Raw genomic sequence first — 55,887 nt, 5'->3', positions numbered from 1 at the left:
CCGCCACAGGGTATTGCCGACGTCGTCGGCCACGAGCAGGCCGCCCCGCGCATCGAGCGCCACGCCCACGGGCCGGCCCCAGGCGTCGCCATCGCCGCTCACGAATCCGGTCAGCACGTCCAGGGGCATGCCGTCGGGCTTGCCGTTCCTGAATGGCACGAACACCACCTTGTAGCCGCTGCGCGGCTTGCGGTTCCACGAGCCGTGCAGGCCAATGAAAGCGCCTTGCGCGAGCTGCGGCGCCACGGGTTGCGCGGCCGGGCCGCCGGTGCCGGCGAAGGCCATGCCCAGCGGCGCCACGTGGTTGCCCAGGGCGTAATCCGGCACGATGGCCTTCTCGACCAGGTCCGGCCGGGGAGGCTTGACGCGCGTATCCACGTTTCCGCCCCAGTAGCTGTAGGGCCAGCCGTAGAAGCCGCCGTCCTTCACCGAGGTGAGGTAATCGGGCACCAGGTCGCTGCCGATTTCGTCACGTTCATTCACCACGGTCCACAGCGTGCCGGAGACCGGCTCCCAGCCCATGCCATTGGGATTGCGCAGGCCGCTGGCGAAGATGCGGTGCGCGCCCGTGGCTCGGTCCACCTCCCAGATGGCTGCGCGGCCGGCTTCAGCCTCCATGCCGTTTTCGCCCACGTTGCTGTTGGAGCCGACGGTGACATACAGCTTCGCGCCGTCGGGGCTGGCAATGAGGTTCTTGGTCCAGTGGTGGTTGAGCGGCCGCGCGGGCAGGTCCACCACTTTGGCCGGCGCGGCCGTGATGGCGGTCTGGCCCTCGGCATAGGGGAACCGGACGACGGCATCGGTATTGGCGACATAGAGGTCGCCGCCGACCAGCGCCATGCCGAACGGAGAATTCAGCCCCTGCAGGAACGCGCTGCGCGTTTCCGCCACGCCATCCCCGTCGGCATCGCGCAGGAGCGTGATGCGGTTGGCCGATGGGTTGCCGGAACCAGCCCGGGCCATGACCTTGCCCATGACCCAGTTGCGCACCTTCCTGACCCATCCGTCGTCCGGTGGCGGACCTTCGGGCGCAGGCTTGTCGCTCTCGGCCACGAGCACATCGCCATTGGGCAGCACCATCACCCATCTGGGATGTTCGAGCCCGCGGGCAAACGGTGTCACGGACAGGCCGGCCATCGGCTGCGGCGCGCCCCCGTCCGACCATCCCTTGGCGGGCGCGATGTGCACGGTGGGAATCAGAGATGGGTTCGGTTCCGGCAGCGTGGGCCGCGGTCCGATGCCCGCCTCCGCAGGCAGGCGGGCAGTATCGCCGCAGCCGGCCAGCGCGGCCACGGCGACCAGGGGCGCGGCCACCCGGACGAGGCTGGCGGTTCGGAGCGCAAAGGGATGCAGGAAAGAGCGCATGGCACGAGGCCGGCAGGCCGGCAGCTGGTAGGCGATGCCGGCCAGTCTCGCCACCGCCGGGCGGAAACCGTGTCAGCCATCTTCGCCGAACGGTGGCCTGCCGGGTTCGGGGCACCGCGGATCTCTGGGAAAATGCCGCCATGACCCCTCCCGAATCGATGCGCCTGGACAAATGGCTGTGGTGTGCGCGCTTCTACAAGACGCGGGCCCTGGCGGCGGAAGAAATCGGCAAGGGTCGCGTGACGGTGAACGGGCAGGCCGCCAAGGCGTCGCGGGAACTGCGCAGCGGCGATACCGTAGCGCTGCGCCAGGGCCAGGTTCCCCGCACGGTCGTCGTGCGCGGGCTCAGCGCCATGCGCGGCCCGGCGCCGGTCGCGCAACAGCTGTATGAAGAAACGGCCGAGAGCATCGACGCTCGTGCGCAGGCCGCCGAGATGCGCAGGCTGGCCCCCGAGCCGGCGGCGACGCTGCAGGAAGGCCGCCCCACCAAGCGCGACCGGCGCGAGATCGACCAGGCCCGCGACTGGGGCAGCCGCTGGAGCGCGGCGATCGACGAGTGAGCGACGGCAAAAGGCGGCTGGCGGCTCAGGACGTTCCGCTGCCCGCCTGTGGCCTCAGCATGCGCAGAACGACGTTGAGATAGTCATCCATCCGCTGGCGCGCGCTTTCGGCTTCCCGCTCGAGATCGCGCAGGCTCTTGGCGTTTTCCGGATGCTCTGCGGAACCCTCGCCCAGGCAGATGGCCGACTGGCGCCGGGCCAGATGCATCTCGGCCGTCTGCCAGTCGCGGCGCAACTCGTTCCATTGCTCGGACGCGGCGCGCAACGCAGGCGCCTGGCCGCCCTCGCCGGTCTCCCCGCCCTCCCCCCCGCACAGCGTGGGCGGGCGATGCGCCGGTGGTGCGGACGGCCGGCGGCGGCGCAGGCCATCCTGCCCCAGGGAGGAACGGGCTGCGAGGAAAGTCTTCTCGGCGGCGAGATCCTCGCTGCCCCAACGCCCGCGCACCGCATACCAGGCACCGCTGCCCATCGACCATGCACCGCGCCAGCCATCGCCGCTGGGCCACACCAGGATGCCCACCCTCCGCCCCGCATGCTCGCGGTAACGCAGGGGTTCGCGGGCCACGGGAACGGTGGAAGCGGGCGCGTGGGAGTACGCGTCCAGGGAACGGGGCGTCGTTTGGGTCTCCATGCCTACGACGGGGGCAAACGGCATGCCTGCGACTGAGACCGTTTTTGACAATTTTGCAGATACGGCGAGACCCGGTGCCTGTAAAAATTTCCCGTGGGCGCATACGGATGAGCAGGCTGTATCGCCATCCCGTTTTTTGGCCTGCCGACATCGCGGATTGCGCTAGCATCGTCGCCCCAGCCGCATACCACGCACCGAGGTGCGCCCTCACGAGGACAAGAGATGGACGAGATCACCCCGGGCCCTGCCGAGGAGGCCGAGGCCGGTGCGGCAAACGGCTGCGCCGCATCCGGCGACACCGAACTGCCGGTGGTCGGATTGGGTGGATCGGCGGGCGCCATCCAGGCACTGCGTGATTTCTTCGCCGCGATGCCGGCTTCCCCCGGCATGGCGTTCGTGGTCGTGCTCCACCTGTCTCCGGACCATGAAAGCATGCTGGCCGAGCTGCTCCAGCGTGCCACGAAGCTGCGCGTGCAGCAGGTGACCGGTGCAGTGACCATGGAGGCGGACACCGTCTATGTGGTGCCGCCACGCAAGGTGCTGGAGGTCCACGACGGCGAGATCGCACTCGCGCCCCTGCCGCCGGACCGGCAGCAGCATGTGGCGGTGGACCTGCTGTTCCGGACCCTGGCCGACTCGCACGGCACGCGTGCCACGGCCATCGTGCTGTCCGGGGCGGACGGGGACGGGGCCATCGGCATCAAGCGGATCAAGGAGCGCGGCGGCCTCACCATCGCCCAGGACCCGGGAGAGGCCTACGCCAGCGGCATGCCCGGATCGGCGATCGCCACCGGCATGATCGATTGGGTGCTGCCTGCGGCCCAGATGGCCGCGCGGGTGATGGAATACCACCGCATGGCCCCCCGGCTGCACCTGGCGCCGCCGCACGGCACCGAACCGCCGGCCTCGGGTGGCGATGCGGCCGATGACGAGGCCGCGCTGCGCGAAGTCCTGGCGCTGCTGCGCCACCGCACCGGTCGCGATTTCGGCGACTACAAGCGCGCCACGGTCGTGCGGCGGGTGGGGCGCCGCATGCAGGTGAACGGAATTGGCACGATGTCCGGCTACCTCGACTGCCTGCGCACCCGGCCGGGCGAATCGGGGGCGCTGCTGCAGGACCTGCTCATCAGCGTGACCAATTTCTTCCGCGATCCCGTCGCGTTCGCGGCGCTGGAAAGCCACCTGCCGCAGCTCTTCCAGGGCAAGACCGGCGCGGACACGCTGCGCGTGTGGGTGGCGGGCTGCGCGACGGGTGAGGAAGCCTATTCCATCGCCATGCTGCTGGCGGAATACGCCCGGACGCTCGACACGGCACCCGTGCTGCAGATCTTCGCCACCGACCTGGACGACGCCGCCATCCGCGCGGCGCGGGATGGCTTCTATCCCGCGGCGATCGAGAGCGACGTGTCTGCCGAACGGCTGCGGCGCTTCTTCGTGCGCGAACGCGGCGGCTACAGGGTGCGACGCGAGTTGCGCGAAAGCGTGCTGTTCGCGGTGCACGACCTGCTCAGGGATTCACCTTTTTCGCGGCTCGATCTCATTTCCTGCCGGAATCTGCTCATCTACCTGAACCGGGAGGCCCAGCACCGGGTGCTGGACACTTTCCACTTCGCCCTGCTGCCGGGCAAGCTGCTGTTCCTCGGGTCCGCCGAATCCGTGGACGACGGTGACACACGGTTTTCCGTGATCGACAAGCTGCACCGCCTGTACGGCCACCAGACCTCGGCGCACCCGGACCTGCTGCTGCCCGGGGGCCTGGCGCCGGCCGCCGTGGCGCTGCATGCGCAGCACGCGGCCCACCAGGGGCCCGTCGTTCATGCCGGCGCGATGGTCCCCTACTTCGCGGACACCGAGCGCCCGCCCGCGCGGGCTGCCGGAGAGAAGGCGCTGCCCTGGGGCGAAGTCCACCTGCGGTTGCTGGAGCAACTCGCGCCGCCCTCCATCCTCGTGGACGGCGAGCAGAACATCCTGCACATGTCGCCTTCGGCGGGCCGCTTCCTGGTCTTCCACGGCGGCGAGCCTTCGCGCAACCTCATGCGGCTCATCCACCCCACGCTGCGCATCGAGCTGCGGGCGGCGCTCTACCGCACGGGCCGCACCGGCCAGCCCATGCGGCTGGCGGCGACACCGGTGGACGCGGCGGGAGGCAGCGTGCGCGTGGCGCCCGAGGTGCGGCCCGTGCCGGAACTCGGGCCGGGGCTTTCGCTTGTCCTGCTGCAGACGCTGCCCGAACTGCCCGCGGCTCCTCATTTGGCCGCCGAGGTGCCCCAGGACACGGCTGCGGAACAGCTGGACCGCGAACTGGAACTGCTGAACCCCCAACTGCGCAGCACCATCGAGCAATACGAAGCCTCGACGGAAGAGCTGCGGGCCAGCAACGAAGAGCTGCAGGCGATGAACGAGGAGCTGCGCTCCGCGACGGAGGAACTCGAGACCAACCGGGAAGAACTGCAGTCCATCAACGAAGAACTCACGACGGTCAACCACGAGCTCAAGAGCAAGGTGGACGAGCTGGGGCATGCGAACAGCGACATGCAGAACCTGATGGACGCCACGGCCATTGCCACGGTGTTCCTCGACCGCGACCTGCGCATCACCCGCTTCACGCCGTCGGCCGTCACCCTCTTCAACCTCATCGCCACCGACGTGGGACGGCCGCTGTCCCACCTGCGCACGCAGCTGCAGTACCCCGAACTTTCCGAAGACGCCCGGAGAGTGCTCGAACGCCTCGCACTGGTGGAGCGCGAGGTGGGCGCCAGCGACGGCAACTGGTACCTCGTGCGCATGCTGCCCTACCGGACGCTGGACGACCGCATCGCGGGCGTGGTGCTGACCTTCGTGGACATTTCCGAGCGCAAGCAGGGCCAGGAGGCGCTGCGCCGCTCCGAGGACCGCTTCAGCGCCATCGTGAACCAGGCAGTGGTCGGCGTGGTGCAGACCGATCTCGAAGGCCACATCACCTTCGTCAACCGCCACTACAGCCACATGCTGGGCTACGGGCACGACGAACTGATCGGCACGCAGCTGCTCGACCTGATCCATCCGGCGGACCGCCAGCTGAGCGCCCACCTCATGCGGCGCCTCGCCGAACATGGAGAGCCCTTCCACATCGAGAAGCGGTGCCTGCGCAAGGACGGCAGCACGCTCTGGCTGCACAACAGCGTGAGTTACCTGGCCGATGCGCACGGCGGCCCCACGGCCTCGATCGTGGTGTGCAACGACATCAGCGAACGCAAGCGTGCCGAGAATGCGCTGCGCGAGAGCACCGAACGCCTGCGGCTGGTCATCGAGAACGCGGTGGAATACGCCATCTTCTCCACCGACCTGGACCGCCGCATCACGACCTGGAACAGCGGGGCGGAGCGCATCCTCGGCTACAGCGAGAACGAGGCCGTGGGCCAGCTCGCGGACATGATCTTCACGCCGGAAGACCGGGCCGCAGGGGCGCCGCTTTCCGAAACGGGCACGGCACTGGCCACGGGCGGCGCGCTCGACGACCGCCTTCACCAGCGCAAGGACGGCAGCCGCTTCTGGGCCAGCGGCGCGCTCATGCCCATGCACGACGACGCGGACACGGTCATCGGTTTCGTCAAGATCCTGCGGGACCAGAGCGACCAGCGCGCGAGCCAGCAGGCACTCGAGCAAAGCCGGGCCGACCTGCTCAAGGCGCTGCGCGAGAACGAGGAGGCCCGCGCAGCCCTGCAGGCGGCCGACGCGACGAAGGACCGTTTCCTGGCGGTGCTGTCGCACGAGCTGCGCAACCCGCTGGCGTCGATTGCCGGCGCATCCGCGGTGCTGGCCACCGAAGGCGCCCCCCCGGGCGACCGCGACCAGGCAGCGCGCATCGTGCAGCGGCAGGCGCGCGCCATGGCCGTGCTGCTGGACGATCTCATGGACCTGTCCCGGCTGCGGCTGGGCCGCATGGTGCTGCAGCAGCGCGAAGTCCCCCTGGACGAGATCGTCGAAGCGGCCCTGGAAGCCACGCTCGGTGCCATCCGCGCCGCGGGCCACGAATTCGTTCAGGAACTTCCTGCAGATACCGTCATGCTCCTCGCGGACCCGGTGCGCATCGCCCAGGTGCTCGCGAACCTGTTGAGCAACGCGGCGAAGTACACCCCCGACCACGGCCGCATCCGGCTGTCGGCCTGGACCGAAGGCGGCTCCATCTACCTGCGCGTGGAGGACAACGGCATCGGCATGGATCCGGAGACCGTGGACGACATGTTCACGATGTTCTCGCAAAGCCCCGATGCCGGCATGCGGCACACCCAGGGCCTGGGCATCGGTCTCGCCCTGGTGCGCAACATCGTGGAAATGCACCAGGGCACGGTGCGCGGGGAAAGCGCAGGGCCCGGCCAGGGCAGCCGTTTCACCGTGCAGCTGCCCCTGCCTGCCCAGCGCTCCTCCGATGGCGCAGCCCGCGCACATGCGCCGGACGACGGCGTGAGCACCAGCGATCCCGTGCCCAGCGTCCTGCTGGCGGATGACAACGTCGATGTCACCTGGTCCATCTCGCACCTGCTGGAGGGCTGCACCGTGGCCACCGCCGCCGACGGGCACGAGGCGCTGCGCAAGGCGCGGGAACTGGCCCCGGATGTGGCGGTGCTGGATCTCGGCATGCCGGGGCTCGACGGTATTTCGGTGGCGCGGGCGCTGCGCGCCGGTCCGGCCGGCGCGCGCATGCTGCTGGTGGCGGCGACGGGTTGGGGCCAGGACCACAACCGCGAGCAGGCACGCGAGGCCGGTTTCGACGCCTACATGGTCAAGCCGCTGGACGTGCGCGAACTGCAGCGCCTCATCCAGGCGCACATGCGGTCCCGCGCGTAGCACCTGCGCGGTCCGCACCACTGCGCGGCATCTACGCGGCAGCCACCACCTCCACCGCCTCGGCCTCACGCACGAGTTCGGTCCCTGCCGTCCAGGCATACGAGGCGGACGCGGCCCGCGACGGCGAACCGTCCTGGTTCACCGCTTCGCGGTAAGCCAGCGAGGATTCGCCCTCTTCCTGCGGCGTCTGCACGAACTGCGTGCCGTTTTTGCGATAGTCGGTTTCAGCGTCCACCACCTGGCGCAGGTAGTCGCGGTGGCTCTCGAACTTGATAAAGGCCGGCAGTGCGCCGTCGCCGAGCACTTCGGCGGGGTCGCGCCGCTCCAGCCGCTTGAAGAGTTCCTGCACCACCTGGAAGTGTCCCAGCTCATAGTCCAGGAACATCTCCCAGATCGCCCGTACGCGGGGATTGCTCTCCTGCTGCGCGCAGCCTGCGTAGTTCCAGACCTCGCAGGCCTCGGCGATCAGCAGCTTCTCCAGAGGCGTCTCGTGCGGGTTGAGCATCGAGCCGTAGTGCGTGATGTGCTGCGACTCCACGGACGCGATCTCCGCGTAGAGCTGCCGCGCCACGGGGTCGGAGAAGAGCGGGCCGATATTCATGTAGTAGTCGTGCGTCTGGTACTCGCCGCCCGTCAGCGTGAGGGCGTGCAGCTTGGTGGCCAGCGCGGCCCCGGGCCCGTAGGGCTCCAGCAGGTCGTGCTCCGGCGCGCGGTGGTGCACCCACGTAGGGCGCGACGGCACGATGTCCGTGTAGCCCTGGGTGATGTTGTTGGCGTCCTTGCCCTCCAGCCGGTCCAGCAGGGCGCTGTAGCGGTAGAGATGGTCGAAATCCTCGAGCAGGGCGTAGCGGTAGCCCTGCGCGAGATAGCCGTCGGGCTCCAGCTGGGCGACCGATGCCGTGACCTCGATGGCAGTCTGCTCGTAGCCGATCGTGGTCTCCAGCGGCGAATGGTCGGCGCCGATCAGCCAGTTGATCGTCGTGGCCTGGTGCTGCTCCACGCGCATGAGCTGCGCGATCTGCACGCGCGCGTCGGCGTTCATGCGCAGCAGGACCTGCTTGGTGCGCAGCGCATCGAGCTCGACGCCGTTCATGAGGATGGCGCGCACGCGCGTGAAGGCATCGTCGTCGAGCTTGCTGATGGGCTTGCCCACCATGTCCTTCCAGCTCAGGCGCTGGCGCTCCAGGGCGGTGCCCTTGTCCTGGAAAAGATGGATCGTCATGGGTTGTCCTTTGGGAAATAAAGCCGGGGAAGAAAGCGCGGGGAAAAATCGGGAGTGGCGCGCTCACACCGCATCGCTGGGCAGCGGACCTGAGACCACGAGGGCCTGCAGCCAGGCCTGCACGGTGACCAGGTGACGCTGCTCCTCGGTGAGTGCCTGGGCGAATTCGCTGATCAGGTCCGTTTCGCCGGCCTGCTCCGCCAGCTGTATGAGCAGTTCCCAACCCGCGTTGTCGGTGAGCTCCGCGGTCAGCATGGCCGACAGCGCCTGCGCCAGCGTCGTGCGCGGATCCGACACCACCTGGATCAATCCCATCGACGCGGTGGCGATCACGTCCGCGCACGGCGTCTGCGCCGTGGGGTCGCCGCCGAGCTGCCGCATGGCATCGCACAGCATCTGGAAGTGCTGCAGTTCTTCCGCGCGTATGCGCTGCAGGGTCGCCAGTGCCGAGGCGTCCGCCTGCAGCGCGACATCGTCCGTGCCGCCTGCCGCCTTCACCGCGTCCGCCGGTGTGGGAATCTTCGCGCCGGCATTCACTGCGGACTGGTACTTCACCATCAGCGCGTCGTAGAGCCGCGTGCCGCCGCGCTCGAAGGCGATGCGTTCGCCGATCTTGTCCATGAGGATCTCGGGGTGCTCGCCCATGAGCTTGCTCACCCCCGTGCGCACCATGCTTCCCAGCGACGTGGGTGGCGGCACGGTGCCGAGCGGCCCGGCTTCCTGTGCATACAGCAGGCGCACTTCCCTGCTCTGCGACAGATCGATGGGGCCGGGCGGCGAGTAGCGCTCGACGGCTTCCTCCATCGCCTGCGCACCGGCCGGCGACGCCGAAGCGCCCGTGCGATTCATACCCGTGGTGGTGGCTTCCATGAAAACTCCTTGCGTTGCGTGCTGTTCATCGTGGGAAAGGGAGCGATCCATGATTCGCGCCCACCACGGCACGCCGCGTAGGAAGCAGCGCAGGATACGGCCCGCGTTACACCAGGGCCGCGTTGCGGCCGCCGGCCCCCGCGGATGGGGTTTTGCAAGCATTGCCGCAAATCCGGCACGGCGTGAAGAAATGACCAGCCACAACCCGCCGCACGCAACGGCACCGCACCGCTGGCGTGCAGCCGGAGCCGACACCTGCAGCCCGGCAAAACCCTTTGTTTCGTTTCCATGCAACCGGGGGCACTTCCCTCGGCGCATCCGTAACAGGCCATGGCCACGCAGCCCCGCAGGCCGCTTAATGCCGTGCTGCCGGTGCAGCGAATGGCATGTCCGTTGCCCCCTGCCTCATCGACAGCGCTGCACTGCGCGGTCACATCCGACTCACCATTCGTTATGTTCCAAAGGAGAAATCACATGGCATCGAATCAAGGCAACCAAGGCAACAACCAAGGCAACCAGGGTGGCGGTTCCGGCCGCGGATTCGCCGGCATGGACCCCGAGCGCCAACGCGAAATCGCCGCCGAAGGCGGACGCGCAGCGCACGCGAGCGGCAATGCCCACGAGTTCAACTCCGAGGAAGCACGCCGCGCCGGCAGCATGAGCCACGGCGGGGGCGGCAACAACAACCAGCAGAACAGCAGCGGCGGCAGCCAGAACAGTGGCGGCACGCGCGGCGGCAGCAGCGAGCAGCACGCCCAGGCGGGTCGCCAAAGCCACAAGAACGACCGCTGAGCGGTAGCGGCACGCCAAGCCGGCCCTGCAGGCCGGGCACCGCATCCAAGGCCAACCGGGGACGCCCGGCTGGCCTTTTTTCGTGGGACGCAGCCGCGCTCCGCATGCACGCTCGCCGCCGCCTACGGTGCCACGGCATTCAGGCCGACGCCGCCGGCACCGCGCGTCACCTAAGGTGGCTTTTTCGCTTGTCCAGCCAAGGAACACCACGCCATGCAGAACGAACACCTCCGCCAGTCCGTGCGCCACCTGCTCGACTACGACGACAGCCGCGCCAGCGCGCCGAACGAACACGCCGCCGCGGCCATCGCCGGCGCGGGCCTGCTGTTCTGGGCCCTGGTATCCCGCAGCCGTACGCGCGCCGTGCTGCATGCGGCCATCGGCGGCGCCTTGCTGCTGCGCTCCGCCGGGGGCCGCGATGGCCTGCGGCGCTGGAGCCGCCAGCCTGCAAAGCAGCCGGCGAAGGCGGAAGCGTCCGCCGCCCCCTCTTTCGCCGACCTGCCGATGTGACCTTGCGCCCGGGTCAATCCTGCGGCGTCGATACGTGGATGCCCAGGCCGGACGCTCCAGGCAGGATGTCATCGCGCAACGTCAGCGCCGGAATGCGGTAGTCCCCGGCGTTCTGCCGCCGGAAGGCGATCGGCTCTTCGGTGAAGAGCCGGTCTAGCCGGTGTCCCAGCGCGTCGCAGGTGCGTGCAAAGCCCGCCTCGTCGATCCTGCCCGTGCGGTAGATCACATGCGGCGGCAGCACCTGGAACCCTGGATAGAACAGTATGCCGTGCTGGATCGGGAACAGCAGGTCATCGATCGGCCCGTTGATGCCGCGCGGGCCGTAGTGGGACTCCCACCCCCCAGCCGTCACCACCAGCATCGCGCGCTTGCCGGCCAGGGTCCCCTCTCCATATCGGTCGCCCCAATGGGTGTCCGAGTGCTCTCCGACACCATAAGCGAAACCGCAGGCGTACACACGGTCCACCCAGCCCTTGAGCAATGCCGGCATGCCGAACCACCAGAGCGGGAACTGCAGGATCAAGGCATCGGCCCAGAGGAGCTTGTCCTGTTCACGCGCGATGTCGCTGCCCTGCGTGCCGCGCTCGAAAGCGCGCAGGGAATGCTCCGTTGCAAGGAAACGCTCGCCGGCCGGCGCGGCGGAATCGTCTTCAGCATCGAGGCCGGCCTTCCAGCGCATGGCGTACAGATCGGATACCCGGACTTCATGGCCTCCGTGCTGCAGGCGCTCGAGCGAGAAATCCTTGAGTGCGCCGTTCAGCGAGCGCGGTTCGGGGTGGGCATGGACGAGGAGAATGTTCATGGCGCAACGATAGGTTCACCCAAGGTATATTGGAAATGAATTCCAAGGATTCCTGGTATTTGCATGACCAATTCCCTGCGACAGCTGGACCTCAATCTGCTGGTCACCCTCGATGCCTTGCTGGTCGAGCACAACGTCACCCGGGCCGCCGAACGGCTGCACCTATCACAGCCTGCCGTGAGCCTGCAACTGGCCCGCCTGCGCGAATTCTTCGCGGACCCCTTGATGCTTCCGGGCTCGCGCGGCATGCGACCCACCGCCCGCGCGGAAGAACTGCGCGAGCCCCTGCGGCATGCCCTGTCCGCCCTGGCCCAGGCGGTGGCGCCTTCGGGGCCCTTCGATCCCGCGCACTCCCGCCAGACCTGGCGCGTGGCCGCATTCGACTATGGTGAACACGCCGTGCTGCTGCCTGCATTGGCCGGCCTGCGCGCGTCGGCACCCCATAGCCGCCTGGCCGTCGTGCAGGTTCCGCCCTCCCAACTGGCGGCCAAGGCGGAACAGGGGGATATCGACCTCGCCTTACACACGGGGGAGCAGGCGCCCCCTGACCTGCGGCGCAGGCGGCTCTTCACGGAGCGCTACGTCCTGGCGGGGCGCGCAGGCCATCCCGGGCTCAGGCGCCGCCCTACCCTGGCGCAGTTCTGCCGGTTGGACCATGCGATCGTCTCCCCCGACGGCGGCGGCTTCCACGGAGCGACCGACGCGGCCCTGGCGAAACTCGGGCTCGAACGGCGGGTAGCGCTGTCGGTCCCCCATTTCCTGTTCCTCGCGGCAGTGCTTGCCAGCACCGACTGCGTGGCCATGGTGCCCTCGCGGCTGGTCCGCGGCAACACGGGGCTGAAGATCGTCGAACCACCCCTGGAGGTCGCCGGCTTCGACATGCTCATGCTGTGGCCGGAACGGGTCCACCGGGATCCCGCCCACCAGTGGCTGCGCGACCGGATAGCGGGTTCGTAGCGGGCTCGGCATGCCCCGCGCTGCATGACTGAGGCCCGGGCGCGAAAAGGCCCCGGGACGCCATACGGCGCGCCGGGGCCTGAGGGTCACGAGGTATTACTTCGTGGCGTCCTTGATGTTTTCCTTGGCATCGCCGTAGTTCTTCTGGACGTTGCCTTCCACCTGCTTGGCCATGCCCTTTGCCTGCTGCTCCGGGCTATTGAACACTTCGCCGGTCTTTTGCTGCACTTTGCCAGCGGCTTCCTTCAGGGCACCCTTGATTTGATCGCCGTTCATGATGAAGTCCTTTCGGTGATGGGTTGCGGGCAGGGATGAAAAGCTCCATGCCTCGGTGCAAATCGTAGGTCCCGCGCCTGGCGGTGGTCGCGGGGCAATGCCGGCTGTGCCCGTAAGGTCGAGCCTACAAGGCAGAATCCCCATCCGTGCTCTATTACAGCCTGCCGGCAGCAGGCGCTACGATCTGCCTGATGACCACCTGTTCAGCCCGCCCTGTTCACAAACACTTTGCCCATTGCCTGCTGATGGCATTTGCGATGCAGATAGGTTCAGTACACGCGTCTCCACCATCGCAACCTGCCCTTCGCACATCAGCCTCGGGTCCCGGCCACGTCCAGGCCCCGGTGAAAACTCAGCCCCAGTTTAAGCCGACGTTCTACGACCCTGACCTCCCTCTCTCCGCCTACCAGGCCAATGAGCCCACGAAAATCCACGACTGGCTCACCAGAATGCTGTCGGAGGTGCCGGGCAAGCCTGACCAGTTCTCCACCGCGGAGGAACGAAGCCAATACGAGAGTTCCGTAGCCAGACGGGTGAAAGAGGTTGGCCAGATCGCCGTGAATGGAAATTGCAAGAAAACCTATAACGCGGATAAGCAGGCGTATGAGGTCAGCGTTCTTGCACGTTCCATCAAGAACTACCAGAACATCAAGGATCTCGATGCCGAGTCGAGAAACCTGAAATCCCTGAGACTCGCCACAGAAAACATTCGCAGGGAAAGCTACACGGCCCAGAACGCCTATGGAGCGGAGACGCAGGTCTCCAAGACATCTGCAGACATCTATGCCATGGTCTTTCCACTCAAGGACTCTCCGACCGGCATCGCCAAGGAAAATCCAGATAAGCCGCAAAACATCCGGCTACCCTATGAATACAATTTCAACCTTTTCATTTTCAACGTCGCCATGAGCTCTGCTGAAGCGCGAGCCAATGACAAGGACATCGGCTGCATGTATGTTTTCTCCATCGCTCCGCCCTATCTGCTCAGTTTTACTGAAAAAGAGCGACCCACCAGAGAACTACCCTTCGAGATCATTCATACGCACTACGCTTTCTATGGCGCCCTGGAGAAGGTCGCGGTGATCAATCGGGCGACCGGGAGAATCTACGAACAGGCCGATCGATAACAAGAAGCTGGATTCGATTTCAAAGCCTGGCAGCGCAAATCAGCGCAGCGTGCTGTAAGTGCGGCCATCCAGTTCGACCGAGACAATCCTGTCGTTGCAAGTCTGCGCAGAAATGGTGTGCCCTACCCTGTTTGCCAGCAGCCCGCGGTGCGGATAAGTTTTCATGCAGAGGTCACGATTCCTGGCCACGCAGGCGAAATCGATCGATCTCCACTTTTCGCTGACGAGCATGAAGGTGCCTCCTGCCATACGCACCGTACCGGTCACTGTTTGAAGCGGAGGACCGTTGGTAACGCATTTCCAGCGAGGATCCTCCCTCCTACCCAGGGTATGGATCATTGCTGCGAGGCCGAGCGCGCACGCGAAGAGCAAGCCTCCCAGGACTTTCAGTTCCATCGGTGTCTTGGCCTGAGGGGACTTTGCAGTGGCGCGGCTCATTGAGGTTCCGAACGATTGCTACCCGCGTGTCGGATTTCTCTACATTGCGTCGGGGCGATGCCGTCGCATAAGAACGTGCAGGACATGGCTTCCCGAAGTTCGCAGCCCGTGTTTCTGGACGTGGAAAGGAAAAAGCCCCAAGCAAAGAGGCTGCTTGGGGCTTTTGTACCTGGCGGAAACGGAGGGATTCGAACCCTCGATGAGGCTCTACACCCCATACTCCCTTAGCAGGGGAGCACCTTCGGCCACTCGGTCACGTTTCCAATCCCACTATTCTAACCCAAAATTTGGGCGCTTTCGGGCAATCAGGCCGCCGCCGCTGCGGGCTGGTCGAGCTCGAAGGCCTTGTGCAGGGTGCGCACGGCCAGCTCGACGTACTTCTCGTCGATGACGACGGAGGTCTTGATCTCGGAGGTGGAGATCATCTGGATGTTGATGCCCTCTTCGCTCAGCACGCGGAACATGCGGGCGGCCACGCCCACGTGGCTGCGCATGCCGATGCCGACGATGCTCACCTTGCAGATCTTGGCGTCGCCCACGACTTCCTGCGCGCCCAGGGCGGGCACGACCTTTTCCTTGAGCAGATCGACGGTGCGCGCGAAGTCGTTGCGGTTCACCGTGAAGCTGAAGTCGGTCTTGCCGTCCTTGCTGAGGTTCTGGATGATGACGTCCACCTCGATGTTCGCGTCGGCCACGGCGCCCAGGATCTGGTAGGCGATGCCGGGCTTGTCGGGCACGCCCAGCACGGAGATCTTGGCTTCGTCGCGGTTGAAAGCGATGCCGGATACGACGGCTTGTTCCATTTTTTCGTCTTCCTCAAAAGTGATGAGCGTGCCGGAGCGGGCCTCTTCCTCGATGTCGATGTCCCAGGGCGTGAAGCTGGAGAGCACGCGCAGCGGCACCTTGTACTTGCCGGCGAACTCCACGGAGCGGATCTGCAGCACCTTGCTGCCGAGGCTGGCCATCTCCAGCATTTCCTCGAAGCTCACGGTGTGCAGGCGGCGCGCCTCGGGCACGACGCGCGGGTCGGTGGTGTACACGCCGTCCACGTCGGTATAGATCAGGCACTCGGAGGCCTTCATCGCCGCCGCCACGGCCACGGCCGAGGTGTCGGAGCCGCCGCGGCCCAGCGTGGTGATGTGGCCGTGCTCGTCGATGCCCTGGAAGCCGGTGACGATCACGACCTTGCCGGCGGCGAGGTCGGCGCGCACGCGCTGGTCGTCGATGGATTCGATGCGGGCCTTGGTGTAGGCGCTGTCGGTGCGGATGGGCACCTGCCAGCCGGCGTAGCTCACCGACTCCATGCCTTCGGCCTGCAGCGCGATGGCCAGCAGGGCGGAGGACGCCTGTTCGCCGGTGGCGGCGAGCATGTCGAGTTCGCGGTGGTAGGCGGAAGAGGCGCGCGAGGGGGCGAGGTCCTTGGCCAGGCCGAGCAGGCGGTTGGTCTCGCCGCTCATGGCGCTGGGCACCACCACCATCTGGTGGCCCGCCCGTGCCCACTTGGCGACGCGCTTGGCGACATTGCGGATGCGCTCCGTGGAGCCCATCGATGTGCCGCCGTATTTGTGAACGATCAATGCCATTGGATATCCGGGGTGACGGTACGAAGGCCGCGGCGCGAAAGGAGGGAAAGGCACAGGAGCGGACCTGCGGGATGGGAGGCCCCCTGCGCCTCACAGGCTCCGGGACCTCGTAGGCACCCTATGCTCTGTGGCTGAGGTGTTTTGGCGCGCCGCCGTGTTTCGTGCGAATGAGAGAGAAGACCAAAACCCGTCAATTGTACCAACCGAGTTCGTCGCCCTGGCGCACCACGAAGCCCCGTCCCACTTTGATGCGGATACGGTGCCCGCGCGTGGCGCAGGCGGCGATCTGGTCGAGCAGTTCGCCGAGCTGAGCGGCCGTGGGCGTGGTGGCGTGCGCCGTGCGCAGCCAGTGGCGCAGCGCATTGGCCTGGCGTTCGCGGCCGAGGGCGCGCAGCGCGGCGATGCGCGGCGGCTGCCCGATGGCCTGCAGATCGGCCTCGGCCAGTTCGCGCAGCAGCACGGCGGCCTCCGCCGCATGCGAGGCACTGCGCGCGAAGGTGTCGCGGAACTGGGGAAAAGCGGCCTGCAGCGCCGGCAACAGCCGCGCGCGGATGCGGTTGCGGGTGTAGCGCTCGTCCGCATTCGTCGGGTCCTCGACCCAGCCCTCGCCGCGCGCGGTCAGCCAGGCGCGTACGTCAGCGCCTGTGACCTCCAGCAGCGGCCGGTGCCAGTCGATACCGCCGCGCCGCCAGAAGGCCGGCATGGCGGCCAGCCCCGCCACCCCGGCACCGCGCGAGAGCGCGAGCAGCACGGTTTCCACCTGGTCGTCGGCATGCTGGGCCAGCGCAATGGAAGCCACCGCGGGCCTATCCCGATCCCCTTCGCATCTTGGACCGCCCTGTCCCGCTTCCCTCTCCGGCAGGGCTCCGTCCGTACGTGCCTGATGGGTTGGAGGGCTTCCCTGCTGGCCGCCGGCCAGGTCCTGCAGGGATTCATAGCGCCGCTGGCGGGCCGCATCCTCGGGGCTCTCACCCCCAGCATGGCGCGCATCCACCCGCGCGATGCGCAGCGGCACGCCCAGCCGCCCACACAGCGCGCGGCAATGGTCCTCGAAACCATCCGCCGCGGCCTGCAATCCATGGTGCACATGCAGCCCATGCACCTGCCCCGGCCAGCGCTGCGCGCAGGCATGCAGCAGCGCCGTCGAATCCGCCCCGCCGCTCAGCGCCACCCCCAGGGGCAGCGCCGGCCGGAAACGGTCCATGGCCGCATCGAAAGCCAGCGTCATCGCGCCGCCTCTCGCCCAGGGAAAACGAAAACGGCCCCAAAGGGCCGTGCAGCAGGCATGGATACGAATCCCCCGAACATCTCAACCCATCTCGTCTGCGGAACGGTTAGAGCCCACCCGCTCGGCAGTGCTGAAATGAACCGGCCGCGCAGGCAAGCACATCTCCACCACCCATGCGACAGCGGAGGCCCACGCCGCCCGAACCCAAAGCGCCCTTACCCGTCCGAAGGCCGCGGAGCAGGCCAAGCCAGCAGACGCCGTGGAACTGGCTTTGCCAGGCCACCAGCGTCCAGCCCCTCGCCAGAGGCAAGGGGCGTTCGGCCCGTCCACGCCCGCGCAGGCGGGCGTGGAGCCGCGGCCCTCACTCCGCCCTGCCCGCCGTGCGCAGCACGGCGAGAGCGGGGGGAAGGCCCGCAGGGCCTCAGGGGGGTGTTTCACCGCTCTGCGCGGGTATCGTTGAACCGGCCGTAGCTCTGCAGGCGCTCATAGCGGCGGTCCAGCAGTTCGCGCGGCTTGAGGTCGGCCAGCTGGCGGTAGGCATCACCCAACGCGCGCTTCAGGAAGGCGGCCATCTGCTTGTGGTCGCGGTGCGCGCCGCCCACGGGCTCGCTCACGATCTTGTCCACCAGTCCCAGGGCCTTGAGGCGGTGGGCGGTGATGCCCATGGCGTCGGCCGCGTCCTGGGCCTTGTCGCCGGTCTTCCAGAGGATGGAGGCACAGCCCTCGGGGCTGATGACCGAATAGATCGAATACTGCAGCATCACGACCTGGTCGGCGACGCTGATGGCCAGCGCGCCGCCGGAGCCGCCTTCGCCGATCACCGTGGTGATGATGGGCACTTCCAGCTGCGCCATCTCGAAGATGTTGCGGCCGATGGCCTCGGACTGTCCGCGCTCTTCGGCGTCGATGCCGGGGTAGGCGCCCGGCGTGTCCACGAAGGTGAACACGGGCAGCCGGAATTTCTCGGCCGTTTTCATGAGGCGCAGGGCCTTGCGGTAGCCCTCGGGGCGGCTCATGCCGAAGTTGCGCGCGGCGCGCTCCTTGGTGTCGCGCCCCTTCTGGTGGCCGAGCACCATGCAGGCATGGCCGTTGAAGCGCGCGAGGCCGCCGATGATGGAGAGGTCGTCGGCGAAGTGCCGGTCACCGTGCATCTCGACGAAATCGGTGAAGATCTCGCGCACGTAGTCGAGGGTGTAGGGCCGCTCGGGGTGGCGGGCGATCTTGGTGATCTGCCAGGGCGTCAGCTCGCTGTAGATGTCCTTGGTGAGCTGCTGGCTCTTGCGGCTGAGCTGGTCGATTTCCTCGGAAATGTCCACCGCGCTCTCGGTCTGCACGTAGCGCAGCTCCTCGATCTTCGACTCCAGCTCGGCGATGGGCTGCTCGAAGTCCAGAAAAGTCTTTTTCGCCAATTGTTTTCTCCTTGGGCTGTAGCCTCGGCGCGCGCGGAACGCGCGGCACGCAGTGTCCTGGCGGACGGTCAATAGTCCACCGGCAGGGGGGCGAGCGACCGCCAAATATACCAACTTGCCACGCTGCACCAGGGCTTCCAGGCCTCGGCGACCTCGCGGGCATCGCTGCGGCTGACCGGGTCGCCCGAGAAATAGTGCTGGCTGATGCCCTGCAGCAGGGTGGCGTCGTCCAGGGGCAGCACGTTGGGCCGCGCCAGGTGGAAGATCAGGAACATGTCGGCCGTCCAGCGGCCGATGCCGCGGATGGCGACCAGTTCGGCCGCGATGGCCTCGTCGTCCATCGCGTCCCAGTCCTTGACGTGAAGCCGGCCGGTGTCGAAATGCAGCGCCAGGTCCACCAGGTAGTCCACCTTGCGGGCGGACAGGCCCGCGGCGCGCATGTCGTCCACCTTGAGCTTGAGCACTGCGGCCGGCGTCATGCTGCGGGGCAGCGCGGCGAACTTGTCCCAGACCTTCTGCGCGGACGCGACCGAGACCTGCTGGCCCACGATGCTGCGCGCCAGCGTGGTGAAGGCGTCGCCGCGGGCGACGAGGGCCACGTCGCCGAGCTGCGGGATCAGCCGCTTCATGACGCGGTCCTTCTTGACCAGGTGGCGGCAGGCGTCCGCCCAGTAGCCGGGGGCGGTGGACGGCTCGGCCGTCCCCGCTGTTTTCTTGCTGGGGGCCACGGCTTACCTTGTCTGGGTCTGGAGAGAAGACCGGCGGTGCGGGAAACGGAAGGGATGGCTCGGGCTCACTGCGCGGCCTCCCAGGTCGTGCCGGAGGGGGAATCCTTGAGCACGATGCCCTGCGCGAGCAGGTCGTTGCGGATGCGGTCGGCCTCGGCGAAGTTCTTCGCTGCCTTGGCAGCTGCACGGAGTTGGATGAGTTCGTCGATACGCTTTGGTCCGTAAACGACTTCCGCTTCAAACTTGACGCTGACAGAGCCACTCGCTGTGAGAGTTGCTCCTGCTGCAGGTCGCCATTGCAGGAAGGCCTGCGGATCCCCCTGCAACAGCCCCAGGCAGCCGCCCAGCGCCTTCAGCAGGCCGGCCAGGCGGGAGGACCGCGTGCGGTTCACCTCGCCGGCCAGCTCGAACAGCACGGCCACCGCCTCGGGCGTGCCGAAGTCCTCGTCCATGGCCGCCTTGAAGCGGGCCGCATGCGGATCGGCCCAGTCAATGGCGCCGATGTCTTCCGGAGCGACCAGGGCGAGCGCGGTGTAGAGCCGCTTGAGCGAAGCGCGCGCATCCTGCAGGTGCACGTCGCTGTAGTTGAGCGGGCTGCGGTAGTGCGTGCGCACGATGAAGAAGCGCAGCGTCTCGGCATCGACCTGCTGCAGCACCTCGCGGATGGTGAAGAAGTTGCCGAGCGACTTGCTCATCTTCTCGTTGTCCACGCGCACGAAGCCGTTGTGCATCCAGAAGCGTGCCAGCGGCTTGCCGGTGGCCCCTTCGCTCTGCGCGATCTCGTTCTCGTGGTGGGGGAACTGCAGGTCCGCGCCACCGCCGTGGATGTCGAAGCTCTCGCCGAGCGTGGCGCAGCTCATGGCCGAGCACTCGATGTGCCAGCCCGGCCGGCCGGTGCCGAAGGGGCTGTCCCATTTCGCCTCGGGCGGCTCGCCGGGCTTGGCGGCCTTCCAGAGCACGAAGTCGAGCGGATCCTGCTTGTCGTCCTGCACGGCCACGCGTTCGCCCGCGCGCAATTCGTCCAGCGACTTGCCCGAGAGCTTGCCGTAGCCCTCGAACCGGCGCACGGCGTAGTTCACGTCGCCGCTGCCGGCGCGGTAGGCCAGGCCCTTGCGCTCCAGCGTGCCGATGAGCGCGAGCATCTGGGGCACGTATTCGGTGGCGCGTGGCTCGACCGTGGGCGGCTCGATCGCCAGGGCGCCGATGTCCTCGTGCATGGCGGCCGTCATCTCGTCCGTGAGCTCACGGATGGTGATGCCCCGCTCCACCGCCCGGCGGATGATCTTGTCGTCGATGTCGGTGATGTTGCGCACATACGTGACGCGCAAGCCGCTGCTGCGCAGCCAGCGCTGCACCACGTCGAATGCCATCATCATGCGGGCATGGCCGATGTGGCAGAGGTCGTAGATGGTCATGCCGCAGACGTACATGCGGACATGGCCGGGTTCGAGCGGGGAAAAGTCCTCCATCGCACGCGACAGCGTGTTGTAGATGCGCAAACTCATGGAATATCAGTGAAGAGGGGGTGTTGGACTGCAGGCCGACGGCCCCGGCCGCAGCGGACCGTGGCGCCGGACGGGCCGGCGTGCGAGGTATGCGCAGCATCTGCGCGACACGCGAATCAGGAGCGGCAACAGCGCACCGGCATGGCAAAACCCCTCGGCTACAATCCGCCGCAGTATAAGGCCCGTTACCGATCGACACTTTCATACCCGTTGCCACCACCCATGACGCACGCCCGCCGCCCACTCCCCCATCTCCTGCGACTGCTGGTGCTGTCGGCCTTGCTGGGGGCGCCGCTGGCCCACGCGGACGACTATGCCGAGATCACGCAGTTGCTCAAGTCCGGCAAGAGCCAGGAAGCGCTGGCCAAGGCGGACCAGCGCCTGCTGGCCAACCCGCGTGATCCCCAGCTGCGCTTCCTGCGCGGCGTGGCGCAGGCGGATTCGGGCAAGCAGGCGGATGCGGTGGCAACGTTCACCAAGCTCACCGAGGACTACCCCGAGCTGCCCGAGCCCTACAACAACCTGGCCGTGCTCTACGCGAACCAGAACCAGCTCGACAAGGCACGCACGGCCCTCGAGATGGCGATCCGCACCAACCCGAGCTACGCCACGGCCCACGAGAACCTGGGCGACATCTACGCCAAGCTCGCCAGCCAGGCCTACAACAAGGCCCTGCAGCTGGATGCCTCCAATGCCAACACGCTGCGCCCCAAGCTGGCCCTGATCCGCGACCTGTTCTCGGGCGACGCAGGCAAGTCCGCCGCGGCGAAATCGGCCACCCCGGTGGCGACCACGACGGCCCGCGCTCCCGCACCGTCGCCCGCTCCGGCACCGGCGGCATCCCCGGCACCGGCACCTGCACGCGCCGCCGCACCGGCTCCCGCACCTTCCACGCCCCCCGCTCCGGCCCCTGCCAACCTGCCTGCCGCATCGCCGGCCCCGGCGGCGTCTCCAGCACCTGCGCCCACCCCTGCTCCGGCGCCTGCTGCGGCATCGTCCTCGGCCGCGGCCGAGAAGGAAGTCGCGGCCGCCGTGCGCGCCTGGGCCAGCGCCTGGGAAGGCCAGGACATGCATGGCTACCTCGGTGCCTACGACCCGTCCTTCACCCCTCCGGGCAAGCAGAGCCGTGCCGCCTGGGAGAAGGAACGCCGCGACCGCATCGTGGGCCGCGCCAAGATCAACGTCAGCATCAGCGACATGCATGTCACGGTCAAGGACAGCAAGGCCCAGGCACGCTTCCGCCAGGGCTACAGCTCCGGCTCGTACAGCGTGAACAGCCGCAAGACCCTCGACCTGGTGCATACCGGCGGCCGCTGGCTGATCGTGCGCGAGTCCACCGGCGGCTGATGGCGGTCCGGCGGGCGCCCCGGCCCTTTTTCCTGCAGGCACCGCACGGCGGCGCCGGCCCCGGCCTGCTGCCAGTCCCTGCAGCGCGGCCGCGGCGTGCCGTGCCCTGGCACACCCTCCGCTGAGCGCCGATGTCGATCGCGATTCCCTTCCGTAGCCGCGCGCTTGCGGCGGCAACCGCTTTGGCAGTGGCCTGCGGCACTCTCGGCGCGCCCGCTGCCCTGGCCCAGGGCGACAAGGAGCGTGCCCTCGCCCGCAACAAGCGCACGGCGGCCAAGCCGGTGCCGCGCGGCCAGCCGGCGCCCCTGCGCGACGGCCAGGCGGAGCAGCGCCTGATGGAGGTCTATCGCCTCACGGGCGAAGGCCGCAGCCGCGAGGCGCTCGCCAAGGCCGAAAGCCTGGCGCGCGACTACCCGAATTTCCAGCTGGCGCAACTCGCTCTGGGCGACCTGCTGTCCGCCCGCACCCGGCCGGTGCGCCAGTTCGGCGACGTGCCGGCAGGCCAGGGCGACGCGCCCCAGCCCCCCTCGCCCAACGCCGCGGAGGCGCTGGCCGAACTGCGCGCGGAATCCCGGCAGCGCTCGGACGCGCTGCGCGCCCGCCCCGGGGCCCGCGCCATTCCCGCCCAGTTCATCGAACTCTCGGCGCGGTCCCGCCATGCGATCGCCGTGGATGCCTCGCGCTCGCGCCTGTACCTGTTCCAGAACACCGAACAGGGCATGGAACTGATCGCCGACTATTACGCCTCGGTCGGCAAGCTCGGCATCGAGAAGGCGCTGGAAGGCGACCAGCGCACGCCGCTGGGCGTGTACTTCATCACCAGCCGGCTCGATCCCGCCACGCTCAAGGATTTCTACGGCGCCGGCGCGCTGCCCATCAACTACCCCAACCCGCTGGACGTGAGCCGGGGCAAGACGGGCAGCGGCATCTGGCTGCATGGCACGCCGCCCGAGCAGTTCTCGCGCGCTCCGCTGTCCACCGACGGCTGCCTGGCCCTGGCCAATCCCGACCTGGAGCGCATCCTGCGCACCGTGGAGCCCCGCTCCACGCCGGTGGTGATCGCGCGCCAGATCCAGTGGGTGCAGCCGCAGGCGGTGCAGGCCGAGCGCCGCCAGTTCGAGGCGGTGCTCGATGCCTGGCGCACCGCCAAGTCGCAGGGCGACGTGCGCCGCCTGCTGTCGTTCTATGCGGCCGATTTCCAGAGCTACGGCAAGATGGCGATCACCGACTACGCCAGGAGCCTCGAAGCCGAGGTCCGCGCGCTGCGCGGCCGCCCGCTGCATCTCAAGGACCGGACGCTGCTGCGCTGGACGGATGCCGCCGACACCATGGTGGTAACGTTCGGCGAAGTCGCCGAAGGCGCCCGCACCGGCCCCGTCAAGCGCCAGTACTGGACGCGCAAGGGCCAGCAATGGCAGATCTTTTTCGAAGGAGTGATTGGATGACGACCCTGATTTCCAGACGATTCGCCGCCCTGGCACTGGCCGGCGCCGCGTTCGCGGCGCTCGCGCCCGCCGCCTCCGCGCAGACCGCCGCGGCCGCGCCGAAGGTCAAGCTGGCGACCAGCCTGGGCGACATCGTGCTGCAGCTCGACCCCGCCAAGGCACCGAAGACGGTGGAGAACTTCCTGCAGTACGTGAAAGACAAGCACTACGACGGCACGATCTTCCACCGCGTCATCGACGGCTTCATGATCCAGGGCGGCGGCTTCACGCCCGACATGCAGCAGAAACCCACGCGCCCCCCGATTCCGCTGGAAGCGGGCAACGGCCTGAAGAACGATGCCTACACCATCGCCATGGCCCGCACCGGCAACCCCGACTCTGCCACTTCGCAGTTCTTCATCAACGTGAAGGACAACGCCGCGCTGAACGCGCCCAACCCCGACGGCCACGGCTATGCCGTGTTCGGCAAGGTCGTGAGCGGCAAGGACGTGGTGGACAAGATCAAGGCGGTGGAGACCACCAACCGCGGCATGCACCAGAGCGTGCCCGCGACGCCGGTCGTGATCAAATCCGCCACCGTGGTGCAGTGAGCCACCCTCGCCCGCATCTCCCACATCCCCATTCGGGATCCCCATAAGGAAACGCAATGAGCAACCCGCAAGTCGAACTCCACATCGCCGGCCACGGCGTGATCGTCCTCGAACTCGACGCCGACAAGGCGCCCAAGTCCACGGAGAACTTCCTCGCCTACGTGAAGAAGGGCCACTACGACAACACGATCTTCCACCGCGTGATCCCCGGCTTCATGATCCAGGGTGGCGGCTTCGAGCCCGGCATGAACCAGAAGGGCACCGATGCGCCCATCGAGAACGAGGCCCAGAACGGCCTGAAGAACGACAACTACACCGTGGCCATGGCCCGCACCAGCGATCCGCACTCGGCCACCGCGCAGTTCTTCATCAACGTGGCCGACAACGGCTTCCTGAACCACACCGCTCCGTCCGCCCAGGGCTGGGGCTATGCCGTGTTCGGCAAGGTCGTGAAGGGCACCGAGATCGTGGACGCCATCAAGGGCGTGAAGACGGGCCGCAAGGGCTTCCACGACGACGTGCCGAAAGACGACGTCATCATCGAAAAGGCCGTGCTGGCCTGATTCCCCCCTGAGTCGTTTCGCGCCTTCCCCCACGGGGACGACGCCAGCAGCCCGGCAAAGCCGGTTTTTGCGGCGTCTGCTGGCGTGGCCTGCTCCGCGGCTTTCGATTCGCGAACGCCGCGGGAATCTCCCTGAGCCGCAGGCTTGGCGCGAAGCACTTCTGAATCCCGTACTGTCATGAGCCTGCCTGCGCCCGACATCCGGGAGTTCGTTGCGCCCGGCGCGTGGCGCACGGTGGATTTCATTTCCGACCTGCACCTGGAGGCGGACCACCCGGCCACGGTGGATGCCTTCTCGAATTACCTGGACACGACGCCTGCCGACGCCGTGTTCCTGCTGGGCGACCTGTTCGAGGTCTGGGTGGGCGACGACGCCATTCAGGAGCCCGGCAGCTTCGAGGCTGCATGCTGTGCGCTGCTGCGCCGCGCCGCATCCCGCAAGGCCCTGTATTTCATGCATGGCAACCGCGACTTCCTGGTGGGAGCGGGGTTCACGGACGCGACGGGCATACCCGTGCTGCAGGACCCCACGGTGCTGGTGTTCTCCGGCAGCCGGTGGCTACTGAGCCATGGCGATGCGCTGTGCCTGGCCGACGTGCCCTACCAGAAATTCCGCGCCATGGCGCGCGACCCGCAATGGCAGGCGCAACTGCTCGCACTGCCACTGGCCGCGCGCCGCGCCCAGGGCCGCAGCGCGCGCGCCGAGAGCGAATCCCGCAAGCAGTCGGGCACCGCCTTCTATGGAGACGTGGACAATGCCGTGGCCATGCAATGGCTGCAGGCCGCGCAGGCGACTGCCCTGATCCACGGACACACCCACCTGCCCGCCGACCACATGCTGCAGGCGGCCGACGGCGCCGCCCTCGCCCGCCACGTGCTCACCGACTGGGACCTGTCCGCACGGACACCGCGCGCGGAGGCACTGCGCCTCACCGCCGCGGGCTTGGAACGCATCTGCCTCGTCCCCAGATAGCGGCATGGCCCCTGCCTCCGCTTTCACGCGCCTGGTGCGCAAGCTCTCCCGCCGCGTGCGCTCGACGATCGCCCCGGTGCCCGACATTCCCGCCGCATTGTGGCTGCAGACGGTATCGCGCTACCGCTTCCTCGCGGAACTGCCGCTGCACGACCAGGGCAAGCTGCGCGCGCTGAGCGCCCTGTTCCTGCAGCGCAAGGAGTTCACCGGCGCCCACGGGCTGGAGGTGACGGATGCCATGGCGGTGGCCATCGCCGCGCAGGCCTGCCTGCCACTGCTGCACTGGGGGGAGCCGGCCGAGGCGCTGGCCTGGTACGACGATTTCGTAGGCATCGTCGTCCACCCCGGCGAGGCAGTGGCGCGCCGGCAGTCCGTGGACGAGGCCGGCGTGGTCCACGACTACGACGAGGTGCTGCTGGGCGAGGCCATGGACCGCGGCCCCGTGATGCTGAGCTGGCCCGCGGTGGACGGCGCCGGCCGGCCCCTGGCGGAGGGCGACCAGGGCAGCGGCACGAGCGTGGTCGTGCACGAGTTCGCGCACAAGCTGGACATGCGCAACGGCGGTGCGGACGGCTACCCTCCCCTGCCCGCAGGCTTCCTCGGCACGCATGGCGCACGTGCGGCGCGCGAGCAGTGGCGCGCGGCCTGGGAGCCCGCCTACCGGGATTTCCGCGAGCGCGTGATCATCGCCCAGCGCTTCGGTGGCGAGCGGCCTTGGCTCGATGCCTACGGCGCGACCGCACCGGCGGAATTCTTCGCCGTGGCCTGCGAGGCGTACTTTGTCAGCCGCGAGCGCTTCGGACAGGAGTTCCCGGCGCTGATACCCCTGCTGGACGCCTACTTCCGGCCGGGAGGCTGATGGACTGCCGGCACGGGTTCAGAACGCGGGCACGATGATCGCCACGCGCCGGTTCTCGCGGCGGCTGGCGGCGGACGTGCCCTGCACGACGGGGCGGGAAGCCCCCAGCCCGACGGTGTAGATGCGGTCCGCGGGCAGGCCCGCTTCGGTCAGTACCCGGGCCACGGTCTGGGCACGACGCAGCGAGAGGCGCTCGTTGTAGGCGCGCGCGCCCTGCTCGTCTGCATGCCCTTCCACGCGCAGGGTATCGATGCCTACGTCCGCCAGCGCCCGCCCCATGCGCAGCAAGCCGTCATGGCTTTCGGCGTTCAGCTCCACCGAGTCGAAGTCGAACAGGAGCTTGCCCGACATCTGCAGCTCCCAGCCCGCGCCCGTGGGCTCGAAGCCGTACTGCCGCAGCACGGCGGCCTTGCGCTCCGAAGCGCTGGGTGCAGCGGGCGCCTCCTGCACAGGAGGCGGCGCGGGCGGCGCCTGGCAGGCCGCAAGCAGCGCCGCGAACGCCAGGGCCAAGCCGATGCCCGCCGCGCGCCGACGCACCACACCGCTCTTGGGCGTACCACCCACATCCGTATCCAAACTCACCATGCCAATCCTCCAGACGCGGCATCCATCGATCAATAAAGCTATCGATAGATGCAATTTAATAGTTAATCAATTATAACTATCGAGGTCGCAGACTGCCGTGCCGCTGCCCCTTCACCCGGTACATGGCCATGTCGGCGAAGCGCATCAGGGCCCCCATGTCCTCGGCATGCAGCGGAAATATCGCGACGCCGATGCTGACAGCGGGCTGGAGCTGCACGCCGTTCTCCAGCGTGACCGGATCGTGCATGGCTTCCTGCACGCGGGCCACCATCCGCTCCGCATCGCGCTGGCCACCCACTGGCGCCATCACGATGGCGAATTCATCGCCGCCCAGCCGCGCCACGAGATCGGTGTCCCGCGCCTGCGCGCGCAGGCGCTGCGACACCGCCACCAGCAGGGCATCCCCGGCCGCATGGCCGTGGGTGTCGTTGACGGCCTTGAAATGGTCGTTGTCCAGGAACAGCAGCGCCAGCGAGGTGCCGGCGCTGCGAGCCTGGTCCAGGCGGTCCTGCAGATGCTGCTCGAAGTGGGAGCGGTTGGACAGTCCGGTCAGCCCGTCGTGCAGGGCCTGGTAGGTCAGCGCGATGTTGCGCTGTTCCAGCAGCGCCTCGCGGCGTTCCAGTTCCTCCAGGAGCGCATTGAAATCGTCGCCGAGCGCGTCCAGCTCCGCGATGCGTGCCGGAGGTACCCGCAGCCCCTGGACATGGTCGCGGCGCACCGACCGCGCGACGGTCGCCAGCGTCTGCAGTGGCAACACCATGTCGCGCAGCATGCGCCGGGACATCACCAGGCCCACGGCGCCACTCACGGCCAGGCACAGCGCGAGCGCCGCAAGGCCTGTGCCGACGAAGTACAGCAGGCCCATGCCATCGCTGCGCAGCACGACCGATCCGTTGTCCTCGCCCTCGTGGCGGATGGGCACGGACACGGGCTCCAGGCCCACCATGGCGGCCACCGCCGGGGCCAGCCGGCCTGCCAGTCCGCCCTGCTTCGCGTGCCATTCGGCGAAGACGGCGCCGTGGGCATCCATCACGCGCGCCTCGGCCACGCCTTCGTCCACCACCATGCGGCCCAGTGTTTCGGACGCATCCTGCCGGTCTCCGAAGACCACGGCAGCCTCCACGGTGTAGGCCAGGGAACGGGCCACCAATTGCAGGTTGTTGCCCGCATACACGCGCAGCGCCACCAGCCCGGCCATGAGCAGCAGCGCCCCGGCCAGCGCGACGGCCAGCAACGCCATGCTCAGGTGGGCGCGGTGCACGACGGCGCGCAGGGTATCGCCGGGACCGGCCGCGCCGGCCCGCCTCATGGCGCGGCCTTCCTGCGCGAGAGTTGCAGCACGCGGGGATTGACGCGCACTCCGCTGCGGGCCACCGAATCCAGGTTGCTTTCGAATCCGACGCCGTCCTGGCGCACTTCCAGGCAGAACATGCAGCCGACGCGGCAGAGTTCGCGCCGTTCGCTGATCGACAGCAGTGGACGCGATCCCACCTTCTCGAGGAGCTGCCGCCATTCGGCATCCTCCAGGTGACCGGCATAGACACCGTCGCATGCCGTGGGGAGCGCGGCATCGCCCAGCCGCATGCGGCGCACCTCGATGCGGCGGGTGGACGTGGGCTCCGCGCCCAGAAGGAGTTCGTCGGCGAATTCGGTCGGGCCGACCACGCAGAGCCGGATGGCCGACGGCTCCTCAGGCCAGCGCGTGTAGCCCAGGATGCCGAAGACCGTCTGGGCCACCGCACGGGATTTCGCATCCGCGGCCACCAAACTTTCCGGCAGAGCGGCGCCCGGCCATGCGGCCAGCCAGGCGGCGAGGCATCCAGCCGCCACGGCCCATGCGCGGCGCCTGCCCGCTGACAGGCAGGGCGGGCAGCGACGCATCCAGGACAGCAGCAGGCGAAGCAGGGACGAGGGCACGGCGACTCCCGCAGTGGGCAGGAACGGGTCGGACAAGCAGATGCGTCCGAGTGTAACTGCCCCACTCCCTGTCAGGCCACGGCCGTGCGGTACGCCACCCCGTCCCGCCCCGGATCGGCGCCGCCGTGCAGCCGGCCATGGGCCCCGAACTGCACGCCGAACACCCAGCCGATGGTGTAGTTGTACGGGTTGCGGAACACCTCGTAGCCGTCCGCCTGCAATGCGCGCGTGACGTGGCACGGGATGCGGTTGCACACGTCGATGGAATTGCTGGTGGACGAGAAGCGCGGCGCCGAGACGGCTTCCTGCATACCCATGCCGTGGTCGATCATGTTGAGGAGCACCTGCAGCACGCCCATGGCGATCTGCGTGCCGCCCGGCGCGCCCAGCAGGATTTCCGGCCTGCCACGCTGGGCAACCTGCGCGTGCTGCCGCTGGACCGCGCCATTCCCTTCGGCCCGGTGGGCGTGGTCTGGAGCCGCGACCATGCCTCGGAGGCCGTGCGGCTTTTCGTGGAGCACATCACCCAGGCCACTACGGCGCAGTAGCGTGCAGCAGGCTGCGCGCGGCCCCGGCCACGCTGGCGGCGTCCACGCCGAAATGGCTGCGCAGCGCCGCGCGCGTGTCGCTGCGGCCGAAGCCGTCCGTCCCCAGGGTGAGATAGCGGCGGCCTTCCGGCACGAAGGCGCGCACGCTCTCGGGCACGGCGCGCACATAGTCCGTGGCGGCCACCACCGGGCCACGCGTGCCCTGCAGCAACTGCGCGAGCCAGGGCGTGCCCGGCCGGGCCTCGCCCTGCAGCATGCGCCGCTCGCAGGCCACGCCGTCGCGTGCCAGTTCGCTCCAGCTCGTCACGCTCATCACCGTCACCTGCACGCCCTCGGCCGCCAGGATTTGCGCGGCCTTGACCACTTCGGTGAGGATGGCGCCGGAACCCAGCAGGGTGACCGCGGGCGCGTCGGCCGGGCCGTGGGGCGGCGTGTGGCCGCTGAACACATAGCAGCCTCGCAGCACGCCTTCTTCAGCGCCCGCCGGCAGGTCGGGCTGGGCATAGTTCTCGTTCATGAGCGTGACGTAATAGAACACGTCGCGCTGATCCACCAGCATCTCGCGCATGCCGGCATCGACGATGACGGCCAGCTCGCCCGCATAGGCCGGGTCGTAGGCCTTGCAGTTGGGAATGGTGGCGGCCACGAGGTGGCTGGAGCCGTCCTGGTGCTGCAGCCCCTCGCCGCCCAGCGTGGTGCGGCCCGAGGTCGCGCCCAGCAGGAAACCCCGTGCGCGCTGGTCGGCGGCGGCCCAGATGGCGTCGCCCACGCGCTGGAAGCCGAACATGGAGTAGTAGATATAGAACGGCAGCATGGCCAGGCCGTGCACGCTGTAGCTGGTGGCGGCGGCCGTCCAGCTGGCGATGGCACCGGCCTCGCTGATGCCCTCTTCCAGGATCTGGCCGTCCAGCGCCTCACGGTAGCTGAGCACCGAGCCGATGTCTTCCGGCGCATAGCGCTGGCCCAGGCTGCTGTAGATGCCCACCTGCTTGAAGAGGTTCGCCATGCCGAAGGTGCGCGCCTCGTCGGCCACGATGGGCACGATGCGCGGGCCCAGTTGCGCGTCCTTCAGCAGCGTGCCCAGCATGCGCACGAAGGCCATGGTGGTGCTCATCTCCTTGCCCTGGGCCTGCAGCGCGAACTGGGCGTATTGCTCGACGGGCGGCACCGGCACCACGTCGCAGGCGGTCTCGCGGCGCGGCAGCGCGCCGCCCAGGGCGGCACGGCGCTCGCGCAGGTAGCACATCTCCGGGCTGTCCTCGGCCGGGCGGTAGAAGGCCAGGCCCGTGGCCTGCGCGTCGGTGAGCGGCAGGTTGAAGCGATTGCGGAATTCCAGCAGGTCGGATTCATCCAGCTTCTTCTGGCTGTGCGTGGTCATCTTGCCCTGCCCCGCCGTGCCCATGCCGTAGCCCTTCTTGGTGTGGGCCAGGATCACCGTGGGCTGGCCGCGGTGGGCGGCAGCGGCGGCGTAGGCGGCATGGATCTTCACGAGGTCGTGGCCGCCGCGCTTCAAGCGGTCGATCTGCTCGTCGGTCAGGCCCTGGGCCAGCGCCGCCAGCTCGGGCGACTGGCCGAAGAAGTGGTCGCGGTTGAAGCGGCCATCCTTGGCGGCAAAGGTCTGCATCTGCCCATCCACCGTGCCGCCCAGGGTGCGGGCCAGCGTGCCGGTGATGTCGCGGGCGAACAGGCCGTCCCAGTCGCTGCCCCAGAGCAGCTTGACCACGTTCCAGCCCGCGCCGGCAAAGAGCCGCTCCAGCTCATCGACGATGCGGCCGTTGCCGCGCACCGGGCCATCGAGCCGCTGCAGGTTGCAGTTGACCACCCAGACGAGGTTGTCCAGGCCCTCGCGCGCGGCGAGGGTCAATGCGCTCATGCTCTCCGGCTCGTCCATCTCGCCGTCGCCGAACACGCCCCACACCTTGCGGCCGGCGCAATCGAGCAGGCTGCGGTGCGTGAGGTAGCGCATGAAGCGCGCGTGGTAGATGCTGCTGATCGGCCCGATGCCCATCGACCCCGTGGGGAACTGCCAGAAGTCGGGCATGAGCCAGGGGTGCGGATAGCTGGAGAGGCCCTGCGCGCCCGCCGTGGGCGCAGTGATCTCCTGGCGGTAGTGCTGCAGGTCATGCTCGGTCAGCCGGCCTTCGAGGAAGGCGCGCGCATAGACACCCGGCGCGCTGTGCGGCTGGAAGAACACGAGGTCGCCCCGGTGCTGGCCGGGGCCCGTGCCCTCGCGGGCGCGGAAGAAGTGGTTGAAGCCGGCCTCGAACAGGTCGGCCGCGCTCGCGTAGCTGGCGATGTGGCCGCCCAGCTCGCCATAGGCCTGGTTGGCGCGCACCACCATGGCGAGGGCATTCCAGCGCATGAGGGAGGCCAGCCGTTCCTCGATGGCCAGGTCGCCGGGGAAGACGGGCTGGGACTCCACCGCCACGGTGTTCACATAGGGCGTGTTCAGCGTGGGCTGCCAGCCCGTGCGCTGCCGGCGCGCCAGGGCCGCGAGTTCGTCCAGCACGAATCGGGCGCGCTCCGGCCCCTGGGTGGCGACCAGGGCCAGGAAGGCATCGCGCCATTCGGCGGTTTCCTGCGGATCGGCATCGGCAGCGGGAGCGCCGGAGGACATGGTGGCGGCCTGGGCACCCAGGGCATGGAGCGGCAGCGGAGCATTCATGCCGAAGCACTCTACCGGGCCGGGAGCGGCATGGGCGGCTGTTCGGCATCCTGGCAAACCCCGAATGCCGGCATTTCATGCTGGCGATCTTCTAAACTGCAGCACATGAAGCTGGACACGATCGATCTGCGAATCCTGGCCGAACTGCAGGCCGACGGGTCGCTCTCCAATGTGGAGCTGGCGCGCCGCGTGCATCTCTCGCCCTCGCCCTGCCTCGCGCGCGTCAAGGCGCTGGAGGCCTCGGGGGTGATTGCGCGCTACGTCGCCCTGGCGAACCCGGCCGTGTTGGGCCTAGGGCTGAACGTATTCATCAGCATCAGCCTCAAATCGCAGGCCAAGGAGGCGCTGGCGCAGTTCGAGCGCCGCATCGCCGAGCACGACGAGGTCATGGAGTGCTACCTGATGAGCGGAGATTCGGACTACCTGATCCGCGTGGCCGTCGCCGACATCGGCGCGCTGGAGCGCTTCATCCTGGAGCAGCTCACGCCCATCCCGGGCATCGAGAAGATCCGCTCCAGCTTCGCGCTCAAGCAGGTGCGCTACAAGACCGCCCTGCCCTTGCCGCTGCCGCCCGCGTGACGGCGCAGCGCCGCGGCCATTACAACCACTGCGGCCATTGCGGCCTCACCACGCGGCGTCGAACAGCTCCAGCTGCGGCGGGCCCAGGTACAGGTCGCGCTTCTGGCCGGCGTTCGCATGCGCAGCGCGGAAGGCCTCCGAGCGCGTCCAGTCCTCGAAGTGCGCGCGAGACTCCCACACGGTGTGCGAGGCGAACAGGGTGTGCTCCGCAGTGGTCTCGCCGCGCAGCAGGTGGAACGACTGGAAACCGGGCACCTGGGCCAGGTGGCTGTCGCGCTGGCGCCAGATCTCGACGAATTCGTCCTCGCGGCCGGGGACGATGCGGAAGCGGTTCATGGCGATGAAAAGAGGCATGGGTGGGCGTAGTGGATTGAGATCAGGGCGCGGCACTCGCGGCCACCGACGGTGCAGGCACGGCGGTGGCCTGGGCAGGCGCATTGGCCGAGACCAGCCGGCGGCGCACATCGGCCAGCACGGTCTTGACCCGGCGCGCATTCTCCGGCCCGATGCGCAGCATCATCTTCTGGCCGCTGGACAGCGCCTGCAGGTGCGGATCGGCGAACTCGTAGCGCACCCAGGGCCGGGTGGACGGTACGTCGCCCTGCACGCGGGTGAGCTGCAGGCGCAGGGGACCGCGCGGCTCGGGCGTTTCCTGCAGGTGGCCCAGCACGGCCACGAGCCGGTCGTTGAAGTAGCCCTTGGGATAGCCCAGGTCCACATAGGTCTGCTGGAACAACGGGTAGAGCTGCCGGTAGAGGGCGACCGCGCGGTCGCGCGGTATCGCTTCCACCAGGGCAACCAGGGCCTGGTAGCGTGCGGCATTGGCCGGAGCGATGGTGGCGTGCAGCGGTGCGCCGTTCTCGTCCACCGCGCTGCCGGGCTCCGCCTGCACCGCCAGGTGCTGCGGCGCAGGCTGCACGGGCCACAGGCGCGACGGCGCCTGCGTCCGGGGCAGGTTGTCCACGGTGACGACGATGCGCCGCACGATGTCATCGAGGTGCAGCAGTGCGGCGATGCGATCGCTTCCCAGCCAGTCACCCAGCGCCTGCGTGATGAAGGCGTCGGAGTCCTTCATCGCAGGAGGCGGCGGCGCCTGCGCGGAGTCCACCGGGTGCTGCGGCCCGGAGGCCACGGGCTCCGGCACGGATGCCGGCGCCTCGGCCACGGGGGGCTCGGGCACCTGGGCGGCCGGCGGCTCCGCCGTGCGCGCGGATGGGGGAATCCACCCGAACCACCAGGCGGCACCCGCCAGCGCCGCGGCGCCGGCCACGCCTGCCAGCACCCAGCCCACGGGCGATGCGCGGCGTGGCAAAGAGGACGGTGGGCGGAAATCCTGGGGATCGGAATCGGGCATGCGGAAGTCTTTCGCGAACGGAAACGCGGCGCGCGCCGCGGTGGAACGCAGGGCCTGCGAAAAGCGGCCCCGCCACCGGCCATTGTGGAGCCGCGCCGGACCCGGCGCGGTAAGCGCATGTGACCGGATGCGCAGGCAGCCGCCACCGCGGCGGCGCCCGCGTCAGCGCGCGAGCGCCTCGGACGCCCCCAGGGCGGCCAGCCAGTCCATCGCCTCGCGCAGCTCGCCGGGGCGGATCTCGTGCATGCCGGGATACTCCCGGTAGGTCAGGGCCAGCGGCAGGCCACGCGCATGGTCGCGAAGGGCGCGGGCGTTCGCCAGCGGAATCACGTTGTCCTGCTCGCCATGGCTCACCCACAGCGCACGGCCCCGCAGCGCGGCAGGTTCGACCGCATGGGGCAGCACCTGGGGCAGCAGCCGGCTGTGCCAGACCATGGCGGCCTGCAGCAGTTCGGGCCGGGTGAGCAGCAGGGACAGCGCCATGATGCCGCCCTGGCTGAAGCCGCCCACCACCACGCGCTCCGGCGGCACGCCGAGCTGCGCGGCGGCGCTTTCCACGGTACGCGCCAGCAGGCTGCGGCTGGCGATCTCCTGAGCCTCATGGATGGTACGGCTGCCATCGGGCTCCACCGAGAACTCGAACCAGGTGTTCGCCCCCGGTCCCATGGCGTAGGGCGCGCGCAGGCTCAGCACGTGGAAGTGCCCGGGCACGGCCGGCGCGAGCGAGAAAAGGTCTTTTTCATGGCTGCCCACGCCATGCATGAGCACCAGCAGCCAGGGCTGCACCGTGCTGGGCGCGGCAGGGCGAACGAGAAAGGCGAGCGGCAAATCCAGCATGGGGGGCGGTGCGAAGGAAGTGGTCTGGGTCATCGGCACTTGGAGCGTCTGGCCGCCCCGGAGTTTCACGCAGCCGCGGCTTCAGGCCCGAGGGCGAAGGCGTCCATGGCCAGGGAGCCATGCATCACCTCCCGGCTCAGGTAGGCCGGCACGCGGTCTTCGCCGGCCGCGCCGAGCGCGAAGAACAGCGGCAGGAAATGGTCGTCGCCGGGATGCGCGCGCACGGCGTGCGGGGCGCGGCTGCGGTACTCCAGCAGTTCCTCGACATCGCCCCGCTGCAGCGCGCCTTCCACCCACCGCGAGAACTCGGTCACATAGGGCTGCGCACCGCGCGCGCCGCCGAAGAACTCGGAGAGATTGTGGGTCATGCTGCCCGATCCGACCACCAGCACGCCGTGCGCGCGCAGGCCCCGCAGCGCCGCGCCCAGGTCGTACACCTCGCGCGGGCCCGCACCGGCGGGCAGCGCGACCTGCACCACGGGCAGATCGGCATCCGGGAAAAGGTGCATCAACGGCACCCAGGCACCATGGTCGAAGGGCCGCTGCGCATCACCCTGGGCGTCGAAGCCGGCGGCCTGCAGCAGCGAGAGGACCTCCCCGGCCAGCCCGGGCGCGCCGGATGCGGGATAGCGCAGCGCATAGAGCGGCTCCGGGAAGCCTCCGAAATCATGCCAGGTGGCCGGCTGCGCGCCGGTCATGACGCGCACGCCGCGCGCCATCCAGTGCGGCGACATCACCACCACGCCGCGCAGCGCGGGGAAGCGCTGGCGCAGACCGTCCGCCCAGGCACGCAGGGCCGGGCCAGTCTCCCCGGCTTCCAGCGCGAACATGGGCGAGCCGTGCGAAACGAACAGTGCGGGCACCTCCCGGCCCGGCGCGGATACGGGCGGGGCGGAAGACGAAGGCATGGCGGAGAGCGGTACGGGCGAAGACATGGCGGTTCGGTCGGCGTGGCAGGACAACGGAAGATGGAACGGGACAGTGCCCCGCCCTGAATGTATGCGCGCCCGGCCGCGAACCCAAGGCCCGCGCGGCAAACACATCGTTGCAGCCGTTGCACCAATCCGGGCGCCGCCGCGGCCGGAGGATCAGCCCGCGTCCCGCACCCGGCCCCGCAGTGCCTTGGTGCCGGAGCGCTCGCGCTTGTCCTGCATGCGGCGCTGCCGCTCGCCGTAGGAGGGCTGCGTGGCCTTGCGCACGCGGGGTGGCCGGGCGACGCGCGCCACCATGGCGTCGAGCCGCTGCAGCGCATCCAGCCGGTTGGCCTCCTGCGTGCGGAACTGCTGCGCCTTGATGACCACCACGCCCGCCTGCGTGATGCGGGCATCGGGCATGGCCAAAAGCCGGGCCTTGACGTCCTCGGGCAGCGACGAGGCCATGATGTCGAAGCGCAGTTGCACCGCACTCGACACCTTGTTCACGTTCTGGCCGCCCGGCCCCTGGGCCCGCGTGGCGGTGAAGACGACCTCGCGCTCGTCCACCCGCAGCGGCGCGCGGCCGGCCGCAGGGGGCATGCGGGGCGCACCGTCCGCCATGGCGTCAGGCACCCCGGCCCACCGCGGCACCGGCATGGAGCGCGGCGCGCAGCGCTTCCTCGAAGGGCCCTGGCCGCTCGAACTGCACCCAGTGCCCGGCGTCCGGCACCAGGGCCAGCCCCCGGAAATCCGGCGCGGCCGCGCGGTAGGCGCCTTCCAGCGCGGCGATCCACTCGCGGTAGAGCGTGTCGCGCGCGCCATAGATGGCATGCACCGGGCAGCGCACGGACGGCAGCGCCCCGGCAAGCGCGTCGGTATGGGCCAGGCGCCGGCGCGGCATGCGGTCGCGCACGACATTGGCCCGGTGCAGGTCCAGCGCGAGCCCGTCGATCAGCGACGTGTCGTGCAGCATCAGCTCGGCCAGGTTGTGGCGGTGCGCGCCCTCCTGCGCCGCCGGGGACGCCAGGTGGCGCCAGCCCTTGAGCGTGATCTGGCGCTCCGGCACCACGCCCATGGCGGGCGCCCCCACCAGCACCAGTTGGCGGGCCAGCGACGGTTCGGCCGCCAGCAGCAACCCGGCCGTAAGCCCCCCGAAGGAGAAGCCCACCAGATCGCAGCGCGTATCGCCCCACAGCGCGCGCATGCCCTGCGCGAGCGGCGCCACCAGCGCGTCGGCGTCGGCCCCGCCCGGCGGCACGGCCGAATCGCCGAAGCCCGGCAGGTCGGGCACCCAGACCGTGCGGCCCCAGGACCGCAGCGTCTCGATATTGCGCACCCAGTGCGTCCAGCTGCCGCTGCCGCCGTGCAGCAGCACCAGGGGTGGCGCTGCAGGCCCCGGATGGCCGGTCGCCTGCCAGACGTGCCAGACGATGGCGCCGTCACCGCAGGGCGTGGTGCGGATGCCGGCCTGCGCGGCGAGCGTGGCCGCCTCGGCGGGCAGGAGCGGGGGTACCGGCGAGGCAGCAGCCATCACCAGCCGGCCACTGCGTCGATCGCCAGGGCGTAGCCCGGCACCCCGAAGCCGCACATCACGGCCCGGGCTGCGCTGGCTATATAGGAATGGTGGCGGAAGCTCTCGCGCGCATGCACGTTGCTGATGTGCAGCTCGACCAGCGGCACTCCCGTGCCCTTCACCGCATCGAGCAGCGCCACGCTGGTATGGGTGTAGGCCGCGGCGTTCAGCACCACGCCGGCCAGCTGGCCCGCGGCATGCAGGCGGCCGGCCTCGTGGATCCAGTCCACCAGGTCGCCTTCGTGGTTGCTCTGGCGGAACTGCAGCGCCAGCGCGTGGCGGGCGCAGGCGGCTTCGCAGAGCTGCTGCACATCGGTGAGGCTCTGCGAGCCATAGACGGCGGGCTCGCGGGTGCCGAGCAGGTTCAGGTTGGGGCCGTTGAGGACGAAAACGGAACGGGGCGTGGTCACGGGGGCTTCACTCCTGGGACGGGCACCGGCGCCCTGCCGACCCCGGCACGGCCCGCCGCGCGCATCCGTCGTCCTTCATTATCCATGCCGCAAAAAGAAGGGCCCCCTCGCGGGGGCCCAAGTGGGCGGCCGTGGCGAACGGGCCGCCCGGGGAGGATGCGCAGGCCGGGCTCAGCGCCAGTAGCCGCCGCGGTGCCAGTGGGGGGGACGGTTGTAATAGCCGTACCCGCCATACACCACCGGAGGGGGCGGCGGCGCGTAGTACACCGGGCGCGGGGGCGGCACATAGGCCACGGGCGGGGGAGCGTAGTACACGGGCGCCGGGGGCGAGTAATACACGGGCGGCGGGGCCACGTAGGTCACGGGGGGGCTGTAGATGACACCCGGGCCGGCACCCACGCCCACCGAGACGCCGGGGGAATTGACGCCGATGGACCAGTACACGTCGCGCGCCTGCGCGGCACCCGAGGCGGCCAGCAGGGCCAGCCCGACGCCGGCCGCGGCGGCGATGGCTGCGAAGGAACGGCTTTTGGTCATGGAAGTTCTCCTTGGAAACGGGCCCGGCGCCGCCGGGAAGGCGGGGACGCGCCCCATGCGCTCTATAACGCGCCACATGCCCCGCAGGATGGCACAAATGCCGAACAATCTTGTTTCCGGACGTAGCGGCGTTTGTTGCAGGGGGTTACCGGCAGGAGCGGCATCCTAGAATGCGCCCATGAGTTCGCATGCCCCCTCCCCCGCGACGGCCGAGTCCGCCAAACCGAGCAATTTCCTGCGCCAGATCATCGAATCCGACCTCGCCCAGGGCACCTATGCCCAGGCCCGCTGGGCCGGCACGCCAGGCGACGCCGCCCACCACGCCGCCGGCCAGCCCGATCCCGCGAAGATCCGCACCCGCTTCCCGCCCGAGCCCAACGGCTACCTGCACGTGGGCCATGCCAAGAGCATCTGCCTGAATTTCGGGCTGGCGCGCGACTATGGCGGAGTGTGCCACCTGCGCTTCGATGACACCAACCCGGAGAAGGAAGACCAGGAATACGTCGATGGCATCATCGACGCCGTGCGCTGGCTGGGCTTCGACTGGACGCAGATCGGCCAGGCGCCCGGCACCGCCGCGCCCTACCAGGCCAGCGACTATTTCGACTTCATGTACCGCGCGGCCGAGTACCTGATCGAGACCGGCCACGCCTACGTGGACGAGCAAAGCCCCGAGGAGATGCGCGCCAACCGCGGCGATTTCGGCAAGCCCGGCGTGGACAGCCCCTTCCGCACCCGCACGCCTGCCGAGAACCTGGCGCGCTTCCGCGAAATGCGCGATGGCCAATTGCCGGATGGGGCAGCCGTGCTGCGCGCGAAGATCGACATGGCTTCGCCCAACATCAACCTGCGCGACCCGGCCATCTACCGCATCAAGCACGCCGAGCACCACCACACCGGCAACAAGTGGTGCATCTACCCGATGTACACCTTCGCGCACCCCATCGAGGACGCGCTGGAGCGCATCACCCACAGCATCTGCACGCTGGAATTCGAAGACCAGCGCCCGTTCTACGACTGGCTGCTGGACCGCCTGGCCGAAGGCGGCCTGATCGCCACGCCGCAGCCGCGCCAGTACGAGTTCGCGCGCCTGAACCTCACCTACGTGGTCACCAGCAAGCGCAAGCTCAAGCACCTGGTGGACAACGGCATCGTGAGCGGCTGGGACGACCCGCGCATGCCCACCATCGTCGGCCTGCGCCGCCGCGGCTACACGCCCGAGGCCCTGCAACTGTTCTGCGAGCGCATCGGCGTGACCAAGGACTACTCCTGGATCGACTACGCCACGCTGGAAGGTTGCCTGCGCGAGGACCTGGAGAACCAGGCCCACCGCGGCATGGCCGTGCTGGACCCGGTGAAGCTCGAGCTCACCAACTGGGACGAAGTCTTCGGCACCGGCCACCTGGAACCCTGCCAGCTGCCCGCCCTGCCCCATCCGCCCGAAGGCACGCAAGCGCCCGTGCGCCACTTCACGCTCGGCAAGGACGTCTGGATCGAGCGCGAGGACTTCGAGGAAACCCCGCCCAAGGGCTACAAGCGCCTCTTCCCGGGCAACAAGGTACGGCTGAAGGGCGGCTACGTCATCGAATGCACGGGCTGCGAGAAGGATGCCGAAGGCAAGGTGACGAAGGTGCTCGCGACCGTGGTGCCCGACACCAAGAGCGGCACGCCTGGCGCCGACAGCGTGAAGGTGAAGGCCGCCATCACCTGGGTGGGCGTGGCCGACGGCGTGCCCGCCGAGGTGCGCCTGTACGACCGCCTGTTCACGGACGCCCAGCCCGATGCCGGCGGCAAGGACTTCCTGGCGCTGCTCAATCCGGACAGCCTGAAGGTGGTGACCGCCTACGTCGAGCCCTTGCTGGCACAGGCGCAGCCGGACGACAAGTTCCAGTTCGAGCGGTTCGGGTACTTCGTGGCGGACCGCAAGGACCATGCACCGGGCAAGCCGGTGTTCAACCGGGTGACCGGCCTGAAGGACAGCTGGGGCAAGTAGCCCCGGCGAAACCACAGAACGCAGGAGCCCTCGCCATGCTGGCCAACCTCACGCCCTTCCTGCTCCACTGGGCCATCACGGCGTTCGCGCTGTGGGTGGCCAGCCATGTGTTCAAGGGGCTGCGCTTCGGCAGCACCGGCGCCCTGGTGGTCGCCGCCCTGCTGCTGGGCCTGGCCAATGCCGTGGTGCGGCCGCTGCTGGTGGTGCTGACGCTGCCGCTCACGCTGCTGACCTTCGGGCTCTTCCTGCTGGTCATCAACGCGCTCGTGCTGATGCTGGTCGGCAAGCTGGTCAGCGGTTTCCATATCGACGGCTTCTGGACCGCCTTCTGGGCCAGCATCTTCATGGCGCTGCTGAGCCTGCTGCTGGGCAGCTTCGTGCTGGGCGGATCGCCGGAATTCACGATCCAGAAGGGGCCGGCGGCAGGGCCGTTCTGGCTGTAGCCCGTAAAAAACGACTATGCATAGCCGGAAAGCTTCTGCCGCCCCCCGGCGCTGAAGGTCCGGTTGCCTCTATGGTGGGTGGTTTGCCTTTTCACGCGACCACCATGCCTGCCCTGCCCCTTTCCGCATCCGGATCCGCTCCGGCCCTCACCGTCAGCGCTGCCACGGCGCGCACCTGGCTCAACGACGGCCAGGAAATCGCCCTGCTGGACGTGCGCGAAGCCGGCCAGTTCGGCGAAGGCCATCCGTTCTTCGCCATCCCCGCGCCCTACAGCCGCCTGGAACGGGACGTGCCACGGCTGGTGCCCCGCCGCGGCACGCGCACCGTGCTGATCGACCAGGGCGACGGCGTGGCCGCGCGCGCGGCCGGCCGCCTGGCCGGGCTGGGCTATACCGACCTGCACGTGCTGGAAGGCGGAGCACCGGGCTGGGCGGCCGCCGGCTACACCCTGTTCCAGGGCGTGAACGTGCCGTCCAAGACGTTCGGGGAACTGGTGGAGCATGCGTTCGGCACGCCGCACATCGGCCCGGCCGAGCTGCGGCGGCGCCAGCAGGCCGGCGAGCCGCTGGTGCTGCTGGATGGCCGCACGGTGGAAGAGCACCGCAAGATGACCATCCCGGGGGCCCTGCCGGTGCCGAACGGTGAACTGGCACGCCACTGGAGCGCGCTCGCGCCCGACCCGGCCACGCCCATCGTCATCCATTGCGCCGGCCGCACGCGCAGCATCATCGGGGCGCAGATCCTGCGCAGCCTGGGCGTTCCCAATCCGGTGCTGGCCCTGGAGAACGGCACCCAGGGCTGGGCCCTGTCAGGGCTTGCGCTCGAGCACGGCAGCCGGCGTGCATCCCCGGCGCAACCCCAGGTGCAGGCCGCGGACCACGACCGGGCCGCCCGTGCCGCAGCGGAGGCCGGCGTTCCGAGGCTGGATGCCGCCTCAGCGCAAGGCTGGATCGACGATGCCGGCCGCACCACCTACGTGCTCGACGTCCGCACGGCGGGCGAGTTCGCGGCCGGCACGCTCGCCGGGGCCCGCCACGCACCGGGCGGCCAGTTGCTGCAGGCCGCGGACCAGACCATCGGCGTGCGCCGCAGCCGCGTGCTGCTGCTGGACGACGATGGCGTGCGCGCACCGGTCGTGGCAGCGTGGCTGCGGCGGCAGGGCCATGAGACGGCCACCGTGGAAGGCGGTATACACGCCCCGCTGAAGCTGCCGGCCCTGGCCGGCGTGGCGTTGCCGGCCCCGGTGCCGCAGATCGCGCAGCAGGCCCTGCCTGCGTGGCTGGCCGCCCAGCCGGTGGCGCCGCTGTTGCTGGACGTGCAGCCTTCGCAGGCCTACCGCCGGCAGCACGCCCGCGGCGCGCTCTGGTCCGTGCGCCCGCGCGTGGCTGCGGACGTACGGTCCGCCGCGCAGGCACGCCCCGCGCCGCTGCTCATCCTGGCGGCCGATGCCGAAAGCGCCGCGCTGGCGGCCAGCGAGATCGCGCCCGGGGATGCATCCAGCGTGCAATGGGCGCTGGCGTCCGGCTGGGCAGCCGCGGGGCTGCCGGTGGAAAGCTCGCCCGCCGTGCCGGCCGACGGGGACGCGATCGACTATCTGTTCTTCGTGCACGACCGCCATGACGGCAACCTGGAGGCGGCGCGCCGCTACCTCGCATGGGAAACCGGCCTGATCGCCCAGTGCGCGCCCGACGAGCTGTCCGGCTTCCGGCTGCCCGCCGCCGTACCCCACGGCGGGTGACGGGCCCAGGCGGCTGGCGCGCCTGCCGCATATCGATCCTCGGAAACGTTTGTTGCCGCATGCCGCGTGGCGCCAGAAGATCGGAACTGTGTTCGCTCACCCATGGGCGCCTTTCTCGCTCCGACTCTTTCCTGCCAACGATGCACCACGCCATGCGCCACGCTCCCGCCACCTTTCGCTCCCACGCCCCGCTCCTGGCCGGCATCGCTGCCGTGCTGACCCTGATGGCAGGAACTGCCCATGCCGACGCCACGCTCGACAAGATCCGGCAGCGCGGGAAAGTCTCCATCGGCGTGCTGGTCAACGGCGGCCCCTTCGGCTCCATCGACCCGGCCAGCCAGCAACTGGTGGGCTGGAACCCCGAGCTCGCCCGGGCGCTGGCCAAGGGGCTGGGAGTGGAGGCCGACCTGGTGCAGGTCCAGACGGCGACGCGCGTGCAGTTCCTGCAGGCCGGCAAGGTCGATCTGCTGATCGCATCGATGGAACTGAACCCCGAGCGGGCCGCCATCCTGGGCTACGCGCCCACCCCGTTCTACCGCGTGGGCGGCACGGCCGCCGTGCGCAAGGACAGCGGCATCCAGAAATGGGAAGACCTGCGCGGCAAACCGGTGTGCCTGTCGCAGGGCAGCAGTTACGCCAGGCCGCTCACCGCCGAGTACGGCGCGCAGGTGCAGGGTTTCAAGACCGCCTCCGATTCGCTGCTGGCGCTCCGGGGCGGCAACTGCGTGGCCGCCGTGCATGACAGCACGCTCATCCATCCGCTGCTGCGCACCAACGCCGAGTGGAGCCAGTACGCCGCCCCGATCACCAGCGAACTGCTGCCCGCCCCGTCCGTGGTGTGGACCCGCAAGGGCGAGGCCGACACCATCGCCGCGGTGGACAAGGTGGTGCAGGACTGGCACCGCACCGGCTGGCTGATCGCCACCGAGAAACGCCTCGGCATCGAGTCGGCCAACCCGCTGCTGCCCGAACTGCAGGCGAAGTTCCAGGTCGGGGCCCACTGAGCCCGGCAACGCCCCGCCTTTTCCACTCCAGCCTCGTTCCTGGCTGCCACAGCCCCGCCTGCAGCGGGGCGGGGCAGCGCTTTGCCCGGATACCTGCCCATGCCATCCCGCCGCCACGCCCGCTTCGCATCCCTCGTCCCCCTCGCTGCCGCGCTGGCAGTGGCCACGCTCGCCAACGCCGCGCATGCCGACGCCACGCTCGACAAGATCCGGCAGCGCGGCAAGCTGGCCGTGGGCATCGACGGCGCCAGTCCGCCCTTCGGCCGCCTCGATCCCGCCACCGGCAAGACCGGCGGCTACCAGACCGCGCTCGCGGCCGACATCGCGCGGCGCCTGGGCGTGCCGCTGGAGACGGTGCCGGTCACCGCCTCCACTCGGGTGCAGTTCCTGCAGAGCGGCAAGGTGGACCTGCTGATCGCCAACATCCAGTGGACGCAGGAGCGCAGCGAGATCCTGTCGTTCGCGCCCACGCCCTACGACCTGGTCGGCGGCGCGGCGCTGGTGGCCAAGGCCAGCGGCATCACGCAATGGGAAGACCTGCGCGGCAAGGTGGCCTGCGTATCGCAGGGCAGCAACTTCGCGAAACCCCTGGCCGAAGCCCACGGCGCCGTGGTCAAGGGCCTGCGCGGCATTCCCGAATCGCTGCTGGCGCTCAAGGGTGGCACCTGCGCCGCGTCGGTGCACGTGCAGCCCGCTCTGTACGAAACCCTGAACGGCCCCAACGGCGGCGAGTGGAAGGACTTCGCGCTGGTCGGATCGCGCGACCAGCTGATCCCGTCGCCCACCGTGGTGTGGACGCGCCGCGGCGAGGCCGACACGCAGGCCTTCGTGGACCAGGCCGTGCAGGACTGGCACCGCTCGGGCTTCCTGCTGAGGCTGGCGCGCGAGAACGGCGTGCCTGACACCTGGATCGCCGAGCGTCACCAGCGTGCGCTCCAGGGCCGGTTCGACCGCGCGCCCTACGACTTCGCGGTGTATGCCACCGCCCAGGCCGCATCCGCCGAAGCGAGGAAGCCATGAGCCGCGCCGCGGCATCCCTCGCGGCCCTGGCCCGGGAAGGTGTCACGGCCGCTCCGCTGCTGGCGGAACTGCGCGATGCCCTGGGCACCGCCCACGTGCTTACAGGCGCGGATGCAGAGGGCCACCTGACCGACCAGCACCGCCGCCTGACGGGCCGCGCGCTGGCCGTGGTGCGCCCGGCCGACACGGCCCAGGTGGCGCAGGTGGTGCGGCTGGCGCGGCGCCACCGCACGCCCATCGTGCCGCAGGGCGGCAACACCGGGCTGATGGGCGCGGCCACGCCGGACGGCAGCGGCCGCGCCATCGTGCTCTCGCTCGCGCGGCTGAACCGCGTGCGCGCCATCGATACCGACAACGACACCCTGACCGTGGAGGCCGGCGCGGTGCTGGCCGCCGTGCAGCAGGCCGCGCGCGAGGCCGGCCGCCTGTTCCCGCTCAGCCTGGGCTCGGAGGGCAGCTGCACCATCGGCGGCAACCTGGCCACCAACGCGGGCGGCACACAGGTGCTGCGCTACGGCAACGCGCGCGAACTGGTGCTGGGGCTGGAAGTGGTCACAGCCGAGGGCGAGGTGTGGAACGGCCTGCGCGGACTGCGCAAGGACAACACCGGCTATGCGCTGCGCGACCTGTACGTGGGCAGCGAAGGCACGCTGGGCATCATCACGGCCGCCACGCTCAAGCTCTATCCGCTGCCGCAGTCGCAGCACACCGCCCTGCTGGCCTTCGGCTGCATCCACGACGCAATCGCCTTCCTCGGCGCGGCACGTGCGGGCTTCGGTGCCGGCCTGACGGCATTCGAGCTGATGTCGGATACGGCACTGGGCCTGATCGCGCAGCACGTGCCGGAGCAGCCGATCCCCCTGGCCCTGGGGGCACCCTGGTACGCACTGGTCGAGCTGTCGGACAGCGAAGGCGAGGAGCACGCACGCGAACGCTTCGAGGCCGTGGTGGGCCAGGCCTTCGAGGACGGGCTGGTCGCCGATGCCGCCATCGCCGAGAGCCTGGCGCAGGGCGAAGCGCTCTGGCGCCTGCGCGACGAGGCCCTGGGCGAGGCGCAGAAGCGCGATGGCCGCAACGTCAAGCACGACGTGTCGGTGCCGATCTCGCGCATTCCCGACTTCCTCGCGGCGACGGCCGCGGCGCTGGAGGAGCGATTTCCCGGCGTGCGGCCCGTGGCCTTCGGGCACCTGGGCGACGGCAACCTGCACTACAACGTCTCGCACCCCGCAGGCGGCTCGCCGTCGGACGTGTTCGCCGTGGAGGACGCGATCCACGAGACGGTGCACGACAGCGCACACGCCCACGGCGGATCGATCAGCGCGGAACACGGCATCGGCCAGACCAAGCGCGACCTGCTGCCCCGCTACAAGAGCGCGGTCGAGCTCGACCTGATGCGGCGGCTGAAGGCCGCGTTCGACCCGCTCGGCCTGCTCAATCCCGGCAAGGTCCTGCCACCCGCAGCCACGCCACTGCGCCTGCACCCCGAAGAAAGCCCTGCCCCATGACCTCCGCACCCACCTTTCCGCTGTCGCAACGCGTGCAGCGCGCACGCCTCTCGCCCAACGCCGCCGCCAGCGCCCGCGCAGCGGCCCTCGCGGCCCAGGGGCGCGACGTGATCAGCCTGACCACCGGCGAGCCCGACTTCGACACGCCCGAGCCCATCAAGCAGGCCGCCATCGCCGCCCTGCAGCGAGGAGACACCAAATACACGCCCACGCCGGGCACTGCGGCGCTGCGCCAGGCCATCCGCGCCAAGTACGCGCGCGACTACGCGCTCGACTACTCCACAGGCCAGATCATCGTGGGCAATGGCGGCAAGCAGGTGATCTACAACGCCTTCGCCGCCACGCTGGACGCGGGCAGCGAGGTGATCGTGCCCGCCCCCTACTGGCCCTCGTTTCCGGACGTCGTGCGCGTGAACGACGGCACGCCCGTCATCGTGCCCTGCGACATCGGCGCGGGCTTCAAGCTCACGCCGGCCGTGCTGGAGGTCGCCATCACCCCGCGCACGCGCTGGCTGGTGCTGAACACGCCGGGCAACCCTTCGGGCGCGCTCTACGATGCGGCCGAACTCGCCGCCCTGGCGGAGGTGCTCCGCCGCCACCCGCAGGTGCTGGTGCTGCTGGACGAGCTCTACGAACACATCTGGTTCACGCCCGAAGCACCGGCGCACTGGCTGCAGGTGGCACCCGAACTGAAGGAGCGCACGCTGCTGGTGAACGGCGCCTCCAAGACCTATGCGATGACGGGCTGGCGCATCGGCTGGGGCGCCGGCCCCGCCGCCCTCGTGCAGGCCATGGTGGTGATCCAGTCGCAGGCATCGTCCGGCCCCAATTCGGTGGCGCAGGCCGCCGTGGCGGCGGCGCTGGAGTCGGCCGACCAGTCGTTTCCCGCCCAGGCGCGCAGTGCCTATGCGCGCCGTGCGGAACTCGTCACGCAGGCCGTCAACGCCGTCCCGGGGCTGTCGCTGCTGCCACCCGGCGGCTCGTTCTTCGCCTTCGTGCACTGCGGGGGTCTGATCGGCCACGTGCGGCCGGACGGACAGGTGATCCGGACCGACTCGGACCTGACCGAATGGCTGCTCGAATCGGAAGGCGTGGCGGCCGTGGACGGCCCCTCCTATGGCCTCTCGCCCTACTTTCGCATCTCCACCGCGGCGAGCGACGCGGTGCTCGCGGATGCCACCGCCCGCATCGCCCGCGCCGTGGCCGCGCTGCGCCCGCCGCAGGCTGCGCCGGCGCCAGCCCCCACGGCGGAGCGCGTGCCGGACGCCGAGGCCGCGGCATGAGCGACCCGAGCCTGCTCGCCCAGGGTGTGGACGCGCTGCGTGGCATCGGCCTGAACTATGCCTTCGTGCTCGACGCCGCCGAGCGCCAGGCCTTCGTGCGCGGCATGGGGGTGACGGTGCAGCTGGCACTGCTCACCATTCCCTGCAGCCTGGCGGCCGGGGTGGTGCTGGCGGCCTGCATGACCTCCGGGCGCGCCTGGCTGGCCGGCCCGGCGCGCGCCTTCGTCGAGGTAACGCGCAACACGCCGACGCTGGTGCAGCTGTATTGCGCCTTCCTCGTGCTCAACATGCTCATCACGCAGCAGCTGCGCGACTGGGGCGCAGGCCAGAACCCGCTGACGCCGTTCGTGTGGGTGGTCGTGGTCGTCTCCCTGCACAAGGGCGCATTCCACGCCGAGGCGCTGCGCGCCGGCATCGAGGCCGTGCCCGCCACCACGCTGGAGGCCGCGCGCTCGCTGGGCTTCTCGCAGCGCCAGCTGCTGGCGCGGGTGCAGCTGCCGCTGGCCGCCCGCTTCGCCCTGCCCTCCCTGGTGAACAACCTCGTGGACCTCGTGAAAATGACGGCCGTGGCCTCGGCCATCGCCGTGGGCGACGTGACGTACGAATCAATCATGATCTGGTCGCAACGCGACAACGTGCTCGAACTGCTGCTGCTCATCCTGATCTGGTTCGGCCTGCTGACCTGGCTGGTGAGCCTGGCGGGCCGCTGGCTCGAAGAACGCTGGAGGATGCCCGGTTATGGCCAATGACGCCGTCCTGGGGCCGGTGCCTGCCGCCCCTCTCCTGCATGCGGTGCGCAGCAGCGCACGCAACCCGTGGCTGCTCGGCGCGGTGGCGGCCCTGGCCGTGGTGGCCGCGTGGAATGCCACCGGCACCACGCCGCGCGCTGTCGGGCACCTGTGGAACTGGCTGCCGGCGCTGCTGCGCGGCCTGTGGGTGAACATCGAGATCAGCATGCTGGCGGTGGCGCTGGGCTCGGCCGCGGGCCTGGTGGTGGGCGCGCTGTCGCTGTCGCCCGTGCATGCCGTCCGCGTGGTGGCGCGCTGCTACGTGCAGGTGTTCCGCAACGCCCCCATCCTGGTGCTCATCTACTTCACCACCTATGTGTTCCCGTTCGAGGTGCACCTGGTGCAGTGGACCTTCCCCTTCCCAGACTGGGTGAAGGTGGTTCTGGGCCTGGCGCTGCCCACCAGCGCCAACGTGGCGGAGATCTTCCGCGGCGCGATCCAGTCCATTCCCGCCGCGCAATGGGAAGCCGCGCAATCGCTCGCCTTCCGGCGCAGCCAGATCTTCCGGCTGGTGGTGCTGCCGCAGTGCGTGCGCCGCATGCTGCCGCCGTGGATGAACCTGTACGCCAGCATCACCATGAGCACCTCGCTGGCCTCGCTGGTGGGTGTGCACGACGTGGTGGACACGGCCCAGATCGCCAGCAACACGGTGGCGCGCACGGACTTCACCATCCTGGTGTATTTCACGCTGCTGGCGCTGTTCTTCGCCTACTGCTACCCCATCGCCCGCGCCACGCGCGCCCTGGAAAAACGCCATGAACGCCACTGACGCCTTCCTCACCTCCCTGAAACCTCCTGCGCAAGAAGCCATCGCCCCCCTCGTGCACCTGCAGGACGTACACCTGTCCTTCGGCGACAACGCGGTGCTCCAGGGCATCGACGTGCAGGTGCGCCGCGGCGAGGCGGTTTCCATCATCGGGCCCTCGGGCTCGGGCAAGTCCACCATCCTGCGCTGCATCACCGGCCTGCTGCGGCCGCAGCGCGGAGAGATCGTGGTGGGCGGCACGCGCGTGGACCGGCTGCGGACGGAAGCGGACCTGATCGCGCTGCGCAAGCGCGTCGGCTTCGTGTTCCAGCAGTACAACCTGTTTCCCCACCTCACGGTGCTGGAGAACCTGGTGATCGCGCCCACCCGCGTGGTCGGCCGCGACCGCGCCGCGGCCGAGCGGGAGGCGCGCGCCCTGCTCGACAAAGTGCGGCTTTCGCACAAGGAAACCGCCTACCCCGGCGAGCTTTCGGGCGGCCAGCAGCAGCGCGTGGCCATCGCGCGGGCACTGGCCATGCAGCCCGAGCTGATCCTGTTCGACGAGGTGACCTCCGCCCTGGACCCCGAGACCGTGGGCGAGGTACTGACCGTGATCCGCGACCTGGTGAAGGACGGCATGACCTGCGTGCTGGTCACGCACGAAATGCGCTTCGCCGAAGAGGTGAGCGACCATGTGTACTTCACCGAGGCCGGCCGCATCGTCGAGCACGGCCCCGCCGCGCAGATCTTCGGCAACCCGCGCAGCACGCGCACCCGCGAGTTCCTGCAACGCGCGCTGGGCGAAAGCGCCCGGACGCGCCAGGCTCCCGCCACCCCCACCCCGCCGCTGGCCTTCAACCAGCTGCGCTTCGCCCTCTGACCTTCCATCTGACACCGCTACCGCCATCCTCCGGAGAACACATGACCACGACCTCCACCCCCACCGCAGCCACGTCCACCGCCGAGCGCCGCCGCCAGGCCGTCGATGCCGCCCTGGCCGACGTGCGCCGCCTCACCGCGCAGGGCACGCCCGACCGTGCCGCGCTCTCGGCCATCACCGGGCGGCTGGAGCAACTGGCCGCGCACAGGGACCTGTTCAGCCGCGCGGACTTCCCGCCGCCCGCGGAGACGGCCGGCGTGGGCGCCTCCACGCGCTACCGCCTCAACCCCGCGGACGGCGACGGCGGCCTGGCGCTGTACCTGAACTCCATCAACCCCGGCAAGACCACCGCACCGCACAACCACACCACCTGGGCCGTGATCGTGGCCGTGGAAGGCCAGGAGGTGAACCGCCTGTACGAGCGCACCGACGACCGCAGCGACCCCGCCCGCGCGCGCATCCACGTGGCGCGCGAATTCACCGTGCAGCCCGGCGCGTCCATCGCCTTCCTGCCCGACGACATCCACAGCATCGCCGTGGTGGGCACCGAGCCCACGCTGCATTTCCACCTGTATGGCCAGCCGCTGGAGACGCTCACGGGCCGCGTCGCGATCGACCCGGACACCGGCGAAGTCAAGAACTACAACGCCGCCTACTTCCGCCCCAGCGAGGCCGTGGCATGAGCGGCCCCGATATCCGCCAGCACGGCAACCCACCCCCCGCGCCGCTCGGCGCCGCCACCCGGCTGCTGCATGCCGGCGCGCCCGCGCTGCGCGGCGGCTCCGGCCCCGTGAACGTGCCCGTGGTGCGCACCAGCACCGTGCGCTTCGGCAGCACCGCGGACCATGCTGACCATCACCATCGCCGCACCGCGGGCGAGCGCGTGGCCTCGTACGGCCGCCACGGGCTGGACACGCACCGCGCGCTGGAAGACGCCGTGACCGCGCTGGAGGGCGGCCACCGCGCCTTCCTCGCGCCCTCGGGCCTGGCCGCCATCACGCTGGTGCTGGTCGCCCTGCTCTCGCCCGGCGACCACGCCCTGGTGGCCGACAGCGTGTATTCGCCCGTGCGGCGCGTGGACGCCACGCTGCTGCAGCGCCTGGGCATCACGCTCGAATACTTCTCGCCCTCGCGGGGCGACCTTGCCGCGAAGATCTGGCCGAACACCCGGCTGATCTACGTCGAATCGCCCAGCTCGCTGCTCTACGAGGTGCTGGACCTGCCCGCCATCACCGCCGTGGCACGCGCGCGCGGCATTCCCGTGGCCACGGACAACACCTGGAGCGGCGGATGGTTCTGCCAGCCCCTCCGGCTGGGCGCGAACATCTCGATCCAGGCGGCCACCAAGTACATCGCCGGCCACTCGGACGTGATGCAGGGCATCGTCGTCACCGACTCGGAAGAGCTCACCGGCAGGATCGCCACCGCCTACGAAGCGCTCGGCCTCACCGTGGGTGCCGACGACGCCTACCTGGCCCTGCGCGGCGTGCGCACCCTGCCCGTCCGCCTGGCGCAGCACCAGCGCCACGCCACGCGGGTGGCCGAATGGCTGCAGGAGCAGCCGCAGGTCGGGCGCGTGTTCTACCCGGCCCTGCCCTCCGACCCGGGGCATGCGCTGTGGAAGCGGGATTTCAGCGGGGCGAGCGGGCTGGTGTCGTTCGCGTTCGCGGACGGCAACGGCGGGAATGGCCACGGCGGCGTGGATGCGCGCGGCGCGAATGCGTTCGTGGATGCCCTGCGGTTTTTCGGCATCGGGGCGTCGTGGGGTGGGTACGAAAGCCTGGCGCTGGTGGCCCAGCCGGAGCGGCTGCGGGAGCACAGTGCGTGGACGGGGACTGCGCCGGTGGTGCGGCTGCATGTGGGGCTGGAGGATCCGGAGGACTTGATTGGGGATTTGGAGCAGGCGCTGGGGAGGGTGGCGACGCGGGGGTGGTTGGCGGCGGCGTGAGGGGAATGGCGGCTTTGCAGCGGCTGGAGCCGCTGCTGCCCCAACAGCGAAGGAGTGGTCTGGGGCAGTCTGCGGGCGCTGAGGCTTCCGTAGCACGCCTGGCTCGAACGTCCGCACTGGAGTGCAAAGCAGACCTACGGCGACGACACGCGAAGGACAGCATTGGGTCGTTACTGGCCAACACGAACGACCGCTGATGGGTATTTCAGGTTTGTAGCGCTGTCCCATCAAGCCTGCTGTCCGTCGGCAAATCCGCCCCTCCCGTTGCGCGATCTCAGCAAGCGAGGCGCTCATTTTGCCGCCGCGACTTCCTCTGCGCTAGCTGGGGCTGGCTCGGAATCAAAGACACCTTCCAAGTATTTGGCGTAGTGCTCTTGCAGATGCTTGAGAGAGGATCCTTTGTCGGCTTGGTATTCGAGCCGCTCTTGGAAGAACTTCATGCGGCTTCTGTTCTCCGCCAACACCTGGCCCCAGGTCTTCACAAAGATGCAAACGTTGTCCTTCTTGTGGATCAGGCCAGACTCGTCGGTCATGCGGAATTTCGCGTGCGGGCCGACATCGTCGCTGATGACCCAGAACACCCAAGACACCTTGACGTTGCGAAATCTCGGGTCATCCATGACCGAGGCGGCATAGCCCTCGATCTGCGAAATCTCGTCGGTGTTGACCTTGACCTTGGGCGCCTTCAACTCGACCACCAAGTGGGTAATCGAATCCGCGTTGTGCCGCCGCGTGGACCGAGACAGCATCAAGTCAACGATGCCGCGCTCCTGCGAGACGTGCTTGACCGGGGCGTCGACGACGATGTCTTCCCCGAGAATTTTCTTGTGCGAGCGCAGAACCTCGGTCAGCGATTGGTCATCGACCGACAGCATGAAGTCCTCGCCGAACATCCAGCAATTCTGGGCGACGATACGATGCAACTGGCTGCGCTCTTTGAGCCGCTTCTTGGGCTCGGGGTCGAACAGCACCGCTTCGATGCCGGTAAGGAACTTCAGCCGATCCGCCACGATCTTGGCGGAGCTAATGATCGACGACAGCGACACGTCGCGCAGCAGCTCGGCGAGCTCTTCTTGCTGGCGCTTGGGCAGCCGCAGCACTTCGTTCAAGATGACCTGCAGCTCCTCGGGGCTCTTCTCGATCGCCTGTCGGAGCATCCGAAGCTGAAAAGACTTGTTCTGCGGGGCGGAGCTGCCGAACTCCGGCAGATTCTTCGCGACGCTGACGGCCACGATCTCAAACACTTGCCGCTCGACCTCTTCCACGCGCGTGGTCGGATCGCCGTCGAAGGGATACACCTTCTCCGTCTTCCATTCCTCGACGTAGCTGCGCGCCTCCATGGCGGAGCGCTGCCGGAAGTAGTCCTTGATCGTCTTCTGGGCCTCGTCAATGGCCGCGACGACCGGCGTCTGCATCTCCGCAAGGTCAACAGTCCCCTCCTTCTGCGCGACCGTCAGATAGGAGGATTCGAGATAGGCTGTGAACTGGAAGTCGCCGATGTGAAATCGACGATCAACCTGCACCAGAGGGAACCGTTTCTCGTTGCAGAGAAACAGAGCCCGGTTGGACAGCCCTTTCCACTCAACGATCTCGAGCCGGACGGGATGCGTCTTTCCACCGACTTCGATGTCGGCCAGATTGATGGCCTTCCGGCTGGTGATCATTTGGGCCGGGTCAATGCGCTTGCCGCCAATCGTCACATTGACATCGGGATAGTCGGCCAAATAAAGGGCGAAGACTTCGGCCAATACGTGAATGCCAGCATCGCTCACAAACGAGCGGAAACCCTTGCGAGGATCGGAAATCGTCAGGGTGACGCCAGTACCAGTCGGCTTTGAGACTTCAACCTCATCGGAGATATTCACATGGCGAATGTCGTTGGCCGACATCGTGATCGAATACTTCCAAAGCTTCTCGTCGCGCTTGTATGTGACAGCCCATTCAGCGCGGGTTCCGATGGCGAACGCCTTGAACCGCCCCCGCCCCTCTTGGCCGTGCAAGAACCTTCCGGTTTCGGTGGAGCCTCCCGGCTTCTTCCATGACCCGCCGAGGCGCCGAAAGAACTCTGGCGCCTTTACCCTGGGAATTCCGTTGCCATCGTCTCGAATGATGACTTCCGAGAGGGTATCCATCTCGTTGTGCCCAAACGAGACAGAAACTCGGCCGGCATCCGCGTCCAGGCCGTTCCAAATAAGTTCAGCCAAGGCCTGCACTGGCTTCGCGCGAGTGATTTTTTCTAAGAAGTCCGACTGGACCTCGACCGGATACTGTTGCTGGGCCACGGCGATCTCCCTTTTTGCCCATATTCTCGCACTCGGATACGGTCTGCCATGGGTCAGGCGACGGCTGAGAGGCTGCTTGCAGGCAACTCATCGACCCTGCGAAAGACGATTGAGGGGCAGAAGTTCCAGTTCACCCGGGCCGCGACCGGTCATTCGCAGCCCGACGGCAGACGCCCGCCGGCGAGTCCACGGTCTCGAGGCTCAAGCGGTCGTAGCCGGCCTGCATCGGATGACTGGTGACGGCTGCAGCTAACGATCGTCACGGCTTTTCACGTTCGCGCGTGGAACGAGCGTCCTTCACCAGTTCCATCAGGGTCTCCTCAATCCTCATCAGGCTGTCGATCGCATCATCCAGCGACATGGGCGCGCCACGACTGAGAGTGAATGCCGCGGCCATGTTGTCACCACCTAGCAAGAACCCAAGACTCTCATGTAGCACTGAATCCGGTACGTCCTGCGTGCAAGCGCCGGAGACCTTCCCTTTTAAAAACGCGAACCGTGGTGGCGTCAGCCGATGCATCCGCGTCGCGGTCGCGGCAAGCTGAGGCAATATCTGGGCTCCGGGCGCCTTCTCTATCGATCCGACAAGCCGTACAACGTCTTGAGTGACCTTCGCTGCAAGATCCTCTGGCGAGGAAAATGCATTCACCACGTGCGCCTTCCTAAGTTGGCCTTTGAACGCCATCAGCTTCTCCGCGCCGGCACCAGTGTCAACAAACTTTGGAAGCATAGGGTGGTGGTCTTCGTCGATCAGATATATTAGCGTCGGAAGGCGAATGGCTTGCGCTTCCTCGTACTCGAGCTGGGTCATCGACTTCCCATCGTCGGGGTCGATGAAGCCGTATCGCATACCGATGATGCCGACGAAGATGTTCGAGGCTCGGACCAGTCGGAGACACTCAGCCTTGGGTGTGTCCGGAAGTGCCCCGAAGAACTCCATGGCCTTAAAGGTTAGCTCCAATCGGGCAATAGCGTCGCGTACATGGCGCCGGTGCACCTCAAGGTCCATGAACGTGCTGCTGACAAATATCGTCTGCGTCATACGCTCACATGCGCAAGGCCGACTGGACGGCAGCCCAATTCACTGATTTAACGAACACGATGACGTGCAGGGCCATAAAGATCCACGGCACGAGCGACTCGACGTGAGACAGTGGGCGATAGAGCATCGGGTTCGTTCCACGATCAACATACTTCCACTCGGCGTCGTACGGACGGATCGGCAGTCGCTTCTCTATCTCATGTACCACAGCCCATTTCGCGGTATTCAGGTTCCGGTACGACGTGATGATCACGTACCAGAGGTATGTCAGCGCGACTCCAGCGAGCGCAATGAGCCAGTGATGCTCACTCGTGTCCTTGACTGTGAGATACCCAACGAAGCCGAGGATCGCAGTGTTAACTGCCAGGAAGTACTGATTTGCCGTCGTCCGTCGCTGGCTTATGCGATCGGCCATCTCCACGTACAGCTTGTACTGATCGAGCAGGTGGCTGTACCACTTCTCGTTATGCGGGTACTCGGCGCCTTCTTTGATCGGGCGGTCTCCAATCTGAAGTGCAACACCTGAACCTCAGGTAACTTGCACAGATGACTTCGCGATACACGCACTTGCAGCCCGAAGAACGCCTCACGCTGGCCTCGCTGGTCCAGCAGGGATGGAGCGGGCGATCCATCGCTCGCCTTCTCGGGCGCAGCCCCAGCACCGTGTGCCGGGAACTGGCGCGCAACAGC

At 68.6% G+C, this 55,887-nt stretch carries 54 protein-coding genes, 1 tRNA gene and 1 pseudogene (1 of these 56 only partly in view); 27 read left to right on the top strand and 29 right to left on the bottom strand.

What is annotated here, in order from left to right:
* Positions 1-1,365: the 5' portion of a PQQ-dependent sugar dehydrogenase gene (locus tag T336_RS0110910; protein WP_026432567.1), read on the bottom strand. It extends 21 nt beyond the left edge of the window; the window shows 1,365 of its 1,386 coding nt (coding positions 1-1,365); it begins with the start codon at positions 1,363-1,365; its stop codon lies off the left edge, out of view.
* Between the two features lie 140 nt (positions 1,366-1,505).
* Between T336_RS0110910 and T336_RS0110905 the strand changes: the two genes are divergently transcribed.
* The gene (locus tag T336_RS0110905; protein ID WP_026432566.1) at positions 1,506-1,925 is read left to right on the top strand and encodes an RNA-binding S4 domain-containing protein; all 420 of its coding nucleotides are present in this window, start codon (positions 1,506-1,508) and stop codon (positions 1,923-1,925) included.
* A 25-nt stretch (positions 1,926-1,950) separates the two neighbouring features.
* Here T336_RS0110905 and T336_RS0110900 read toward each other — a convergent pair whose 3' ends face one another.
* Positions 1,951-2,490 carry a hypothetical protein gene (locus tag T336_RS0110900; RefSeq protein WP_244883915.1) on the bottom strand — a complete coding sequence of 180 codons (540 nt, stop codon included), beginning with the start codon at positions 2,488-2,490 and terminating at the stop codon, positions 1,951-1,953.
* Between the two features lie 288 nt (positions 2,491-2,778).
* Here T336_RS0110900 and T336_RS0110895 point away from each other — a divergent pair, with 288 nt between their 5' ends.
* Positions 2,779-7,383, top strand: coding sequence for a PAS domain S-box protein (locus T336_RS0110895; RefSeq protein ID WP_026432564.1), 4,605 nt, complete (start codon positions 2,779-2,781; stop codon positions 7,381-7,383).
* 31 nt (positions 7,384-7,414) lie between these two features.
* Here T336_RS0110895 and T336_RS0110890 read toward each other — a convergent pair whose 3' ends face one another.
* Both T336_RS0110890 and T336_RS0110885 read right to left on the bottom strand, forming a co-directional pair.
* Positions 7,415-8,605, bottom strand: coding sequence for a hypothetical protein (locus T336_RS0110890; RefSeq protein WP_026432563.1), 1,191 nt, complete (start codon positions 8,603-8,605; stop codon positions 7,415-7,417).
* 63 nt (positions 8,606-8,668) lie between these two features.
* Positions 8,669-9,475 (bottom strand): ferritin-like domain-containing protein, encoded by an 807-nt coding sequence (locus T336_RS0110885; protein ID WP_019703220.1) that lies wholly within the window; start codon positions 9,473-9,475, stop codon positions 8,669-8,671.
* A gap of 474 nt (positions 9,476-9,949) precedes the next feature.
* Here T336_RS0110885 and T336_RS0110880 point away from each other — a divergent pair, with 474 nt between their 5' ends.
* Positions 9,950-10,267, top strand: coding sequence for a KGG domain-containing protein (locus T336_RS0110880; protein ID WP_019703221.1), 318 nt, complete (start codon positions 9,950-9,952; stop codon positions 10,265-10,267).
* 213 nt (positions 10,268-10,480) lie between these two features.
* On the top strand, positions 10,481-10,777 hold the full coding sequence (locus T336_RS0110875) for a hypothetical protein (RefSeq protein ID WP_026432562.1): 297 nt from the start codon (positions 10,481-10,483) through the stop codon (positions 10,775-10,777).
* A 13-nt stretch (positions 10,778-10,790) separates the two neighbouring features.
* Here T336_RS0110875 and T336_RS0110870 read toward each other — a convergent pair whose 3' ends face one another.
* The gene (locus tag T336_RS0110870) at positions 10,791-11,579 is read right to left on the bottom strand and encodes an NAD(P)H-dependent oxidoreductase (protein ID WP_026432561.1); all 789 of its coding nucleotides are present in this window, start codon (positions 11,577-11,579) and stop codon (positions 10,791-10,793) included.
* A gap of 63 nt (positions 11,580-11,642) precedes the next feature.
* Between T336_RS0110870 and T336_RS0110865 the strand changes: the two genes are divergently transcribed.
* Positions 11,643-12,536, top strand: a complete 894-nt coding sequence (locus T336_RS0110865; RefSeq protein ID WP_026432560.1) for a LysR family transcriptional regulator — start codon at positions 11,643-11,645, stop codon at positions 12,534-12,536.
* A gap of 96 nt (positions 12,537-12,632) precedes the next feature.
* Here T336_RS0110865 and T336_RS0110860 read toward each other — a convergent pair whose 3' ends face one another.
* Complete coding sequence (locus T336_RS0110860; RefSeq protein WP_026432559.1) at positions 12,633-12,812, bottom strand: CsbD family protein; 180 nt, start codon at positions 12,810-12,812, stop codon at positions 12,633-12,635.
* Between the two features lie 146 nt (positions 12,813-12,958).
* Here T336_RS0110860 and T336_RS0110855 point away from each other — a divergent pair, with 146 nt between their 5' ends.
* The gene (locus tag T336_RS0110855) at positions 12,959-13,939 is read left to right on the top strand and encodes a hypothetical protein (protein ID WP_156957838.1); all 981 of its coding nucleotides are present in this window, start codon (positions 12,959-12,961) and stop codon (positions 13,937-13,939) included.
* 39 nt (positions 13,940-13,978) lie between these two features.
* On the opposite strand, the gene T336_RS26620 is transcribed toward T336_RS0110855, so the two are convergent.
* The 7 genes from T336_RS26620 to cysS all read right to left on the bottom strand — a co-directional run bounded on the left by T336_RS26620 (position 13,979) and on the right by cysS (position 20,830).
* Entirely contained in the window at positions 13,979-14,335 is a 357-nt protein-coding gene (locus T336_RS26620) for a hypothetical protein (RefSeq protein ID WP_156957837.1), read from the bottom strand.
* A 212-nt stretch (positions 14,336-14,547) separates the two neighbouring features.
* Positions 14,548-14,640 (bottom strand) — tRNA-Ser (locus tag T336_RS0110845).
* Between the two features lie 42 nt (positions 14,641-14,682).
* Positions 14,683-15,960 carry an aspartate kinase gene (locus T336_RS0110840; RefSeq protein ID WP_019703227.1) on the bottom strand — a complete coding sequence of 426 codons (1,278 nt, stop codon included), beginning with the start codon at positions 15,958-15,960 and terminating at the stop codon, positions 14,683-14,685.
* 190 nt (positions 15,961-16,150) lie between these two features.
* Positions 16,151-17,188, bottom strand: coding sequence for a tRNA lysidine(34) synthetase (locus tag T336_RS0110835; protein WP_026432556.1), 1,038 nt, complete (start codon positions 17,186-17,188; stop codon positions 16,151-16,153).
* A gap of 434 nt (positions 17,189-17,622) precedes the next feature.
* Complete coding sequence (locus tag T336_RS0110830; RefSeq protein ID WP_013595208.1) at positions 17,623-18,597, bottom strand: acetyl-CoA carboxylase carboxyltransferase subunit alpha; 975 nt, start codon at positions 18,595-18,597, stop codon at positions 17,623-17,625.
* A 68-nt stretch (positions 18,598-18,665) separates the two neighbouring features.
* Complete coding sequence (locus tag T336_RS0110825; RefSeq protein WP_013595209.1) at positions 18,666-19,325, bottom strand: DNA-3-methyladenine glycosylase family protein; 660 nt, start codon at positions 19,323-19,325, stop codon at positions 18,666-18,668.
* Between the two features lie 65 nt (positions 19,326-19,390).
* Positions 19,391-20,830, bottom strand: a complete 1,440-nt coding sequence (cysS, locus tag T336_RS0110820; protein ID WP_026432555.1) for a cysteine--tRNA ligase — start codon at positions 20,828-20,830, stop codon at positions 19,391-19,393.
* A 222-nt stretch (positions 20,831-21,052) separates the two neighbouring features.
* On the opposite strand from cysS, the gene T336_RS0110815 reads away from it, so the two are divergent.
* From T336_RS0110815 to T336_RS0110790, 6 genes are all read left to right on the top strand, one after another.
* Complete coding sequence (locus tag T336_RS0110815) at positions 21,053-22,177, top strand: tetratricopeptide repeat protein (protein WP_019703230.1); 1,125 nt, start codon at positions 21,053-21,055, stop codon at positions 22,175-22,177.
* Positions 22,178-22,308: 131 nt separating this feature from the next.
* Entirely contained in the window at positions 22,309-23,622 is a 1,314-nt protein-coding gene (locus T336_RS0110810) for a L,D-transpeptidase family protein (protein WP_026432554.1), read from the top strand.
* Entirely contained in the window at positions 23,619-24,212 is a 594-nt protein-coding gene (locus T336_RS0110805; RefSeq protein ID WP_019703232.1) for a peptidylprolyl isomerase, read from the top strand. Before T336_RS0110810 ends, T336_RS0110805 begins: the two co-directional genes overlap by 4 nt.
* Before the next feature lie 56 nt (positions 24,213-24,268).
* Positions 24,269-24,775 (top strand): peptidylprolyl isomerase, encoded by a 507-nt coding sequence (locus T336_RS0110800; RefSeq protein ID WP_019703233.1) that lies wholly within the window; start codon positions 24,269-24,271, stop codon positions 24,773-24,775.
* 177 nt (positions 24,776-24,952) lie between these two features.
* The gene (locus T336_RS0110795) at positions 24,953-25,747 is read left to right on the top strand and encodes a UDP-2,3-diacylglucosamine diphosphatase (protein WP_026432552.1); all 795 of its coding nucleotides are present in this window, start codon (positions 24,953-24,955) and stop codon (positions 25,745-25,747) included.
* A gap of 4 nt (positions 25,748-25,751) precedes the next feature.
* Entirely contained in the window at positions 25,752-26,606 is an 855-nt protein-coding gene (locus T336_RS0110790) for a M90 family metallopeptidase (RefSeq protein ID WP_019703235.1), read from the top strand.
* A gap of 18 nt (positions 26,607-26,624) precedes the next feature.
* Here T336_RS0110790 and yfiB read toward each other — a convergent pair whose 3' ends face one another.
* The 4 genes and pseudogenes from yfiB to T336_RS0110770 all read right to left on the bottom strand — a co-directional run.
* Positions 26,625-27,191: an outer membrane lipoprotein YfiB gene (gene yfiB / locus T336_RS0110785; RefSeq protein ID WP_026432551.1), complete on the bottom strand. Its 567-nt coding sequence runs from the start codon at positions 27,189-27,191 to the stop codon at positions 26,625-26,627.
* Between the two features lie 76 nt (positions 27,192-27,267).
* Entirely contained in the window at positions 27,268-28,500 is a 1,233-nt protein-coding gene (gene dgcN, locus T336_RS0110780) for a diguanylate cyclase DgcN/YfiN (protein ID WP_019703237.1), read from the bottom strand.
* On the bottom strand, positions 28,497-29,108 hold the full coding sequence (gene yfiR / locus T336_RS0110775) for a regulatory sequestration protein YfiR (protein ID WP_209435956.1): 612 nt from the start codon (positions 29,106-29,108) through the stop codon (positions 28,497-28,499). The genes dgcN and yfiR overlap by 4 nt, the downstream gene beginning before the upstream one ends.
* 71 nt (positions 29,109-29,179) lie before the next feature.
* Positions 29,180-29,515, bottom strand: a pseudogene (locus T336_RS0110770) (gamma-glutamyltransferase); the annotation flags it as partial.
* Between T336_RS0110770 and T336_RS26615 the strand changes: the two are divergent.
* Positions 29,429-29,656: a hypothetical protein gene (locus T336_RS26615; protein ID WP_026432548.1), complete on the top strand. Its 228-nt coding sequence runs from the start codon at positions 29,429-29,431 to the stop codon at positions 29,654-29,656. The pseudogene T336_RS0110770 and the gene T336_RS26615 overlap by 87 nt on opposite strands.
* On the opposite strand, the gene mdeB is transcribed toward T336_RS26615, so the two are convergent.
* Positions 29,643-32,321 carry an alpha-ketoglutarate dehydrogenase gene (mdeB, locus tag T336_RS0110760; protein WP_026432547.1) on the bottom strand — a complete coding sequence of 893 codons (2,679 nt, stop codon included), beginning with the start codon at positions 32,319-32,321 and terminating at the stop codon, positions 29,643-29,645. The two genes, T336_RS26615 and mdeB, sit on opposite strands and share 14 nt — an antisense overlap.
* 105 nt (positions 32,322-32,426) lie before the next feature.
* On the opposite strand from mdeB, the gene T336_RS0110755 reads away from it, so the two are divergent.
* A complete protein-coding gene (locus tag T336_RS0110755) occupies positions 32,427-32,900 on the top strand; it encodes an Lrp/AsnC family transcriptional regulator (protein WP_011795422.1) in 474 nt (157 codons plus the stop codon).
* Positions 32,901-32,945: 45 nt separating this feature from the next.
* Here the strand turns inward: T336_RS0110755 and hmuQ are convergent, their stop codons facing one another.
* The 8 genes from hmuQ to T336_RS0110715 form a co-directional block, all read right to left on the bottom strand.
* Positions 32,946-33,254 carry a heme-degrading protein HmuQ gene (gene hmuQ / locus T336_RS0110750; protein ID WP_013595224.1) on the bottom strand — a complete coding sequence of 103 codons (309 nt, stop codon included), beginning with the start codon at positions 33,252-33,254 and terminating at the stop codon, positions 32,946-32,948.
* A 22-nt stretch (positions 33,255-33,276) separates the two neighbouring features.
* Complete coding sequence (locus tag T336_RS0110745; RefSeq protein WP_026432546.1) at positions 33,277-34,254, bottom strand: DUF3014 domain-containing protein; 978 nt, start codon at positions 34,252-34,254, stop codon at positions 33,277-33,279.
* A 162-nt stretch (positions 34,255-34,416) separates the two neighbouring features.
* A complete protein-coding gene (locus T336_RS0110740; protein ID WP_084151406.1) occupies positions 34,417-35,124 on the bottom strand; it encodes an alpha/beta hydrolase in 708 nt (235 codons plus the stop codon).
* A 32-nt stretch (positions 35,125-35,156) separates the two neighbouring features.
* A complete protein-coding gene (locus tag T336_RS0110735; protein WP_084151405.1) occupies positions 35,157-36,026 on the bottom strand; it encodes a DODA-type extradiol aromatic ring-opening family dioxygenase in 870 nt (289 codons plus the stop codon).
* A gap of 153 nt (positions 36,027-36,179) precedes the next feature.
* Positions 36,180-36,626 carry an alternative ribosome rescue aminoacyl-tRNA hydrolase ArfB gene (arfB, locus tag T336_RS0110730; protein WP_026432543.1) on the bottom strand — a complete coding sequence of 149 codons (447 nt, stop codon included), beginning with the start codon at positions 36,624-36,626 and terminating at the stop codon, positions 36,180-36,182.
* 4 nt (positions 36,627-36,630) lie between these two features.
* On the bottom strand, positions 36,631-37,536 hold the full coding sequence (locus T336_RS0110725; protein WP_156957836.1) for an alpha/beta fold hydrolase: 906 nt from the start codon (positions 37,534-37,536) through the stop codon (positions 36,631-36,633).
* Positions 37,536-37,988, bottom strand: a complete 453-nt coding sequence (gene aroQ / locus T336_RS0110720; RefSeq protein WP_026432541.1) for a type II 3-dehydroquinate dehydratase — start codon at positions 37,986-37,988, stop codon at positions 37,536-37,538. The genes T336_RS0110725 and aroQ overlap by 1 nt, the downstream gene beginning before the upstream one ends.
* Before the next feature lie 171 nt (positions 37,989-38,159).
* On the bottom strand, positions 38,160-38,525 hold the full coding sequence (locus tag T336_RS0110715) for a hypothetical protein (RefSeq protein ID WP_019703247.1): 366 nt from the start codon (positions 38,523-38,525) through the stop codon (positions 38,160-38,162).
* A 178-nt stretch (positions 38,526-38,703) separates the two neighbouring features.
* Between T336_RS0110715 and T336_RS0110710 the strand changes: the two genes are divergently transcribed.
* From T336_RS0110710 to metC, 12 genes are all read left to right on the top strand, one after another.
* Complete coding sequence (locus T336_RS0110710; RefSeq protein WP_026432540.1) at positions 38,704-40,518, top strand: glutamine--tRNA ligase/YqeY domain fusion protein; 1,815 nt, start codon at positions 38,704-38,706, stop codon at positions 40,516-40,518.
* 35 nt (positions 40,519-40,553) lie between these two features.
* Complete coding sequence (locus T336_RS0110705; protein WP_026432539.1) at positions 40,554-40,961, top strand: phage holin family protein; 408 nt, start codon at positions 40,554-40,556, stop codon at positions 40,959-40,961.
* A gap of 104 nt (positions 40,962-41,065) precedes the next feature.
* A complete protein-coding gene (locus tag T336_RS0110700; RefSeq protein WP_026432538.1) occupies positions 41,066-42,700 on the top strand; it encodes a rhodanese-like domain-containing protein in 1,635 nt (544 codons plus the stop codon).
* A gap of 152 nt (positions 42,701-42,852) precedes the next feature.
* On the top strand, positions 42,853-43,704 hold the full coding sequence (locus T336_RS0110695) for a transporter substrate-binding domain-containing protein (RefSeq protein ID WP_156957835.1): 852 nt from the start codon (positions 42,853-42,855) through the stop codon (positions 43,702-43,704).
* Positions 43,705-43,803: 99 nt separating this feature from the next.
* Positions 43,804-44,724, top strand: coding sequence for a transporter substrate-binding domain-containing protein (locus T336_RS0110690; RefSeq protein WP_026432536.1), 921 nt, complete (start codon positions 43,804-43,806; stop codon positions 44,722-44,724).
* Positions 44,721-46,229 carry an FAD-binding oxidoreductase gene (locus tag T336_RS0110685; protein ID WP_051647122.1) on the top strand — a complete coding sequence of 503 codons (1,509 nt, stop codon included), beginning with the start codon at positions 44,721-44,723 and terminating at the stop codon, positions 46,227-46,229. The genes T336_RS0110690 and T336_RS0110685 overlap by 4 nt, the downstream gene beginning before the upstream one ends.
* Positions 46,226-47,512, top strand: a complete 1,287-nt coding sequence (locus T336_RS0110680; protein ID WP_026432534.1) for an aminotransferase class I/II-fold pyridoxal phosphate-dependent enzyme — start codon at positions 46,226-46,228, stop codon at positions 47,510-47,512. The genes T336_RS0110685 and T336_RS0110680 overlap by 4 nt, the downstream gene beginning before the upstream one ends.
* Entirely contained in the window at positions 47,509-48,261 is a 753-nt protein-coding gene (locus T336_RS0110675) for an amino acid ABC transporter permease (protein ID WP_026432533.1), read from the top strand. Before T336_RS0110680 ends, T336_RS0110675 begins: the two co-directional genes overlap by 4 nt.
* Positions 48,251-49,069 carry an amino acid ABC transporter permease gene (locus T336_RS0110670; protein WP_026432532.1) on the top strand — a complete coding sequence of 273 codons (819 nt, stop codon included), beginning with the start codon at positions 48,251-48,253 and terminating at the stop codon, positions 49,067-49,069. Before T336_RS0110675 ends, T336_RS0110670 begins: the two co-directional genes overlap by 11 nt.
* Entirely contained in the window at positions 49,056-49,925 is an 870-nt protein-coding gene (locus tag T336_RS0110665) for an amino acid ABC transporter ATP-binding protein (RefSeq protein WP_026432531.1), read from the top strand. The genes T336_RS0110670 and T336_RS0110665 overlap by 14 nt, the downstream gene beginning before the upstream one ends.
* A 41-nt stretch (positions 49,926-49,966) precedes the next feature.
* Positions 49,967-50,608, top strand: a complete 642-nt coding sequence (locus T336_RS0110660; RefSeq protein ID WP_026432530.1) for a cysteine dioxygenase family protein — start codon at positions 49,967-49,969, stop codon at positions 50,606-50,608.
* On the top strand, positions 50,605-51,873 hold the full coding sequence (gene metC / locus T336_RS0110655) for a cystathionine beta-lyase (protein WP_026432529.1): 1,269 nt from the start codon (positions 50,605-50,607) through the stop codon (positions 51,871-51,873). The genes T336_RS0110660 and metC overlap by 4 nt, the downstream gene beginning before the upstream one ends.
* A gap of 290 nt (positions 51,874-52,163) precedes the next feature.
* Here metC and T336_RS25030 read toward each other — a convergent pair whose 3' ends face one another.
* From T336_RS25030 to T336_RS0110640, 3 genes are all read right to left on the bottom strand, one after another.
* Positions 52,164-54,155, bottom strand: a complete 1,992-nt coding sequence (locus T336_RS25030; RefSeq protein WP_051647121.1) for an ATP-binding protein — start codon at positions 54,153-54,155, stop codon at positions 52,164-52,166.
* 259 nt (positions 54,156-54,414) lie between these two features.
* Positions 54,415-55,197: a DUF4062 domain-containing protein gene (locus T336_RS0110645; protein ID WP_026432528.1), complete on the bottom strand. Its 783-nt coding sequence runs from the start codon at positions 55,195-55,197 to the stop codon at positions 54,415-54,417.
* 4 nt (positions 55,198-55,201) lie between these two features.
* A complete protein-coding gene (locus T336_RS0110640; protein WP_439822736.1) occupies positions 55,202-55,690 on the bottom strand; it encodes a RipA family octameric membrane protein in 489 nt (162 codons plus the stop codon).
* Positions 55,691-55,743: 53 nt separating this feature from the next.
* Here T336_RS0110640 and T336_RS25025 point away from each other — a divergent pair.
* Positions 55,744-55,887 (top strand): helix-turn-helix domain-containing protein (locus T336_RS25025; RefSeq protein ID WP_156957834.1); only part of this gene is annotated, 144 nt, incomplete at its 3' end.

Source organism: Paracidovorax oryzae ATCC 19882 (genome assembly GCF_000687165.1).
GTDB lineage: Bacteria > Pseudomonadota > Gammaproteobacteria > Burkholderiales > Burkholderiaceae_C > Paracidovorax > Paracidovorax oryzae.
The sequence above is the reverse complement of the archived record's forward strand: the minus strand, read 5'-3'. Positions and strand labels throughout refer to the sequence as shown.

Coding starts and splice junctions, on each gene's coding strand:
- T336_RS0110735 (WP_084151405.1), bottom strand. CDS start 36,026: ATGTCTTCGCCCGTACCGCTCTCCGCCATGCCTTCGTCTTCCGCCCCG.
- T336_RS0110895 (WP_026432564.1), top strand. CDS start 2,779: ATGGACGAGATCACCCCGGGCCCTGCCGAGGAGGCCGAGGCCGGTGCG.
- T336_RS0110715 (WP_019703247.1), bottom strand. CDS start 38,525: ATGACCAAAAGCCGTTCCTTCGCAGCCATCGCCGCCGCGGCCGGCGTC.
- T336_RS0110660 (WP_026432530.1), top strand. CDS start 49,967: ATGACCACGACCTCCACCCCCACCGCAGCCACGTCCACCGCCGAGCGC.
- T336_RS0110805 (WP_019703232.1), top strand. CDS start 23,619: ATGACGACCCTGATTTCCAGACGATTCGCCGCCCTGGCACTGGCCGGC.
- T336_RS0110865 (WP_026432560.1), top strand. CDS start 11,643: ATGACCAATTCCCTGCGACAGCTGGACCTCAATCTGCTGGTCACCCTC.
- T336_RS0110700 (WP_026432538.1), top strand. CDS start 41,066: ATGCCTGCCCTGCCCCTTTCCGCATCCGGATCCGCTCCGGCCCTCACC.
- T336_RS0110880 (WP_019703221.1), top strand. CDS start 9,950: ATGGCATCGAATCAAGGCAACCAAGGCAACAACCAAGGCAACCAGGGT.
- T336_RS0110815 (WP_019703230.1), top strand. CDS start 21,053: ATGACGCACGCCCGCCGCCCACTCCCCCATCTCCTGCGACTGCTGGTG.
- T336_RS0110645 (WP_026432528.1), bottom strand. CDS start 55,197: ATGACGCAGACGATATTTGTCAGCAGCACGTTCATGGACCTTGAGGTG.
- T336_RS0110905 (WP_026432566.1), top strand. CDS start 1,506: ATGACCCCTCCCGAATCGATGCGCCTGGACAAATGGCTGTGGTGTGCG.
- mdeB (WP_026432547.1), bottom strand. CDS start 32,321: ATGAATGCTCCGCTGCCGCTCCATGCCCTGGGTGCCCAGGCCGCCACC.
- T336_RS0110835 (WP_026432556.1), bottom strand. CDS start 17,188: ATGACGCTGGCTTTCGATGCGGCCATGGACCGTTTCCGGCCGGCGCTG.
- T336_RS0110680 (WP_026432534.1), top strand. CDS start 46,226: ATGACCTCCGCACCCACCTTTCCGCTGTCGCAACGCGTGCAGCGCGCA.
- T336_RS0110665 (WP_026432531.1), top strand. CDS start 49,056: ATGAACGCCACTGACGCCTTCCTCACCTCCCTGAAACCTCCTGCGCAA.
- T336_RS0110860 (WP_026432559.1), bottom strand. CDS start 12,812: ATGAACGGCGATCAAATCAAGGGTGCCCTGAAGGAAGCCGCTGGCAAA.
- metC (WP_026432529.1), top strand. CDS start 50,605: ATGAGCGGCCCCGATATCCGCCAGCACGGCAACCCACCCCCCGCGCCG.
- T336_RS0110740 (WP_084151406.1), bottom strand. CDS start 35,124: ATGACCCAGACCACTTCCTTCGCACCGCCCCCCATGCTGGATTTGCCG.
- T336_RS0110670 (WP_026432532.1), top strand. CDS start 48,251: ATGGCCAATGACGCCGTCCTGGGGCCGGTGCCTGCCGCCCCTCTCCTG.
- arfB (WP_026432543.1), bottom strand. CDS start 36,626: ATGGCGGACGGTGCGCCCCGCATGCCCCCTGCGGCCGGCCGCGCGCCG.
- T336_RS0110885 (WP_019703220.1), bottom strand. CDS start 9,475: ATGGAAGCCACCACCACGGGTATGAATCGCACGGGCGCTTCGGCGTCG.
- yfiB (WP_026432551.1), bottom strand. CDS start 27,191: ATGGTGAGTTTGGATACGGATGTGGGTGGTACGCCCAAGAGCGGTGTG.
- T336_RS0110755 (WP_011795422.1), top strand. CDS start 32,427: ATGAAGCTGGACACGATCGATCTGCGAATCCTGGCCGAACTGCAGGCC.
- T336_RS0110875 (WP_026432562.1), top strand. CDS start 10,481: ATGCAGAACGAACACCTCCGCCAGTCCGTGCGCCACCTGCTCGACTAC.
- T336_RS26620 (WP_156957837.1), bottom strand. CDS start 14,335: ATGGAACTGAAAGTCCTGGGAGGCTTGCTCTTCGCGTGCGCGCTCGGC.
- T336_RS0110725 (WP_156957836.1), bottom strand. CDS start 37,536: ATGGCTGCTGCCTCGCCGGTACCCCCGCTCCTGCCCGCCGAGGCGGCC.
- T336_RS0110695 (WP_156957835.1), top strand. CDS start 42,853: ATGCGCCACGCTCCCGCCACCTTTCGCTCCCACGCCCCGCTCCTGGCC.
- T336_RS0110675 (WP_026432533.1), top strand. CDS start 47,509: ATGAGCGACCCGAGCCTGCTCGCCCAGGGTGTGGACGCGCTGCGTGGC.
- T336_RS0110705 (WP_026432539.1), top strand. CDS start 40,554: ATGCTGGCCAACCTCACGCCCTTCCTGCTCCACTGGGCCATCACGGCG.
- cysS (WP_026432555.1), bottom strand. CDS start 20,830: ATGAGTTTGCGCATCTACAACACGCTGTCGCGTGCGATGGAGGACTTT.
- T336_RS0110810 (WP_026432554.1), top strand. CDS start 22,309: ATGTCGATCGCGATTCCCTTCCGTAGCCGCGCGCTTGCGGCGGCAACC.
- T336_RS0110840 (WP_019703227.1), bottom strand. CDS start 15,960: ATGGCATTGATCGTTCACAAATACGGCGGCACATCGATGGGCTCCACG.
- T336_RS0110745 (WP_026432546.1), bottom strand. CDS start 34,254: ATGCCCGATTCCGATCCCCAGGATTTCCGCCCACCGTCCTCTTTGCCA.
- T336_RS0110690 (WP_026432536.1), top strand. CDS start 43,804: ATGCCATCCCGCCGCCACGCCCGCTTCGCATCCCTCGTCCCCCTCGCT.
- T336_RS0110790 (WP_019703235.1), top strand. CDS start 25,752: ATGGCCCCTGCCTCCGCTTTCACGCGCCTGGTGCGCAAGCTCTCCCGC.
- dgcN (WP_019703237.1), bottom strand. CDS start 28,500: ATGAGGCGGGCCGGCGCGGCCGGTCCCGGCGATACCCTGCGCGCCGTC.
- hmuQ (WP_013595224.1), bottom strand. CDS start 33,254: ATGCCTCTTTTCATCGCCATGAACCGCTTCCGCATCGTCCCCGGCCGC.
- T336_RS0110685 (WP_051647122.1), top strand. CDS start 44,721: ATGAGCCGCGCCGCGGCATCCCTCGCGGCCCTGGCCCGGGAAGGTGTC.
- T336_RS0110890 (WP_026432563.1), bottom strand. CDS start 8,605: ATGACGATCCATCTTTTCCAGGACAAGGGCACCGCCCTGGAGCGCCAG.
- T336_RS0110710 (WP_026432540.1), top strand. CDS start 38,704: ATGAGTTCGCATGCCCCCTCCCCCGCGACGGCCGAGTCCGCCAAACCG.
- T336_RS0110800 (WP_019703233.1), top strand. CDS start 24,269: ATGAGCAACCCGCAAGTCGAACTCCACATCGCCGGCCACGGCGTGATC.
- T336_RS0110795 (WP_026432552.1), top strand. CDS start 24,953: ATGAGCCTGCCTGCGCCCGACATCCGGGAGTTCGTTGCGCCCGGCGCG.
- T336_RS0110870 (WP_026432561.1), bottom strand. CDS start 11,579: ATGAACATTCTCCTCGTCCATGCCCACCCCGAACCGCGCTCGCTGAAC.